This is a genomic window from Cognatundibacterium crateris (assembly GCF_010078235.1).
In the GTDB taxonomy this organism is placed as follows: Bacteria; Pseudomonadota; Gammaproteobacteria; order Burkholderiales; family Burkholderiaceae_D; genus Undibacterium; species Undibacterium crateris.
Window position 1 is genome coordinate 115,344 of the sequence record NZ_JAABOS010000009.1, and the last position, 57,671, is coordinate 173,014.

General features: G+C 52.4%; 48 protein-coding genes (1 of these 48 only partly in view). 24 read left to right on the forward strand and 24 right to left on the reverse strand.

All coding sequences use genetic code 11. The annotated features are described in order from the left end of the window. Positions 1–201 precede the first annotated feature (201 nt). Positions 202–3,360 carry an Ig-like domain-containing protein gene (locus tag EYB48_RS16015; RefSeq protein WP_162021381.1) on the forward strand — a complete coding sequence of 1,053 codons (3,159 nt, stop codon included), beginning with the start codon at positions 202–204 and terminating at the stop codon, positions 3,358–3,360. 251 nt (positions 3,361–3,611) lie between these two features. Continuing rightward, positions 3,612–6,530: an HD domain-containing phosphohydrolase gene (locus EYB48_RS16020; protein WP_162021382.1), complete on the forward strand. Its 2,919-nt coding sequence runs from the start codon at positions 3,612–3,614 to the stop codon at positions 6,528–6,530. Here EYB48_RS16020 and EYB48_RS16025 read toward each other — a convergent pair. Next, positions 6,521–7,447 carry a LysR family transcriptional regulator gene (locus EYB48_RS16025; RefSeq protein ID WP_162021383.1) on the reverse strand — a complete coding sequence of 309 codons (927 nt, stop codon included), beginning with the start codon at positions 7,445–7,447 and terminating at the stop codon, positions 6,521–6,523. The two genes, EYB48_RS16020 and EYB48_RS16025, sit on opposite strands and share 10 nt — an antisense overlap. Before the next feature lie 118 nt (positions 7,448–7,565). Here EYB48_RS16025 and EYB48_RS16030 point away from each other — a divergent pair, with 118 nt between their 5' ends. The 3 genes from EYB48_RS16030 to EYB48_RS16040 all read left to right on the forward strand — a co-directional run bounded on the left by EYB48_RS16030 (position 7,566) and on the right by EYB48_RS16040 (position 9,875). Continuing rightward, positions 7,566–8,570 carry a sodium-dependent bicarbonate transport family permease gene (locus tag EYB48_RS16030; RefSeq protein WP_162021384.1) on the forward strand — a complete coding sequence of 335 codons (1,005 nt, stop codon included), beginning with the start codon at positions 7,566–7,568 and terminating at the stop codon, positions 8,568–8,570. Between the two features lie 184 nt (positions 8,571–8,754). Next, positions 8,755–9,552, forward strand: coding sequence for a YdcF family protein (locus EYB48_RS16035; RefSeq protein WP_235935199.1), 798 nt, complete (start codon positions 8,755–8,757; stop codon positions 9,550–9,552). An 11-nt stretch (positions 9,553–9,563) separates the two neighbouring features. Then, positions 9,564–9,875 (forward strand): hypothetical protein, encoded by a 312-nt coding sequence (locus EYB48_RS16040; RefSeq protein ID WP_162021385.1) that lies wholly within the window; start codon positions 9,564–9,566, stop codon positions 9,873–9,875. A gap of 59 nt (positions 9,876–9,934) precedes the next feature. Here EYB48_RS16040 and EYB48_RS16045 read toward each other — a convergent pair whose 3' ends face one another. Continuing rightward, positions 9,935–10,210 carry a hypothetical protein gene (locus EYB48_RS16045; protein ID WP_162021386.1) on the reverse strand — a complete coding sequence of 92 codons (276 nt, stop codon included), beginning with the start codon at positions 10,208–10,210 and terminating at the stop codon, positions 9,935–9,937. 125 nt (positions 10,211–10,335) lie between these two features. Here EYB48_RS16045 and EYB48_RS16050 point away from each other — a divergent pair, with 125 nt between their 5' ends. Continuing rightward, entirely contained in the window at positions 10,336–11,256 is a 921-nt protein-coding gene (locus EYB48_RS16050) for a LysR family transcriptional regulator (RefSeq protein ID WP_162021387.1), read from the forward strand. Positions 11,257–11,309: 53 nt separating this feature from the next. Here the strand turns inward: EYB48_RS16050 and EYB48_RS16055 are convergent, their stop codons facing one another. Both EYB48_RS16055 and EYB48_RS16060 read right to left on the reverse strand, forming a co-directional pair. Next, positions 11,310–12,722, reverse strand: a complete 1,413-nt coding sequence (locus tag EYB48_RS16055) for an aspartate kinase (protein WP_162021388.1) — start codon at positions 12,720–12,722, stop codon at positions 11,310–11,312. A gap of 165 nt (positions 12,723–12,887) precedes the next feature. After that, positions 12,888–14,861, reverse strand: coding sequence for a peptidase U32 family protein (locus tag EYB48_RS16060; RefSeq protein WP_162021389.1), 1,974 nt, complete (start codon positions 14,859–14,861; stop codon positions 12,888–12,890). A 225-nt stretch (positions 14,862–15,086) separates the two neighbouring features. On the opposite strand from EYB48_RS16060, the gene dacB reads away from it, so the two are divergent. From dacB to EYB48_RS16080, 4 genes are all read left to right on the forward strand, one after another. Next, positions 15,087–16,535 carry a D-alanyl-D-alanine carboxypeptidase/D-alanyl-D-alanine endopeptidase gene (gene dacB / locus EYB48_RS16065; protein WP_162021390.1) on the forward strand — a complete coding sequence of 483 codons (1,449 nt, stop codon included), beginning with the start codon at positions 15,087–15,089 and terminating at the stop codon, positions 16,533–16,535. Positions 16,536–16,800: 265 nt separating this feature from the next. After that, on the forward strand, positions 16,801–17,187 hold the full coding sequence (locus tag EYB48_RS16070; protein ID WP_162021391.1) for a hypothetical protein: 387 nt from the start codon (positions 16,801–16,803) through the stop codon (positions 17,185–17,187). A gap of 1 nt (position 17,188) precedes the next feature. Beyond that, positions 17,189–17,380, forward strand: a complete 192-nt coding sequence (locus EYB48_RS16075) for a helix-turn-helix transcriptional regulator (protein WP_162021392.1) — start codon at positions 17,189–17,191, stop codon at positions 17,378–17,380. A gap of 58 nt (positions 17,381–17,438) precedes the next feature. Beyond that, positions 17,439–18,416 carry an alpha/beta fold hydrolase gene (locus tag EYB48_RS16080; protein WP_162021393.1) on the forward strand — a complete coding sequence of 326 codons (978 nt, stop codon included), beginning with the start codon at positions 17,439–17,441 and terminating at the stop codon, positions 18,414–18,416. Positions 18,417–18,469: 53 nt separating this feature from the next. Here EYB48_RS16080 and EYB48_RS16085 read toward each other — a convergent pair whose 3' ends face one another. From EYB48_RS16085 to EYB48_RS16110, 6 genes are all read right to left on the reverse strand, one after another. Further along, on the reverse strand, positions 18,470–19,642 hold the full coding sequence (locus EYB48_RS16085) for an acetyltransferase domain-containing protein (protein WP_235935201.1): 1,173 nt from the start codon (positions 19,640–19,642) through the stop codon (positions 18,470–18,472). Positions 19,643–19,665: 23 nt separating this feature from the next. Next, a complete protein-coding gene (locus tag EYB48_RS16090; protein ID WP_162021394.1) occupies positions 19,666–21,804 on the reverse strand; it encodes a TonB-dependent siderophore receptor in 2,139 nt (712 codons plus the stop codon). Positions 21,805–22,230: 426 nt separating this feature from the next. Beyond that, positions 22,231–23,139, reverse strand: coding sequence for an AraC family transcriptional regulator (locus EYB48_RS16095; protein WP_202927810.1), 909 nt, complete (start codon positions 23,137–23,139; stop codon positions 22,231–22,233). Positions 23,140–23,179: 40 nt separating this feature from the next. Further along, the gene (locus tag EYB48_RS16100) at positions 23,180–23,668 is read right to left on the reverse strand and encodes a GNAT family N-acetyltransferase (RefSeq protein ID WP_235935221.1); all 489 of its coding nucleotides are present in this window, start codon (positions 23,666–23,668) and stop codon (positions 23,180–23,182) included. 135 nt (positions 23,669–23,803) lie between these two features. Then, positions 23,804–24,622 carry a sugar phosphate isomerase/epimerase family protein gene (locus EYB48_RS16105; protein ID WP_162021396.1) on the reverse strand — a complete coding sequence of 273 codons (819 nt, stop codon included), beginning with the start codon at positions 24,620–24,622 and terminating at the stop codon, positions 23,804–23,806. Between the two features lie 39 nt (positions 24,623–24,661). Further along, complete coding sequence (locus tag EYB48_RS16110; RefSeq protein WP_162021397.1) at positions 24,662–25,501, reverse strand: phytanoyl-CoA dioxygenase family protein; 840 nt, start codon at positions 25,499–25,501, stop codon at positions 24,662–24,664. Between the two features lie 178 nt (positions 25,502–25,679). Between EYB48_RS16110 and EYB48_RS16115 the strand changes: the two genes are divergently transcribed. Then, a complete protein-coding gene (locus EYB48_RS16115) occupies positions 25,680–26,615 on the forward strand; it encodes a LysR family transcriptional regulator (protein ID WP_235935203.1) in 936 nt (311 codons plus the stop codon). Between the two features lie 226 nt (positions 26,616–26,841). Further along, a complete protein-coding gene (locus EYB48_RS16120; protein WP_162021398.1) occupies positions 26,842–27,240 on the forward strand; it encodes a hypothetical protein in 399 nt (132 codons plus the stop codon). 159 nt (positions 27,241–27,399) lie between these two features. Here the strand turns inward: EYB48_RS16120 and EYB48_RS16125 are convergent, their stop codons facing one another. Continuing rightward, entirely contained in the window at positions 27,400–27,936 is a 537-nt protein-coding gene (locus EYB48_RS16125; RefSeq protein ID WP_162021399.1) for a porin family protein, read from the reverse strand. Positions 27,937–28,271: 335 nt separating this feature from the next. On the opposite strand from EYB48_RS16125, the gene EYB48_RS16130 reads away from it, so the two are divergent. Both EYB48_RS16130 and EYB48_RS16135 read left to right on the forward strand, forming a co-directional pair. After that, positions 28,272–29,816, forward strand: coding sequence for a glycoside hydrolase family 10-like protein (locus tag EYB48_RS16130; protein WP_162021400.1), 1,545 nt, complete (start codon positions 28,272–28,274; stop codon positions 29,814–29,816). A 406-nt stretch (positions 29,817–30,222) separates the two neighbouring features. After that, a complete protein-coding gene (locus tag EYB48_RS16135; RefSeq protein WP_162021401.1) occupies positions 30,223–33,078 on the forward strand; it encodes a TonB-dependent receptor domain-containing protein in 2,856 nt (951 codons plus the stop codon). A gap of 96 nt (positions 33,079–33,174) precedes the next feature. Here the strand turns inward: EYB48_RS16135 and EYB48_RS16140 are convergent, their stop codons facing one another. From EYB48_RS16140 to EYB48_RS16160, 5 genes are all read right to left on the reverse strand, one after another. Then, positions 33,175–34,086, reverse strand: a complete 912-nt coding sequence (locus tag EYB48_RS16140) for a GGDEF domain-containing protein (RefSeq protein WP_162021402.1) — start codon at positions 34,084–34,086, stop codon at positions 33,175–33,177. 185 nt (positions 34,087–34,271) lie between these two features. After that, positions 34,272–34,871: a M15 family metallopeptidase gene (locus EYB48_RS16145; protein ID WP_162021403.1), complete on the reverse strand. Its 600-nt coding sequence runs from the start codon at positions 34,869–34,871 to the stop codon at positions 34,272–34,274. Positions 34,872–34,960: 89 nt separating this feature from the next. Continuing rightward, the gene (locus EYB48_RS16150) at positions 34,961–36,793 is read right to left on the reverse strand and encodes an ABC transporter substrate-binding protein (protein WP_202927811.1); all 1,833 of its coding nucleotides are present in this window, start codon (positions 36,791–36,793) and stop codon (positions 34,961–34,963) included. Then, positions 36,793–37,776: a M14 family metallopeptidase gene (locus tag EYB48_RS16155; protein WP_162021404.1), complete on the reverse strand. Its 984-nt coding sequence runs from the start codon at positions 37,774–37,776 to the stop codon at positions 36,793–36,795. Before EYB48_RS16155 ends, EYB48_RS16150 begins: the two co-directional genes overlap by 1 nt. A gap of 16 nt (positions 37,777–37,792) precedes the next feature. Further along, positions 37,793–39,130: an MFS transporter gene (locus EYB48_RS16160; protein WP_235935205.1), complete on the reverse strand. Its 1,338-nt coding sequence runs from the start codon at positions 39,128–39,130 to the stop codon at positions 37,793–37,795. 382 nt (positions 39,131–39,512) lie between these two features. Between EYB48_RS16160 and EYB48_RS16165 the strand changes: the two genes are divergently transcribed. The 3 genes from EYB48_RS16165 (at position 39,513) to EYB48_RS16175 (ending at position 41,767) form a co-directional block, all read left to right on the forward strand. Beyond that, on the forward strand, positions 39,513–40,481 hold the full coding sequence (locus tag EYB48_RS16165) for an N-acetylglucosamine kinase (protein WP_162021405.1): 969 nt from the start codon (positions 39,513–39,515) through the stop codon (positions 40,479–40,481). A 56-nt stretch (positions 40,482–40,537) separates the two neighbouring features. Continuing rightward, complete coding sequence (locus tag EYB48_RS16170; protein ID WP_235935207.1) at positions 40,538–41,272, forward strand: N-acetylmuramoyl-L-alanine amidase; 735 nt, start codon at positions 40,538–40,540, stop codon at positions 41,270–41,272. Positions 41,273–41,569: 297 nt separating this feature from the next. Further along, positions 41,570–41,767, forward strand: a complete 198-nt coding sequence (locus EYB48_RS16175; RefSeq protein WP_162021407.1) for a hypothetical protein — start codon at positions 41,570–41,572, stop codon at positions 41,765–41,767. Between the two features lie 93 nt (positions 41,768–41,860). Here EYB48_RS16175 and EYB48_RS16180 read toward each other — a convergent pair whose 3' ends face one another. The 5 genes from EYB48_RS16180 to EYB48_RS16200 form a co-directional block, all read right to left on the reverse strand. Further along, positions 41,861–42,649, reverse strand: coding sequence for a substrate-binding periplasmic protein (locus tag EYB48_RS16180; protein WP_162021408.1), 789 nt, complete (start codon positions 42,647–42,649; stop codon positions 41,861–41,863). A gap of 331 nt (positions 42,650–42,980) precedes the next feature. Next, positions 42,981–43,343 carry a hypothetical protein gene (locus EYB48_RS16185; RefSeq protein WP_162021409.1) on the reverse strand — a complete coding sequence of 121 codons (363 nt, stop codon included), beginning with the start codon at positions 43,341–43,343 and terminating at the stop codon, positions 42,981–42,983. A gap of 181 nt (positions 43,344–43,524) precedes the next feature. Next, positions 43,525–43,908, reverse strand: coding sequence for a roadblock/LC7 domain-containing protein (locus tag EYB48_RS16190; protein WP_162021410.1), 384 nt, complete (start codon positions 43,906–43,908; stop codon positions 43,525–43,527). Beyond that, positions 43,898–44,446: a GTP-binding protein gene (locus EYB48_RS16195; RefSeq protein ID WP_162021411.1), complete on the reverse strand. Its 549-nt coding sequence runs from the start codon at positions 44,444–44,446 to the stop codon at positions 43,898–43,900. Before EYB48_RS16195 ends, EYB48_RS16190 begins: the two co-directional genes overlap by 11 nt. Positions 44,447–44,457: 11 nt before the next feature. Next, complete coding sequence (locus EYB48_RS16200; RefSeq protein WP_162021412.1) at positions 44,458–45,114, reverse strand: hypothetical protein; 657 nt, start codon at positions 45,112–45,114, stop codon at positions 44,458–44,460. 964 nt (positions 45,115–46,078) lie between these two features. On the opposite strand from EYB48_RS16200, the gene EYB48_RS16205 reads away from it, so the two are divergent. The 4 genes from EYB48_RS16205 (at position 46,079) to EYB48_RS16220 (ending at position 50,839) form a co-directional block, all read left to right on the forward strand. Further along, positions 46,079–47,386 carry an HlyD family secretion protein gene (locus EYB48_RS16205; protein WP_162021413.1) on the forward strand — a complete coding sequence of 436 codons (1,308 nt, stop codon included), beginning with the start codon at positions 46,079–46,081 and terminating at the stop codon, positions 47,384–47,386. Positions 47,387–47,595: 209 nt separating this feature from the next. Next, entirely contained in the window at positions 47,596–47,940 is a 345-nt protein-coding gene (locus tag EYB48_RS16210; protein ID WP_162021414.1) for a hypothetical protein, read from the forward strand. A gap of 86 nt (positions 47,941–48,026) precedes the next feature. Continuing rightward, positions 48,027–48,536, forward strand: a complete 510-nt coding sequence (locus EYB48_RS16215; protein ID WP_235935208.1) for a hypothetical protein — start codon at positions 48,027–48,029, stop codon at positions 48,534–48,536. A gap of 176 nt (positions 48,537–48,712) precedes the next feature. Next, positions 48,713–50,839, forward strand: a complete 2,127-nt coding sequence (locus tag EYB48_RS16220) for a peptidase domain-containing ABC transporter (protein ID WP_162021416.1) — start codon at positions 48,713–48,715, stop codon at positions 50,837–50,839. 72 nt (positions 50,840–50,911) lie between these two features. Here the strand turns inward: EYB48_RS16220 and EYB48_RS16225 are convergent, their stop codons facing one another. The 3 genes from EYB48_RS16225 to EYB48_RS16235 form a co-directional block, all read right to left on the reverse strand. Next, positions 50,912–51,775: an HDOD domain-containing protein gene (locus EYB48_RS16225; RefSeq protein ID WP_162021417.1), complete on the reverse strand. Its 864-nt coding sequence runs from the start codon at positions 51,773–51,775 to the stop codon at positions 50,912–50,914. A 291-nt stretch (positions 51,776–52,066) separates the two neighbouring features. Then, positions 52,067–52,537: a CreA family protein gene (locus EYB48_RS16230; RefSeq protein ID WP_162021418.1), complete on the reverse strand. Its 471-nt coding sequence runs from the start codon at positions 52,535–52,537 to the stop codon at positions 52,067–52,069. Positions 52,538–52,653: 116 nt separating this feature from the next. Then, a complete protein-coding gene (locus EYB48_RS16235; protein WP_408058336.1) occupies positions 52,654–54,117 on the reverse strand; it encodes an APC family permease in 1,464 nt (487 codons plus the stop codon). A gap of 490 nt (positions 54,118–54,607) precedes the next feature. Between EYB48_RS16235 and EYB48_RS16240 the strand changes: the two genes are divergently transcribed. The 3 genes from EYB48_RS16240 to EYB48_RS16250 form a co-directional block, all read left to right on the forward strand. Next, on the forward strand, positions 54,608–54,979 hold the full coding sequence (locus EYB48_RS16240) for a DUF2946 family protein (RefSeq protein WP_162021419.1): 372 nt from the start codon (positions 54,608–54,610) through the stop codon (positions 54,977–54,979). 150 nt (positions 54,980–55,129) lie between these two features. Continuing rightward, on the forward strand, positions 55,130–57,442 hold the full coding sequence (locus EYB48_RS16245; RefSeq protein WP_162021420.1) for a TonB-dependent receptor: 2,313 nt from the start codon (positions 55,130–55,132) through the stop codon (positions 57,440–57,442). A gap of 167 nt (positions 57,443–57,609) precedes the next feature. Further along, on the forward strand, positions 57,610–57,671 hold the beginning of the coding sequence (locus EYB48_RS16250) for a TonB-dependent receptor (protein WP_162021421.1). Its footprint extends 2,257 nt past the window's final position; 62 of the gene's 2,319 nt are visible here — the first part of the coding sequence; its start codon is at positions 57,610–57,612; its stop codon lies beyond the right edge, outside the window.

The window sequence follows — 57,671 nt, forward strand, 5'->3', positions numbered from 1 at the left end:
CCCCGTTTTCCTGCCCCAAAGTGCAATAGGCGAAATTAGTTTCCTTTTGTAATCTTCATTGCTGCTTGGAACTTCCTGCGGCAGGATGTGCGCATCAGTGCTGTATGCATCGATTTACCCTCCTTTTTTTCAGAAACAGAGTTTCTGTTTTTGCTATGTTTGTCAGGTCAAGCTACCTGATTTCGTCTTCCTCAGAGGTCTATGATGAAAGCAACTTTACAACTTTTGACCGCGACTTGTGTCGCTGTCACTCTGACCGCTTGCGGTGGCGGCGGTGGTGGTTCTGGTTCAGAAACGCCCGCCAGCAGCGGCGCGACCGCTCAGGCACCGGCTACCGTCAGCGGCGCGGCGGTGCAAGCGAGCTCCGATACCACGCTGACGCTGAACTGGCAGGCCGTCGCTGGCGCCAGCTACTATGAGGTATGGCGCAATAACACCAATCCGCAAGACCCGGCGGCATTCCAGTTAGTATCACGTCCGAATGGTAATACCTATCAGGATTCCAATCTGGTACCGGGCACCGACTATGCATATCGTCTGCATGCCTGCGCCAGCACTGGCTGTTCTAAACCTTCTGAAGTAGCAGGTAAGACCAAGACTAAAGTGGTGACTGTTGCAACACCGGCGGTCCCACGTGCAACAAAAATTGAAACCACCCAGGTCAGCCTGGAATGGACAGCGGCCGACGGCGCGTCCAGCTACAAACTGGAAAGAAATGGTCAGCTGATCGCAAATGGCGCTGATATCAGGCAAGTCACTTATCTGGATAGCGGTCTGACTGCGGCAACCAAATATAGTTATCGTCTGCAGGCTTGTAATGGCAGCACTTGCTCCGACTGGAGCACTGCGCTCAGCGTGCAAACACTGGCCGATGTAGTCACACCACCTAAGCCACCCGTCTCACCACCAGCAGTACCGGCAGCACCTAAAGTGGCGGTCACCAATAGCAGCAGCCTGACGGTATCCTGGACTGCGATCAGCGGCGCGAACCGTTATGTACTCAAACGCAATGGCGTACAAGTTGGCGGCGATGCTCTGAGCGCACTCAGTTTTGCTGATGCGGGCTTAGAACCGGGTACGGCTTACAGCTATCAGTTGCAAGCCTGTGCCGATAGTCTGTGTTCGGATAACAGCCCGGCAACTACTGCCAGCACCCGTGCACGTTACAAAATCACCCTGACTACCAGTGGCTTTGATAACAGCACCGGCAGCTATCAGAGCATGATAGTAGATGGCCATGACGATAACGGATGGGTGCGCGGTTGGGAATCGGTTACCGGCAATGGCAGCAAAACCAGTTACCTTCCTGTCCTCAACGGTGAAAAATATGGTGCTACGATTTCTGGACAGCCGGCCACCGGCCAAAGCTGCAGCGCCAGCCCGGCTGGCCGCACAGCAATTGCAAACAGCGATGTGACGATCAGCATCAATTGTTTGACACCGGCAGTCTTGACCTTTGCTGAGGCCAGCAAATCCGTGGTCAGCGGCGTGGCGGGAACAGCGATACAGGCGGCAACTGCAAAAACCCTGAGTGGCGCAACGCTGAACACCTTTGCCATCCGTTACAGCAGCAGCAATCCCGCTGTAGCTACGGTCGATGCAGTAAATGGCAATATCAGCGCCCTGAACACAGGAACAACCACCATCACCGCCAGCTTACCGGCTGATTTGTACACAGCCACCAACGTCAGCTATACCCTGACAGTGACACCTGTGGTGGCCAAAACCAGGCTCGCCAGCATGGAGCTGGCACAGGTGCTGGCACAACGTCCGGGCAGCAAATACCAGACTCTGATACCGAATCGTGACTTGCTGGTACGTGCCTATCTGTATGCACGCAGTGCGGATGCGGTCACACCGGCCACTACCGTAAAAATCGGTGGAGAGCAATTCGCGATGACTTGCCCGGCGAAATTGCCAGCAGACGATAGCAGCAATGCGATTTCCTACACGCTGACTCAGCATTGCTACACCACGGTCCCGGGCCGCCTGATCAAATCCGGTGCCGCTATGGATATCGTGACCAGTGACGGTCAGTCACTGTCTGCCAATCTGGTGGTCAATGATGCCAACACGATCCGTATCACCATGGTGCCCTTGATCATCAATGGACAAACTGCGCAAATCCCAACCGCAGAAGTGTTGACTTCCGTCGTCAAACGCCTGATGCCGTTCGCGAACGTGGTCGTCACGGTTCATGCGCCATGGGCACCATCAGGCACCTTTGATGACAGCCTCAGCGGCAAAGATCAGATGGGCCAGGTCCTGGGTCTGGTAGAAAACCTGCGCGTCAGTGAGAAAAGCAATGATCATTACTACGGCATGGTACCGTGGGTGAAATGGAGTGGCACAACGGGTATCGGCTATGTACCTGGACTAGCAGCGATAGGACGCGATTTGCGTAGCAGTGCGGATGCAACCGATGAAACCATGATGCATGAAGTTGGGCATAACCTGAGCTTGTCACATGCGCCTTGTGGCGGTCCGGGCAATCCAGATCCCTACTTTTCGACCAATCCTTTGCCTTGGCCTAACTCGGACAAAGCGCAACTGAGCGAAGTTCCGATCTACAACCAGGGTAGCGGTTTGCTGTTGTCTCCCGGTGTACTCGGCTCGCGCTCACCTGATCTGATGAGTTATTGCGGCGGTAAACTCTGGTTCTCTGAATACAGCTTCAATAAAATGTCCGGTCATATCCGTGGCAAAGCCAACTATAAAGCTGTGGCAGCGAATCAGGTCGCAGCGAATCAGGTTGCGGGCAACCCGGCTGCGGTGCAAAACATGATGATGATTTCAGGTGATCTGAGCGGCGGGAAATTTAATCTTTCGCCAGTGCAGTTCCTCGGCAGCGGCTATACCGCGAATGCAGAAGAAGGCGATTATCAGTTGAAGATTGTCAGCAATGATGGCAAAACTACGCTGCACCGCTTCACTCCGCTACAGCTGGATCATGCTGGCAGTATGCATGTATCCGTCGTACTGCCAGCGATTGCAGGTATCGTCAGTATCGATGTGCTGAAACAAGGTCAACTGATGCCAAAAGCAGGCATGCTCAACGCAGCCGCTGCAACACCTAAAGCTGCAACCGCATTGAAACTTTCAGCGGATACAGCAGCAGTTACAGCGCAGGCTTTGACGACAGATCTGACAGCAAGCAGCCTGCGGGTACGCTGGAATCATCTGCAGCAACCATGGTTAAGCGTGATTCATATCGCCGCCAATGGTAAGCGCACAGCACTGACGCTGTCAGCGACCGGCGGTGATCAGCGTCTGTCGCTGCAACAGCTGCCTGCAGGCGGTAGCTTGCAGATCAGTCTCAGTGATGGACTCAATAGCAGTGTCAGCACACTAAAACGCTGACACGCAGAAATGTAGAAATGCAAAAATACAGAATCATCGTTACCGTATTTAAAGCATTCAGTTAAAATTATTACCAACGATTAAGGCCGGGAATGCACTCCCGGCCTTTTTTTTGTGACTGGCACGCAACATTTGCTTGCCAAGCGATTAGCAATTCAAGTTTTTCAGGCAGCACTATTATCAGACTGCAACTATGTAATGCAGCATCGCCCTCTATACTGAGGAACCAATATCGGTCAGAGGAGAACATCGTGCCAACATCCCGCAAGCTCCCATTCCAGATTTATCTTTCCTACACCTTTATTGGATTACTTTTTTGCTTCTCTGCCGTTTTCGGTACGATATATTTTCAACGCCTGGAGCAAGTCATCTTGCTGCAGGCGCGTGCCAATTATGAATTGATCGGTCAATTCGCTGCAGTGAAACTTGAGTCCGTTTATAACGAGACGATGGAGCAGACTGAATTGCTGGCGCAAGCCATGCCAGTCGCAGGCAAAACCCTGGACGAGCGGCTACAGAATCTGCCCTTCATGATCAAAGCCCTGGAGAACACCAAAGACTCCAGTTCCATCCAGATCGGTTTTGGCAACGGCGAATTTTTCCGCTTACAGAAAATCCAGTCAGATCAGGAACGTCAGAGCTTCAAGGTTCCGGACGCCGCAGTTTGGCTGGTACAAAACACGACAGAGCAAGATGGCGTACGGCCTATGCAAGTGCTGAGTTTCAATCCTCAGCTACAAAGACTGAGCCGTCACTTTATTCGAGCCAATGATTACGATCCACGGCAACGCCCCTGGTATCAGCAGGCACAACATCAACGCGAACATGCGGTGGTCACCGATCCCTATTACTTTCACTTTGACCAAAGTATAGGAATCACCTACTCACAAAAAATACGCAATTCCGACGCGGTGGTAGCGATCGCAATCAAGCTCACCAGCATCCTCGCTATTCTGGAACAACAACAAGTGACCCCATCCAGCCGCCTGGCGCTGATTGATCAGAAGAATCAGGTTTTGGCGATGAAAGTCGGTCACCGTGCCAGCTTTATTCCCGACATTATTTCAGCGCCGGACAACACCGAACGCTTACCCAGACTGGAAGATCAGAATACTCCGGTACTGCACGCGCTACTGGCCTTACCTGAACAGGAAAAAGGACACAGCCAACTCATACATGCACTCGACGAGAACTGGTCGGGTTTTCGACGGCAGATCAGCATCCCCGGTGGAACACCGCTGACGCTGATGATAGCAAGTCCGCATAGCGAACTGCTGGCACAGGTATTGGAACTAAAAAAACACAGTCTGTTTATTTTCTTGATCTGCCTGCTCGTGGCGATTGCAGCCACACTTTTCCTGTCACGCCGAGTCTCGCAGCCACTGCAAAAACTGGCCTACGAAGCAGACCGGATTGCGCGTTTCGATTTTGAGGCGCCGCCAAAAGTCGAGTCCCACATCAAGGAAATTGCAGAACTGTCTCATGCTATGGCGGGCATGCGGGCCACCATCAACTCTTTCCTGTCGATTGCAGGCAATCTGAGTTCAGAAAGTCACTTCGACAGCTTGCTGGCGCGCGTACTGACTGAGTTATCTTCGGTCTGTCGTGCCGATGCCGGCATCCTGTATCTGTTTGACAGCGAACAAAAATCATTTCATGCCACGCTGCGCTACCTGCATCAAGCCATAGAACCCTGCCTCGAACAAATCATCGCGACAAGCGACAAGCATTTGCTATCGACTTCCTGTGATCCCAGCAGCAGTATTACCATGCTCAGCAGAGAGGCTTTGCAGCACACTTTTCCAGCCATCTATACCGAGGATCTGGCGACACGTGAGCAGTTTTATTTACTAACCATTCCCTTGCTTGATAAAAGCAGACAACTGGTCGGTGCCATCGTGTTATTAATGGAGGGTGAGCACATAGATAGTGGTCGTCAGGCAATGGCGGTGGCGATCTCGGGGGCGGCGGCAATTGCCATCGAAAACCAACGTCTGGTACTTGAACAGAAAAATTTACTGGAGGCGTTTATTCAATTGCTGGCCATGGCCATCGATGCTAAAAGTCCTTATACCGGCGGTCATTGCCAGCGCGTCCCCGATTTGACCAAAAACCTGGCGAAAGCAGCATGTGATGAACAGGAAGGCAGCTTCGCCAATTTCAAGATGAGTGAGGCTGAGTGGGAGGAGTTGCATATCGCCGCCTGGTTGCATGATTGCGGCAAAGTCACCACACCGGAATATGTATTCGATAAAGCGACAAAGCTGGAAACCCTGTATGACCGCATACACGAAATCCGTATGCGTTTTGAGGTCTTGAAACGGGATGCAGAGATCGACTACTGGCAACAACTGCATGCGGGTGGCGACGCAACGCAACTGGCGACGCAGCGCGATCAGTTACTGGCTACGCTGGATGAGGAATTTCAGCTGATCGCTGATTGCAATCTGGGTGGTGAATTTCTATCAGCCGAAAAAATCGCCCGTATCCGCGAGATCGGAAAGCGGCGCTGGACACGCAGCTTATCCGATCGTATCGGCATTTCTCACAACGAACTGCAGCGCAAGCTGACAACACCTGAACCCAAGCTGCCAGTACAGGAATATCTGCTCGATGATAAACCCGAGCATCTGATTGCACGTGAGGCTCAGGACAGGATAGCGCCAGGCAATCCACACCACTTCAAAGTCGATGTACCGGAATATCTGTACAACCGCGGAGAGCTGTATAACCTGAGTGTGGCCCGTGGCACTTTATCGGCAGAAGAGCGCTATAAAATCAATGAGCACATGATACAAACTATCCGTATGCTGGAACAGTTACCACTGCCAAGACATTTGCGTCAGGTACCGCATATCGCGGGCTCACATCACGAGAAACTGAACGGTACCGGCTATCCGCGCCGCCTTAGTGCAGAAGAAATGGGCGTTAAAGAAAGGATTATGGCGATCGCTGATGTGTTCGAAGCCTTAACCGCTTCTGACCGCCCCTATAAAACCGGAAAAACCTTGTCGGAGTCCCTGAACATCATGCGCTTTATGGTGAAAGATCTGCACTTAGATGGCGATCTGTTTGCTCTATTCCTGCGTTCCGGCGTGTATCTGGATTACGCCAGACGCTATCTGAAACCGGAACAGATAGATACGATACAGATCGCGGATTATCTGTGAACGGGAGCAGGCGGAACAACAGCACCTTCAGCCCGCGCACTGGCCTGCAGATAGCTCAGAAATTTCTGTGCCACCGGCGTCAGACGTTTTCCTTTGGGATAAACAATGTACCAGTTGGAGTGGATAGGAAAACCGGCCACAGGCAATTCCAGTAAGGACTCGTCCACCAGATGCTCGCCCAGCGCATGTTGCGATAACACTGCAATACCCATCTCAGCTGCCACCGCCTGTTTGATCGCCTCATTACTACCCAGCTCCAGCCGGACTCTGGCTTGAAAGCCTTGTTCAGCGAAATAGCGGTCACAGGCCAGCCGCGTGCCTGAGCCTTTTTCACGCAGAATAAAACGCTCATCGGCTAAGTCGCTGAGCTTCAGGCGTTTTCTGCCAGCCAGCGGATGGCTGACTGCGGCAATCACACGCAGCGGATTTGGCAAAAAAATCTCCTGCTCAATATCCAAATCCTTAGGTGGTATAGACATGATGGTCAGATCATCGCGGTTATCCCGCAAACGCTGTAGCACGCCATCGCGGTTCTGCACTTCAAGCGCGATATCTATCTCAGGGAATTCGCGGCAAAACGCACCCAGCATGCGTGGCACGAAGTATTTGGCGGTGCTCACTACCGCCAGCCGCAAACGCCCCTGAGTCAAGCCTTGCATGGCAGCGATTTTCTGACCAAACACTGACCATTCCTCAGTCATGGCGCGCGCTGCGATGGCAAGTTCTTCTCCTGCAGCAGTGATATACAGTTGTTTGCCTATCACTTCATACAGCGGCAAGCCCACCGCATCCTGCAAATCACGCATCTGCATAGAAATGGTGGGCTGAGTCACATGCATGCTGTGCGCCACTGCGGTCAGACTGCGTAATTCCACCAGCGCCAGAAACAGCTTCAATTGCCGGAAAGTGACATTCATAGATTTTTCCCGATGATAAACACGATAAAAATTGATTTTACCTTATACATGATCTTCCCTATCATGCGCCTCAATTCCATTCTGTAGCGGCGCAGAAAAGCAATGCGCCCTCCCCATCATGAACAGCTTACTAGATCCTGCCATCCTGTTTTTTGTGTTTGGCATTTTTGCCGGACTGATACGCTCTAACCTGGAGATACCAGCCCAGATTGCGCGTTTTTTATCGCTGTACCTGTTGATGGCACTCGGCCTCAAAGGTGGCTTCGCGCTCGCCCATTCCGGCATGAACTGGGACATCGCACGCAGTCTTGGGCTTGCTGTCGCCCTGGCGCTGATCGTCCCCACACTCAGCTATCTGGTGCTGCGTAAGCTGGTGTCTGGCTTTGATGCGGCGGCGCTGGCGGCCACCTATGGCTCAGTCAGCGCGGTCACTTTTATCACCGCTACCCAATATCTGGAAAAACACGAACTCAGCTATGGCGGTCATATGTCAGCAGCCATGGCGCTGATGGAATCACCTGCCATCGTATTCGCCGTCTTACTTGCCAACACCTTGCGTCAGGCCGCGCCCGCTTCCAATGAGAGCGTGCAAGCCGGGGCAGTGCCAGCAAAAACTGCGCCTTCCGGCATAGGCAAAATCGTGCATGAATCACTGACCGATGGCGCACAGTTGCTATTGATCGGCGCCATGCTGGTCGGCATCCTGAGTGGAGACACGGGCAAAGCCGCGATGCAGCCCTTTTCCGGCGATCTGTTCAAAGGCATGCTGGCGTTTTTCCTGCTCGACATGGGGCTGAAAACCGCGCGTAGTCTGCCTGAGCTGCGAGACAAGTCACCTTTGTTGCTGGCCTGGGCCGTGCTGGCACCGGTCTGCCACGCAGCGCTGGCGCTGGGTCTGGCCTGGCTGTTACAGATTCCTGCCGGGGATGGCGGACTGCTCATGGTGCTGGCCGCCAGTGCCTCGTATATCGCTGTGCCTGCAGTATTGCGCTATGCCGTGCCTGAGGCTTCGCCCTCACTGTATTTCAGCCTGTCTTTAGGACTGACCTTCCCGATCAATATCCTGTTTGGTATTCCGTTTTATCTGCAGACCGCACAAAGCGTGCTGGGTGGCGCACACTGAGCCGTCTGGCACTAGAAAATAAGCCTGGTCATGACACTAAAATGAGGTATAGGAGTCAATCCGAAAGCAAGTTAAAATGCCCGCGCTTGTTCAATATTGACAAGAGTCCGGTGCAACAATACACCGGCTCACGCTGGCAGCGCTCAGCACTGCGCGGGCGGCACCTGAATCTGGAGAAGATCGTTTGACTCGTTTTAGTTTGACTCGCTTTATTCCGCGCCTGCTGATCGTACTCGGTGCACTGCTGATCATCGATGCCATCTATGTCATGTGGCGTGGTGTTTTTCATTTCGGCTCTTTTTTTCCGCTATTTGTAGGATTGGTGCTGGTTCTGGCCGGTAGCTACTGGCAGCGCTTGCACAACTGGTTTTCTGCCCCGACATGGCGGCGCTGGTTGTGGCGTCTGGGCTGGGGGGCAGCTTGGGCATGGGTGGGCAGTGTTGCGGTGTTTTTCTGGCATATCCAGCATGGTTATCAAACCGACCTGAACAGTGCCGGAAAGCCGGTTGATACCATACTGATACTGGGTTCAGGAACGCTACATTGTCAGGCTTCGCCAACCCTGGCTGCGCGGCTGGATGCGGGCATCGTACAGGCGCAACGGCTGCCGCAGGCGATGATCATGGTGAGTGGCGGTAAGGACTGGCGGCGTGACTGTACTGAGGGGCAGATCATGGGCGACTATCTGCGTGCGCACGGGATACCGGCTGCGCGCATCTGGCAAGAGGAGCTTAGTACCAGCACCTATGAAAATTTTAAATTCAGCCGCGCTTTGCTGCAGCAATATGGTGTCGGACCAGAACAGGGTTTGCTGATTGTGACCAGCGATTTCCATAGTCTGCGCTCGGCCAGGATTGCGCAGCGCGCCGGCTTTAGTCATACTGCCAGCGCTTCAGCCGAAACGCCCCTGTATCTGCGTTATAACGCCTGGTTACGCGAATATTTCTCTTTTATCAGCGGTTATCTGCTGGATGAATATTAATAATGAATAACATGAACTCAAACAAACTGGATCTGACTACGGTACAGACTAAATTCAAAGTCATGGCGCTTGCCACTTTATTTTGCTTCAGCGCCCTGGGTTGCGTCGACCTGGTGCAAGCGATCAATACCGCCTCGGTCGCACATGGCATGGTCGGCATTGCTTTCATCGCCTTTTCGCTATGTTCCTGCCGCCGCGTGTTATATGCCGGCACACCACAGAAAACTGCGCCAGCCAGTAAGCAATGGGGCACCTTGTATTACGGTTCCTGCATTATCCTGATTGCTGGCGTTGCTTTAAAACGCGGCTGGATACAATTCTGAACCACAACGCTGTTGACACCAGGCGCTGACTTGTAGCGCAGACGCTTCAGCGCCGCGCGTCAGGCTGAGCGGCGCTGAACCTCGCTCTGCTGTTCATTAGTAAGCGGTGGCAGGCTAATTGCAGCACTGCTCACTGAGCGCAAACACACGGCCTCTTCTGGCGATTCCTGTTGCAGGATGCCTGGAATCTCACTGCGCCCTATGCCCAGATCCAGCAAATCCCTGTCTTCCATACCACGTAAATCCAGCGCATCCCGGCCACGTGCAATGCGCTGCTGATGCAGCCAGGCTCTGCAGAATTTAAGCAGCGCAACAATCCCGTTTTGATTTGCCATTTCACACCTCCTGAAGAATTGACTGCTATCTTGCGACCTCAGCTTAAATCAGGGAAGTGACAAATTCTGATCGATATAATCAGAAAAGCTGATAAGCTGTTTTACTTACCTAAACAGGAGGCAGCATGCGTGAACTGAGTCTGGATCAGTTGAAAACCCTGATCGCGATCGTCGACTTGGGTACCTTCTCGGCTGCAGCGCAGGCGCTGCATTTATCGCAACCGACCATCAGCCTGCATATCGCCGAACTGGAACAGCGTTTCGATACGCCCTTATTGGTACGGGGTGGGCGGCGTGTGACACCGACTGCGGCTGGCCTCACACTGGCTGAGCATGGCAGAAAATTATTGCGCGACGCCGACGAAGCAATTGCCGCTGTAGGGCGACAGGTGGCAGGTGTCGAAGGACGCGTAAGACTGGGCGCCTCCAGCGGTATTCTGGTGTATCAACTGCCGCAAGTGATGGAAACCCTGGGCCGCCAGTTTCCGGATATCGATGTAAACGTCAGCATCACCGGTTCTGCCGAGACGCTGCAAGGACTGGAACAAGGAACGCTGGATATAGGCATCGTCGCCATGCCACAAAACCCGCCCAAAGAAATCACTATCCGCCACTGGCGTACCGACCCGATGATGGCGTTTTTGCCAGCCGCCTGGCAAGCACCAAAAATCATTACTCCCGACTGGCTGGCGGATAAGCCGCTGATTTTCAATGAACCCAGTACCCACATGTACCGGCTGACCATGGAATGGTTTGCTGCAGCGGGCTATGCGCCGCGTGCCAAGATAGAACTGAATTACACCGAAGCCATGAAGAGTCTGGTCGCGGCTTCTTATGGTGCAGCTATTCTGCCACTGGATACGCCTGACCCGACGCGGCTGCAACCCTTGCTACAGCTGCGTCCGCTACGTCCTGCCTTGCCGCGCCATATCGGTATCGCGCACCGGCCGCTGGCGACGCTGGACGGTGCAAGCCGGAATTTTTTAGCGATACTGGAACAATTCCGGCAAAACCCGGGTAGCAAAAAGACGTTTCGCACAAAATAAAAAGGGCTGCAATTCGTCTGCAGCCCTTGCCATTCGCGATTTGATCTACGTTCTTATTTGCCGAAAAATTCCTCATGCACCAGACGCAGCGCGAGCTTGCGGTCTTCCTGCTGCACCAGCATATAGGCCGCCACCTCGCTCGCTCCGGCGGCTGCCAGACGCACCCTGACGCCACCGGCCAGCGCTGCCGATAAAGCACGGCTGGCAATTGCACTGCCGACATCGGACGCATCCAGCACGCCATCGCCAACCACCGCAACAATGGCAACCGCATCATCACGGCTGACATTCACCACACCCGCCAGATGATGTTCCGACAAAGCCGCATACGCCGCATACGCCGCATCCAGATGATCGCGTGCCAGCAAAATATTAATCGCCGTCTGCGCCGTCAACACGCTCTTGATATTGATGCCGTGCTGGTCCAGGGTATTGGTCACCTGTGCCAGGATACCGGCTTTGAAACCGACGCCGGGACCATGTAACTTGAGGATGGCGACATCGTCGGTCGAGCTCACGCTTTTCACCACATCGCGCGTCACATGGCGTTGCGCATCGATGATGGTGTAAGGCTGCAAGCCACGTTCAGGCTGGGTGATATTCAGGATGCGGATAGGAATATCGCGGTCAAACAAAGGCTCAACTGTGCGTGGATGCAGGATTTTTGCGCCGAAATACGACAATTCCGCCGCTTCCAGATAATTCAGTTGCGAGATAGACCGTGGCGCACTGACCGCGCCCGGATCAGCACTCAGGAAGCCATCCACATCCTTCCATACATCCAGCGATTCCGCCGAGATACAAGCCGCAATCGAAGCCGCTGAATAATCGGAACCGCCACGCCCGAACAGCGTGGTTTTTCCCTGAGCATCGACGCCATAAAATCCCGGTACCACAAACACCACATCATCTGCCAGCGCAGCAGAAACGGATGCGGTGCTGGCCGCGAAATCACAGGCCGAGTTACCGAATACGCCATCGGTAATCAGACCGATATCTTCAGGTAAGGCTTCACGCGCAGCGATGCCGCGACTCAGCAAGACTTCAGTCAACAACAGACTGGACAGGCGCTCGCCATAACTTAAAATCGCATCATTCACAAAGGTCGGCACATCACCTATGCAATGTATGCCGGTCAGATAGCGGTCCAGCTGATCCAGCCGCGCACCGAGTGCCTGTTCGGTGCGCGCTCTGTGCTCAGGATCACTGATATTCGCTTCCAGTATCTGTTTTTTCAGCTGACGCAGAGTTTGCGTGTAGTTCTGACTTTCGGCCAGTGCGGCCTTGGTGCCAGCACCTTCTCTGGCGGCCTGTACGCAGGCGATGAGCGCATTGGTGATCCCATAAAACGCAGATACCACCAGCACCAGCGGGCGCTGATAGGCCTGTACCACATTCACGACACGGTCGATATCCTGCGGCTGACGCAGGTTAGAACCACCAAATTTGACGACGATTTTTTTCATGCAGAATTCCAGAGCAAAGAGAACAGGCAAATTGTAAAGTCAGTCCGCTAGGTTACCGCCGCCAGCCATGCCGGTCAAATCCTGTCGTAAAAAAATGGCTCAGGCGGAGTCAGTCCGTCTGAGCCATTCAGGCTGGAATCGGCGATCTCAGCGATCTCAGCGATATCAATGATTCGCTGGTCTGGTCTTGTGAAATACCAGCGGGCTGTAAGCGACAGACGATGGCGGAGGCGCTTGCAGAATATGCGGTTTCATCGCGCCGATGATATGCATTTCACAGGGCTTGCAGTCAAACTTCAGGGTGTATTTTTCTTCACCAGTTACCAATGTCATGGGTTCGGCCTTAACCTGCCCCTGCACACCTTTCACGCCCTTAGCCTGTTTCGGACAGAGGTTGAATGAAAAACGCAGACAATGCTTGGTAATCATCAGTGAGACTTCACCCGCTTCTTCATGCGCCTCATACGCAGCGGCGATCAGTTGCACACCATGCTTCTGATAAAAGGCACGTGCCTTGCTGTTATACACATTGGCCAGATAGCTGAGTGTGGTTTCAGGATATGGCACAGGCGGTTCCTGCGCAGGAGTGCGCTGCGGACGCTGCCAGGCTGCACTGCGCGCCGCTTCATGGGCCGCCACAGCATCACGGCGCAAGGCATTGATGACGGAAGACGGGACGAACCAGGGCTGACGCAGACGCAGTTCCACGCTGGCGGCTTCAAACATGGTGTTACCCAGCTTGGCCAGACTGTCACGCAAGCCGGACTCTGCTTTATCAGCCTGCTGCGCCGGCTCCAGCGTACAAGCCAGCTGTACCGCAGAATGCACACCATCTTCATCGGTCATGGCCAGTTGCAAACCTTGCTCATGGTCAGACAAGGTCAGCCAGACTGGCACCCGGCGCTCGGCTGATTTTTTGGTCAGCGCCTGTTCCCAGCGGTGATCGCGGTTACGGTTAATCAGCAAGCCCACTTTCAAGCCAGCCAGCTCACTGATTTTTTCATTCGGGAATACGCGCCAGATTTCGCCATTTTCATTGCTGCCCTGACGTTCAACAGTATTCGCCTGTATGCCCATCACTTCGCGCTTGAGCATGTAATTCAGGCCGTCGCCATTGGCCATGGCTTCATTGGTTTCCAATTCAAACCAGGTGCTGCCTATGCGCGTGACGTAACCCAGATGCAGGCCCACATATTTGGGCGAGTCGAAGGCACCGATGTTGTCCAGCCTGCCGTTCGCAAAATAATCGGTATGACCGCGATGGAAGTTTTTATCCACGTCCGGTGTGAAAGCAATCTGACTGCGGCCACTGGAGGCACGGCTGAATTCCGGCCTGCGTTCCAGAATTTCATCCAGCAGCAGGCGGTAATGGGCGGTGATATTTTTGACATAGCCCATGTCTTTATAACGGCCCTCAATCTTGAGCGACTGCACACCGGCATCAATCAGGGCTTCCAGATTACGGCTCTGATCATTGTCCTTCATCGACAGCAAATGCTTTTCGTAAGCGACTACCCTGCCCTCACCATCAGTCAGGGTGTAAGGCAGACGGCAGGCTTGCGAACAGTCACCGCGATTGGCGCTGCGCCCGTTATCGGCATGCGAGATATAGCACTGCCCGGAAAACGCGACGCATAAAGCACCATGCACAAAATATTCAAGTGGGGTCGCCACTTCAGCCTTGATCGCGCGGATCTGCTCTATCGTGAGTTCACGCGCCAGCACCAGTTGAGAAAAACCGGAAGCGCCGAGGAAGCGCGCCTTATCCACCGTGCGGATATCGCACTGGGTACTCGCGTGTAACTGCATGGGCGGAAGATCCAGCTCCATGATGCCCATGTCCTGGATAATCAGCGCATCAACGCCCGCATCGTAGAGCTGATGGATCTGACGGCGCGCCGGTTCCAGCTCGGACTCATGCAAAATGGTGTTCATGGTGACGAAGATGCGCGCATGATAGCGATGCGCAAAGCGCACCAGCTCGGCGATCTCGCTGACCTCGTTGCTGGCGTTATGGCGCGCACCAAACGAGGGGCCGCCGATGTACACCGCATCCGCACCATGCAGGATGGCTTCTTTGCCTATCTCTATATTTTTGGCGGGGGCTAGCAGTTCTAGCTGATGAGCAAGCAGGGTCATGATCAAACCAGTGACGGGGAAAAGGGCGAAATTATAACGAAATCAAAGGCTTATGTCCTGTTATGTCCCGATTAGCAGGCTTTATGAGCAAAAAACCATGTTCTTTTCCGTAGCGGCGACACCCGCTACCGCAGCCCCGGGCAATTGACCAGATGCAGTCAGCGTGGTCTGATGTGCGTATCGGCCTTCAATACCAGACCTTACACAGTTTTCCTGAAACAAGCTATGTTAAAAAAACACCCGCTGTTATACCGCTTAGTCCTGCTACCCTGCGTGCTGCTACTGCCCGTATCTGTCGCTTTGGCCCAGAATGCACTACCTGCCAAAGTCAGCGAATTACTGCAGCAAAATGAAATACCTTCGTCTGCCTTGAGTCTGACCGTGATTGCGGCAGACAGCACGACACCACTGCTGCAACAACAGGCAGAACAGCCAGTCAATCCGGCCTCCACCATGAAACTGCTCACCACCCTGAGCGCGTTGGAAGAACTGGGTCCGCAATTCCGCTGGAAAACCCGCTTCATGAGCGAGGCCACGACCACCCGCGAAGTCCTGAAAGGGAATCTGTACCTGAAAGGCGGTGGCGATCCCAATCTGACCTGGGATAAGTTTGCGCTCATGCTGCGTACTCTGCGCCAGCAAGGCATACGCAAGATCCAGGGTGATCTGGTGCTGGACCGCAGTTACTTTAATCCGGTAAGAATCGATCTGGATGCAGCGCCATTTGATGAACATCCCGATGCGTATTACAACGTGATCCCGGATGCGCTGCTGATACACAGTAATCTGAGCTCTGTGCAAATTACGTCAGACAGCAAAAAAATTCAGGCCAGCCTGCTGACACCGCTGGATAAAGTCAGCATAGAGACACATCTGCATTTCAACCAAAAAAGCTGTGCTGACTGGGAAAAAGAATGGCAGCCGCCACAAGTAACAACACAGCCGCGCGATGTGCTGGAGTTGCGCCTGAGTGGAGGCTTTCCCAAAAACTGCCAGATCACGAACCATCTGAATCTGCTGGATCGCAATCAATACATCGCACGCCTGTTCCGCCAGCTATGGCAGGAAATGGGCGGCAGCTGGCAAGGTCAGGTCGTCGATGGCACGACACCAGACTCAGCGAAACTGCTGGTCGAGCGGCAATCCGACACGCTGGCAGAGACAGTGCGGGTGGTGAATAAATTTTCCGACAATATGATGGCACGCAGTCTGCTGCTCACATTAGGTGCGGAACAAGCAGCAGCGGGCAGCAGTCTCGACAAAGGCAGGCAAAGAATACGCGACTGGCTGCACAAAAAGAAGATCGCCGACAATGCGCTGGTGATAGAAAACGGCTCTGGTTTGTCGCGCAGCGAGCGCCTCAGCAGCCAGCTGCTGGCGCAGGTGCTGCAGAGCGGCTGGCGCAGTAGCTGGAATGCCGAATACCAAAGCAGCCTGCCCATCGTGGCGCTGGATGGCACTATGCGCCGCCGCCTGAAAGGCAGCGCCGCTGATTCACGTGCACGTATCAAAACCGGTACCCTGAAGGACAGCGTGGCCGTTGCTGGTTATGTACGCGATACACTGGACCAGACCTGGATAGTGGTTGCCATCGTCAATCATGATGCGGCCTCCAGAGCCAAACCCGCGCTCGATGCGCTAATTGACTGGGTCGCTGCCGGGCGGCCGCAATAAAGGTAACAACCACACTCAGGAATTTTTTGTAAAGCGTGCTTGACATCGTTTAATTTAAGCCTACAATGTCAAACATGCTTTACATCATTAGTGCATTACAGGCTTAGCGTTTCAAGGATCAGCAGCGTTTTCAGCTGCTTCTTTTTTCACTGATGATGTCAAGTACGCTTTACAACAATTCAGCATGCGTCTGTGTGGCACATGCTTTTTTTAAATCCTGCGATGTCAATGAAACTTGACATCAGCCAGCAGCAAGGAGAATGCCATGCGTGAAAAAGAAATGAAGTCTCTGTATTTCCGTGAAATGTTTGCCGCCATCGGCGTGTATCTGCTGGTCCTTTTCAGCGTAACGGCCTGGATCAAAGACATGCCGGACAGCGTAATGAAGACGGCCCTGGCGTTGAGTCCGGCGTTGCCGGTGGTGCTGATGTTCTGGGCCATCCTGCGTCATGTGGCGAGAATGGATGCGTATCTGCGTGGCTGGCTGATGGAAAACATCGCAATAGCAGGCGGCATCACCGCCATGTTCAGCGTGACCTATGGCTTTCTGGAAGGCGTAGGCTATCCACGCATCAGCATGTGGGTCGTCTGGAGCATCTTCATGGGTGGCACAGGCATCGTGACTTGTGTCCGTAAGTGGATGGAGAAATAAGATGCGCAATATCGTCAAAGAACTGCGCAGCGCGCGCGAATGGAGCCAGGCCACATTGGCCGATCAGCTCGAAGTATCGCGGCAAACCATCAATGCGATAGAAACCGGGCGCTACGATCCCAGCCTGCCGCTGGCGTTCAGCATCGCTCAGCTATTCGGCAAGCCGATAGAACAGATTTTTTTTATGGACTAAGTTTGTATTACAGCGTCTGACACATACAGAAACCGTAGCGCTCACAAAGGAGAATTCCATGTCATCTGCATTCACTCTACTCACCCACATCAGGCACCTCACAAGTATCGCTGCTTTGAGTTGCACGCTGATGCTCAGTTACTTCAACGATGCCCTGGCCGCAGACAACAACACTGAAAAAACTGCTGTCGCTGCAGTCAGCAAAACGGTTGTCAGCAGCTATCAGACTGGCAGCCTGTATGTGGATCAAATTGGTACACAAGGTGTCCCCATCATCCTGATTCCAGGCTTATCCAGCGGTGCTTATGTATGGGATGATCTGGTGCAGCGTCTGCAAAAAAACCATGTTCTGTATGTGCTGACGCTGGCCGGGTTTGATGGCAAGCCTGCGATGGATGGGCCAAAATTGTCACGCGCACGTGACTCTTTGCTGCAATTAATTACTGAGAAAAAAATTGATCGCCCGGTGCTGATCGGTCACAGCCTGGGTTCGGCACTGGCCATCTGGTTTGCGGAATCGCATTCTGACAAAATCCGTGGCGTATTTGGGATTGATGGCCTCCCCGTCATGCCGCGCTCAGAAAATTTGACTGCAGAGCAAAGACAGGAATTCGCCTCACGCATACAACAACAGTATGCGCAGCAAACACCGGAACAGTATGCAGCCGGACAGCTGCAATACATGCGCAATATGGCCATGACCGGCAATCAGTTCACTGCCGATTTTACACAACGCAGCGCACGCAGTGATATCGCAGCAACCGCCGCCTATATGAGTGAACTGTTCGCCACCGATATGCGTCCGGATCTGCCAAAAATCAGTGTACCTGTCACCATCATCTCGCCTTACTATGCACCGGATTTTGCGGCCCTGAACATGACAGAGGCAGCTAAGACCGACTACATACGCTCTTTAATGCCGGGACTGAAAACCCTGAAACTGGTTTCCATTCCCGACTCGCGTCACTTTGTGATGCAAGATCAGCCCGAAGTGCTGGCGAACGAGATCAAGCTTTTCTTAACGACGCTGCGCTGATTTCTCAAGCTCACCGACGAGTACAGCCAGTTGTAAGCACACAGCAACTGGCTTCACAGATACTTCACCCAAGCACGATGCGACTGCCGTTTAAAGCGTAAAAAGTACAGACATGGGATATACAAGACAGGAATCAGACATACCGTAATCAGCCACAGCTGCCCGACACTGTCGACCCCAAAGCGGGCACCGTGGTTCGCCCCCCAGCACAACAAGGCCAGCTTCTGCAGGATCAGTAACAGATACAAATGCAGTAAGTAGTAAAACATGGGAACACCGCCAAATACAGCCAGCCCGCTTAAGCGTTGCTGATAGCGTTCGAGCACAGGTAATAACAGACAGGCGACACCCAAGGTCAACAAGACAAAATTCAGCGAGGGCGGATATTTAGTCAAATTAAAAAACGCCATCAGTGCGTGCCAAGCCGGCACGTCTGCCTGACGTGGCCAGACATCGCCATATCCGCTCCAGCTGCGTAGCAGCACAAAACTCAGCACAGCTGCAAAGCCAGCCAGTCGCAGCAGACGGGCGCGCTTCGCGGCGGATACTGCAGGCGCAAACCAGGGGCCACACAAATAGCCGAGCAAAATGACGCCTATCCACGGTAACAGCGGGTAGCTGACGCGGATATGCATGCCCGCCACATCAGGCAGATAGCCACGTTGCAGCAATACCGTCCACACATACTGCCATTCGCTCCCGCTCAGCCTGATCAGGTGAGAAAGCCAATGTTGTCCTGCAATCGACAATACGGCGATCAAAGCCAGAACCATCAGTGGCAGCCGATACAAGACGCCAAGCAGTATCATGCAAAGACCGATTACCCAAATCACCTGCAAGTACCATGTCGCAGGCGGAAACTGTCCGCTCCAGGCAAAGCTGACCAGGCTCAGTTCCAGCACCAGCAGGAATGCGCCGCGCCGGAATAAAAACGTCCGCAAGGCATACGGATCCTGGTTTTTTTGCTGGTACAGCCAGGCCGACAGACCGGTCAGAAAAATAAAGACAGGCGCGCAGAAATGTGCAGCGAAGCGTGACCAGAACAAGGCGCTGCCAGTCTGTTCCAGCTGCATGGGATCGCTCACTTGCTGGTGCAGGAAAAAAGTTTCTCTTACGTGGTCAAGTAGCATCAGTAGCATGACCAGACCACGCAGAATATCGATAGACATCAGGCGGCTGGCGGAACCGTGCTGGTCTGCCTGACGTGGCTGAATCATAGTAGTCATCAATAACGCTCTCTGTTTCCGGCTCAGAACCGGTGACGCAAATAGGCGCTGATCTGGCGCGGATTGCCAGGCGTCACCCAGAGCTGGCTGTAGGAACTGGTGTAGTAGCTGCGGTCAGTCAGGTTATCAATCTGCAGGCTGAGCTGGGTACGCTGATCCAGATCCACCGTGGACATCAGCTTGAGGCTGGTGTAAGCCGGTAAGCTAAAGTCACTGCTGACCGCGACATCACCGGCGCGCGCGCCTACATATTGTGCACCTGCGCCGACAGAAAAACGGTAGCCTGCCCAGTTCCAGCCCTGCTTCAAAAACAGCGAGGCGCTGTGTTTCGCTACATTCGGCAAGCGGCTTCCGGTCTGTATCAGCTTATCACCACGGGTCACCCTGGCATCTGTATACGCATAGGCAAACGAAAGCTGTAAGCGTTCTGCGATTTCACCCGACACATCCAGCTCCAGCCCACGGCTGCCCACCTCGCCGGCAGCGACTGAAAAGTCGGTATTGAGCGGATTGGTGGTCAGTACATTGGATTTATGGATGTCATACAGCGCCAGTGTAGCCTGTACTTTTTTGTTGTGGCTTTCAGCTTTCAAACCGAGTTCATGCGATGTGCTGCGTTCAGCAGGAAATGCGAGGTTATCGATACTCACACCGCTGTTAGGCCGAAAGCCGCGTGCACTGTTGATGTACAGCGCCAGCTCAGGCATCAGCTGATACAGCATGCCTACGCGTGGGCTAGTGGCTGACAAGGATTGTTGATTCAGTGCTGCATTGCGCACATTCATCACGCGCTGATCATACTGATCCAGACGCACACCGGCCAGCAATTTCCATTGCGGCGTAAAACTGATCTGATCCTGCAGATACAGTGCTTGCGCCTGTTGCTGCTCCTGCGTATTGATAGACAGGGCAAGCGCATCAGCCTGGGCACCATATACCGGCTGCACGATATTGATCAGGTAAGGATTACTGGCTGAAGGATTACGGCGCAGTTGAATACGGCTATCATCGAAGCGATACATGTCCAGTCCGAATAACAGCTGATGCTGCAATGAACCGGTAAACACTTGTCCCAGCAATTCAATCCGGCCGGAACGATCTGTCGCAGAAAAATCGCGGTAACGACGCTGGCGACGCAGGCTTTGTCCATCTGCCAGCAAATTATTTGCTTCGCTGGAGTAGCCGTTCAGACTGCTGTCACGATAGGATAGCCCGCCCTGCAAGGACCACTGTTCATTCAGTCTGTGATGGACGAACAACTGGTGTCCGTTTGAGCGCACCCGCATGTCACCATCGGCTGGCTCACCCAAAAAGCGCTGGGGTGAGACCAGTCCCAAACGTCCCTGAACTGCGAGGACACCGCGATCAAACGGTGTTCTTTGCTCATTCGCTTCCATTTCATAGGATATGCTGGTCTGCTCACCCGGAGTCCACAAGAACGAAGGCGAGATCAGTTGGCGCTCTGCATGCATGAAATCGCGCGCGCTACCTGTATGTTCACGTACTGCGTTCAGGCGATATGCCAGCTGGGCACTTAGTGGCCCACTCAGATCCGTTGCCACGCGCCAGCCTTCATGACTCATCACACCCAGCTCTATGCTTTGCAAAGGCTGAAATAAGGGCTTCTTAGTCATGATATTCACACTGCCGCCCGGTTCGCCGCGTCCATACAAGGCAGATGCTGGTCCTTTCAGAATTTCTACCGTCTGCGTATTCGCCACATCCCGCACACCGCTATAGCCACGGCTGGCGTTAAAGCCATTGACCATATAATCGGAACCAAAATTGGGATCACCGGTAAATCCGCGCACGGCATAGCTATCCCACAAGCCACCCAGATTGCTCTGGCGGGCAAAACCGCTGCTTAAATCCAGCGCCCCCTGCAATTGCGTCACACCCGCATCTTGCATTAACTGGCGTGGTAAAACTCTGACACTCTGGGGCAGATCAGCGATGTCAGCATCTGTCTTGGTAGCGCCGGTAGCGGACAGGCTACGATAGCCGTCTTTTCTACCCTGTATCTGCACAGCTTGCGTCCCTGCATCTGCGGAGGCCGCCTCAACAGCATACGCAGCAGTATTCCAAACCAGTAAAGGAGGCGCAGCCAAAATCAACCAGCGCCGGGAAGCAAATCCAAACAATCGATGCGATGAATATGTCATGAAATTCCTGATAAAAAACGGGCGAGCATATCCATACACCGTCCAATGCTGCAGACTGGAATGAAGGGCATCATCTTCGCGGCCTAGCCCAGGCCAGCTAAGCGCTGCTGCAACACTTACAATGCACGCGACAGTCCTGCCGTTTCCAGATAATGGAAAAGCTCAAAAAAAAATGCAACAAAGTTGCATTTAAAAGGGAGAAAAAAGACAGGAACTCTTCGATTTACAACCAAGGAATACCTGCCATCACCTGCAACAGTGTTGCAAGTGATGGCATCATAAATCAAGCTGCATGAATTTGCAACGTTGTTGCATTAATTGTCGATTTATTTGCGCTTAGCAAGCCACACTGGCCTCGGCCTCAAAGCTGAAAGTTCAACGCACGATGGTCAAAGTTGTCAGCGTGCGAAGCACTACAGGTCAGATTTACTTCAGCGGCAGAAAAATATCCAATTCTGCCTGCTGCTCAGACACATCGGGGTAAAAACGTAGCCGTTGAAGAAAAACCGGGAAGTCGCGCAACTCCTCGCCGCTGGCGGGGAGCCAGGTATCAAACAGATAGCCTATGCTGTGTTCCAGCTGACTGTCCGGCCCGGTATGACGCAGCACGGCGCAGCGCCCGGCTGGAATGGTTTTCGCGATGATGCCAGCTGCCGCATACGATTCCGGCTGATCGACTGCGACACCAACATCCAGCCGGAACTCGGCTGCTGGCACATGATCCGGGTGCCCATACAAAATATTGAAGGTGCGGTAGCGGCTTGGTGGCAGTTTTTCCTGACGACGCCAGGCGATAAATTTCTGTAAGCTGTCACCGATCAGCGCAGGATCACCACGGTGTTCCATACAGGCCAGCGCAGTCGCTGGGAAGTCGATAATACGTACATCTTGATGCGCAAAAGTCATAGCAACACTCCGGTTAGCGGGAATCAAAGAACAAGCCTGATGCCAGGTCGGCCAGTCGGGTGCGGCGCGAAACGCGGTGGGCGATTGCCCGCTCATTTGTCTGAATGCTCTGGAAAAAGCAGCGAGTGATTCAAAACCATGATCGAGCGCGATGCGGGTGACTGACAAGGAAGTGCGGAATGCGAGTTGAGAGCCGGCCCGGCGCAAACGCGACTGCAGCACATACTGATGCAAACTGAGTCCGAATGCGCTGGCGAACTGACGGTGAAAATGAAAACGCGACATCGCTGCCAGTGCACTGAGACTGTCCAGCGACAAATCTCCATCCGGACAGGCATCAATATAGGCGGCGATTTTTTCAAAACGCTGCCAATAATGCGCCCTTCTGGCTTGCTCTGTATGAGGGTTACTCTCAGTATTCATCTGCATTCCTGTTTCCTCCTGACAGACTGCAGCTTAAGCCTTGTGCTCATACCGGGTTTGATGAATCTTGCTGAATTGCGCCAACCGGCACCTCAGGTATACCAGGTACATCAGGCGCCGCCAGCTTCAGCAAATAGTAATCGCCATGCTCAGATGCCGCACGCTGCACCACTGTCCAGCCCATGCGCAGATAAAAGGCATATGCGGCGTGATTATTGACGACGCATTTCAAATGCCAGGGACAGGCTAAGTGCGCATGCAAAGCGTGCAGCAGACTGCGGCCGACACCACGTCCTTGCGCATGCTGCGCGACATACAAATGGTGGATAAAAGCATGCTCAGGCTGATACGAAAGAAAACCAGCCGGGACACCGGGTTCCAGTTCCGAGATCAGTATGCGCTCTCCGACAGAGACAGCAGCAAAATCATCTGCTTGCCTTGCAGCGCTGGGTAACCAGTCTGCATCGCGCAGTGCCTGACTGAACAGAGTTTGTATGGCTGGGAGATCTGCAGTGATGGCGATTCGGATTTGCATCAAGTTGAGCTCAGCGTGGATGAAGTGAGCCCATTATAAGACCTAAAAAAGCGCGCTGGGCTGAAACACAGACAACGCGCCATTCGTCTGTATTCAGCCTCAGGCGCTTGCCTGCTTGCCCGCTACTGCCTGATTTTAGTCCTGATAACGAGTACGCAATAGCTGCATCATCGCCACATTCAACTCCCAGGCATCGCTGACCACCTGATTGGTGTAAGGCAGGGTTTGTGTGTAGGGAGTCGGCCCAAACTCGGGTGTGATCGTCAGATAAGGCTCGCCACGTGCCTGGCGCTGCAGCAAGATCTGATCCCACCACCCTAAATGCTGTTCCAGCGCGGCGGCATGTTCCGGTGCACGGAAGTCATTCACTTGCGGGCCCTGCTGATGACCTACCCGCGCGTGGATATGGCGTACCTGAGGAAAAACCTGCGCCAGCATGTCAGCCTGATCTTCCAGCAGCGATTCGCAGGCGACACACCAATGCGATAAATCTGCATTGAGTTGCAGTTGTGGACGCTGCTGCAGATAAGGCATGAGTAACATCGGATGACCGCTGAAGCGGCTGCGATGAATTTCATGCACGATGGGCACGCCGGTTTCCTGACTGATGCTGTCGGCCAGATCCAGCAATTCACTGTTTTGCGCAAAGCTGTAAAAATCCTTGCCAGTATGGGTATTGACCAGCACGGGATTGGCCGCGCACGCGTTTTGCAGCAATTCGCGCAAGGCCTGTTTATGTGCATTGAAGTCACTGTGAAACACGGTCTCCCACTGCTGGGCGATCAGTAATAAGCCCGCATCTTCTATGGCCCGGGTCCAGGCTTCACGCTCTTTCTGCTCCAGCGGCAGCGACATTTCTATGCCATCAAAACCGGCTGCCTTCACGCTGGCGATCCAGCTGTCGCGCGCGATATGCGCATTGCCCCAGTGCGGGGCAAAAATTTGTAATTTCATGCTTACTTTCGCTTGTAAGTTCACGCGCCTGATAGGGTTTTACACAAATCCGCGTACCGGAAAATCAGGACCGCGTTGTATCCAGTTACCCGCAGAATACTGCGTCTTCCCATCCGTCACATGCAGGGTATAAGCGTGACGCGATACCGGCGAACGGTTAGGTGCGCTGTAATGCGGCAGCAAGCCGTGGAAGCACACCAGACTGCCGGCCTTCACTTCCAGCGGTACTGCAGTGCTGTCGTCCGGCCATGGCAGGTCGGATAATTTTTCTACCCTGACCTGATCCCCTTCCCGTACGAAGCGTTCGCGCATAGGGCTGCGATGACCGCCCGGCTCAGCCCACAGGCAGCCATTCTCCAGTGTTGCGTCTTCTAATGCAAACCAGAAGGTGGTGACGCTGACCGGATCAGTGTCGAAGTAAGTCGCATCCTGATGCCAGCGCACTTCACCACCGATGCCAGGCTGCTTGAAAATATACATGGATTGCCAGATTTGCGGCTGTTGCAAACCCAGTTGTTGCGCCACTGTCGCCAGCGCCTGACCGCGTGAGAATGCACTGAATACCGGGTCCAGATCATGCATCGCATGGCCTATTTTATTGATAGACAAGGCCTTGGCCTGACGCAACTGACCTTCGCTGTCAAACGCTTCTTCTTCAAAAAAGCAGCTGATGTTATTCGCGGAATTCAGAAAATAATGATCGATTTTCCTTTCCTGTTCCTTGGTAGTGAAAATCGAGACCGATTCAGCCGGATCAAACGCATCGACGATGGCGCCGGCGCGCTCACGCAGCGCGGCGATTTCAGTTGCGGTTTTAAAATCGGGTACGACCACATAACCATCCTGATGGAATTGGGCGATTTGCTCTGCATTTAACATAGTCACTCCTGAAAAATTAAGCTAGATAGCGCTGCGACCGTGTCTGGCGCAAGGTGTTGATGTAGCACAAGTGTAGTCAACTCTGAACCTTTGCCACAATACAGACAATCATTGACACATTGTCGCAAATTTATTGACAATGCTTGCACGGACCACCGCCTGTCGTTTAGGAGCATGCATGGATCAATTAAGAGCAATGGAAATTTTTGTCGAAGTAGCGCGTCTGCGCAGCTTCAGCGCGGCAGGACGTCAGCTAGGCTTAAGCCGTGCGCTGGTCAGCAAACATATCCAGCAACTGGAACAAAATCTGGGGGCCAGGTTATTGCACCGTTCTACGCGTGAGGTCAGCCTGACCGATAGCGGCCAGGCGTTTCTGGCTCCTTGCAGCGCCAGCGTTGAGCATGCGCGACAGGCGCGCGCCGCCATTGGCAATGACAGTAACATCCTGCAAGGCAGTCTGCGCATACAGGCGCCTAGCAGTTTTGGGACAGAATGGCTGGCCGATGCGCTGGCGCGCTTCGCCTTGCAGCATCCACAATTACAACCGAGTCTGCATCTGGATGATCAGTTGCTCGACCCGGTGCGCTATGGTTTTGACCTGAGCATACGGGTCGGCGGTATTCCGGACAGCCATGGTTTGCATATGCGGTCGATTGCACCTTGCCGTGGCGTTCTGTGCGCCAGCCCGGCTTATCTGGAACAACATGGCAGTCCACAACATCCGGCCGAGCTGAGCGCACACCGCTGCCTGCATTTTCAGCATCTGACCCAGGGTGTGCAATGGGAATTTCAACGCGGCGAAGAAAGGCTCAGTGTAGAAATCCAGCCCGCTTTCAGTTCCAATAATGGCAAGGTGTTGCACCAGGCTGCGCTACTCGGGGTGGGCATCGCCTATAACACCAGCTTTCTGGCCTGGCGTGATCTGTGTGAAGGACGGCTGCTGCCAGTGTTGGCCGACTGGCAGTTGCCGCTCAATCATTTCACCGCCTTGTATCCGGCCACCCGCTACGTCTCACCCAAAGTGCGCGCACTGATCGATTACCTGCTGGCGCAATATCAGCCGGAACCCGCATGGGATAAAGCTTTACGCGAAGCTGGCCTGTCAGCGCAGTGAGCAATGTGCGATTCAGGCAGATAATTAACGTGTTGCTAATTTACAATAATGAGAGCTGAAGTCATAACGCCGTGCTGTTTTCCCTTTCTATTTCCATGAAGAAAGATGACAATCAAGCACCTTCTGCTGTTAGCCATACAGGCAGGTTTGATGTAGTCAGGTAAAGTGAGTTAGCCCGTCTGAGGACTAGCTCAAGTCAGCGCGTAGCCAGAATCGGGAGTAGGGGATGAAACTAATACAGGACGCGATGCAGGAGTGGATGCATACGTTGTATGACGCTATCAGGGACAAATATTTCCTGACCTGGTTCATCCCCATGCTGAGCATTTCTGCACTGATCGTTGCTATCCTGTTCGATCTGATGGGTTATGACCACACCTTCAAATTAGCCCATCTGTACACCCAGAACTGCCGTCGCCTGAACGATAAAGAAGCGCTGACCATGTTACTGACAGCCTTCGTCACCGGCGTGAGCTGCATACTGCTGTTCGGCGAACTGATCATCTTCGCTGAGGGCCGCAAACGTGGCTTGACCACCAATTACGTCAGCTTCATCACAACCAGTTGCGTAGCACTAAGCTCACTGGGGCTGATTTTCATTTTTTCACGCGAATTTTGTCATTGATCTCAGCTTTGGTGACTAGGGCCTGTTAACCTTTAAATTGCGAGATGCGTAATTTAAAGGTTAACAGGCCCTAATCTACGTGGCAAAAAAAAGGCATAGCCCTGATTGCGCTATGCCTTAGTCTGCTACAAAAAGCGCAGCACAGAGCTGCGCGTTTGATCAGAATGTGTATTGCACACCAACGGACAGATTCCGTTGAGTTTCCTGCCAACCGTTCTGGGTCAGCTTGTATTGCACTTTACGGGTTTCCCATTCAGCGCGCAAAGCAACTTGCTTGGTCAGACTATAAGTCGCACCGAGACCATAAACAGCTTCAGTCGCTTTGTCACCGATGATGCCATCGGTCTTCGTACGGGAGAAGCCACCTTTAATGAAAACGCCAACACCGTTTGTCACTTCTGCGCGTGCGATTGCAGCCAGGTCTATCGCTGTACCTTTGGCAGTCACAATACCTGCACTGACTTTACCCAGATCTGCGTAAGATGCTTCCAGACCGAAGTTCTCATTGAAATTGTAACCAGCCAACAGCTTGGCCATGTTCGCTTCACCTTTGCAACCCTGGCTGGCAGAGCAATCGGTGGTGTTAACGACGGAACGACCCACTGTACCGCCTACATAAGCTTGTGCAAATGCACCAGCACTGAACAACATACCCGTTGCCGCAACTGCTGCAGCAACCATTTGACGCTTCAACATTTCTATTCTCCAAATTGATCAACTGCCATCCTGACCTTCAGCACCCAAATCCTCAAATTTGAGCACGACTGACAACATGGGGCGCGAATGATAGCAAAAATTCCAATACATCGCCCAAGAGTTTTGCGCTGGCATGCCTATTGAAAGTCGCAAGCGTGCTGATTAAGGGGAAAAGAAACACTGGCAGGCATGCGGTGAATGCAGTAGCATCTGTGCTCTTTTTGCATCCCCTGTCTGTGCCCATGTTTTTGTTTAACGGCTACTCTGATTTATCTGTCAACCATCACCAAGCCAAGCCCAGAGGGCTGCTTTGTGGACTGCTGCGCGCCGCCTTAATGACCGCCTTACTGGCCGCCTGTGCGGGGCCGAAACCCGGCAGCATCGCGCCCGCGTCCGGCACAGCGAAGTTACCTGTCATCGTGAATGCTCCACCGGCACAACACCCGCTGAGTAAAGATATTCCGGCGACGCCACGCGAATTCCGTGCGGTCTGGGTCTCGACCGTCGCCAATATAGACTGGCCAAGCCGGCGCGAACTCAGCAGCGATAAACAAAAAGCAGAAGCCATCGCTATCCTGGATCAGGCAGTACAAATGCGGCTGAATGCGATCGTGCTGCAGGTGCGTCCATCGGCTGATGCGATTTATCCGTCGGCGCTGGAACCCTGGTCAGAATTTCTCACGGGTGAGCAAGGGCGCCCTCCGCAACCGTATTACGATCCGCTGCAATTCTGGATAGAGCAGGCGCATGAACGTGGTCTGGAATTGCATGCCTGGTTCAATCCCTATCGTGCCCGAACCACGCAGGCAAAAGCCGGGCAGGCACGCAGCCATGTCAGCAAAACCATGCCTGCCGTCGTCAGACAATATGGTGATATGAGCTGGATGGACCCGGGTGAGCCGCAGGCGATGCAGCACACCTTGAATGTGATTAACGATGTGGTGCGCCGTTACGATGTCGATGGCATCCATATCGACGATTATTTTTATCCATATCCGATCAAGAACAGTGCCGGAACTGAAGTGGATTTTCCGGATGAACCGGCCTGGAACCGCTATCTGCAATCGGGCGGCAACCTGAATCGGGCTGACTGGCGGCGCGACAACGTGAACCGCCTGGTGGCCGCCATTCATCAGCAAGTGCATCAGGAAAAAACCTGGGTCAAATTCGGCATCAGCCCGTTCGGGATAGGCCGCCCGGACCGGCTGCCACCGGGCATTACCGGTTTCAGTCAGTATGACAAGCTGTATGCCGATGTAGAACTGTGGCTGGCGCGTGGCTGGCTCGATTATCTGGCGCCGCAATTGTACTGGCCGATACAGCAGGCACCGCAAGCCTTCAAGGTCTTGCATGATTACTGGAACACACAGAATCTGCAGCAACGTCATATCTGGCCCGGCCTGTTCACCAGTAAAATCGACCATACAGAGAAATCCTGGCAAGCCGATGAAATCCTGAATCAGGTCGATGCGCTGCGTGAAAAAAACGGCAGCGGCCATATCCATTTCAGCATGGTCAGCCTGAGTCAGAACCGTAAAGAAATACGCAAACGTCTGGCGCAGGAAAAATATACATCGGTCGCCTTAGTACCGGCTACGCCCTGGCTGGAAAATACCAATATCGCGCCGCCGCAGCTGCAATGGAATGAAGAGCAAAAACTGTTACGGGTACAACTGGCAGATCCGGAAAACACGCGCTGGCTGGCGATCTGGAAGCAGACTGAGCAGCAATGGCAATTCAGCGTACAGCCCGCCAGCAAGCTCACGATAGACGTGCGTAAAGATGCACCGCAAGCCGCAATAAAACAAGTGGTGGTAATGGCCGTCAGCCGTTCAGGACAGGAAAGCCTGCCAGCAAAATTCAGTCTCTCTGCGCCTTAACCAGCACGGGTAGTGCAGGCAGCGCAGACAATATAAACAACAGTCTCAAGGTCCAGAGCCGCTGATGCAGATCAGCGGCTCTGTTTTTTTTGTCACGACCAACGGTAACTGTGTAAAAATAGTCAAGCTGGCAAATTGAGCAAGAAACGCGAACCCCGGGCAGCCCACTACTCAGTAGCTGCCTGCAGTTTGCTACAGCAATCTGCCCGCACGCGTAGCAGCACATCTGAAAAAACACCCTGCACACCTGCTCAGCCGCTGACGTTTAAGCGCTGCCTGCTTCAGCAACATTTTCATTTGTCAGCACCGGTCCGCCTCGCCTGCAGCGACTGCGCGTGACATCTGCGCTGGCCTTTGCTGGCCTATGCGTACCGACCTGGATAAAAAACCGAGTTAGGAGAAATTCGTGAAGTTAACAAGACTGGCACACTGCCTCGCCACAGCTGGCATGATCACTGGCTCGATCACGGGCTTTGTGCTGCCCGCCCAGGCGCAGCAGCAAACAAAAGAAGTGATGCAAAAAGTTGAGATTACCGGCAGCAGCATCAAACGCACCTCAGCAGAAGGCGCTTTGCCACTGGAAATTATCACCCGCAAACAATTGGAAGCCGCCGGTATCGTGACCGCCGAACAATTGATCGCCACGCTGAATGTGAATGGCAATGGCTCTGATAATCTGGCCAGCAATGCCGATGTGACTACCGGTGCGCAACGCGGCAATAACGGCGCCAGCTCCGCCAATCTGCGCGGTCAGGGTGCTGACAGCACGCTGGTATTGTTGAATGGCCGCCGCATCGCCACCCATGGCATGAAGGGTGCCGCAGTCGATCTGAATTCCATACCGATGGCCGCAGTCGAGCGCGTGGAAATCCTCAAGGATGGCGCATCGGCGATTTATGGCACGGATGCGATTGGTGGCGTGATTAACTTCATCCTGCGCAAAAATTTTCAAGGCATACAGGCCCAGACTTTCGCTGACCTGACGCAAAGCCCGGGCGGCGATATTAACCGGGTCTCCTTACTCGCAGGCTTCGGTGATCTGGACAGCGACAATTACAATGTATTGCTGACCGCCAGCCACAGCGAAAATCAGGCACTGCGCGGCGATCAGCGCGATTTTGTGAATACCTTCCAGCCTGGTCGCGGCTTATCGGTGGACACACGTGGCACGCCATTTGCGACCGTGTTCGCGACTTCGCTGGGTAATACCATACTGAGCAATAAGAGTAATACTGGACCGCTGTGGCCGGGCAGCAATCAGAGTGCGAATGCCATCAATATCCTGAATTTGCCAGGTGCGGCTGGTTGCAACAGCGTAGATGGTATGTCTGCCTATGACTACCGCTTATGGGATCAGGCTGCTTCGCGCTATGCCTGCGCCTGGGACACAGGACGGGCTGCGGTCTTGCAGCAATCAGTCAAAAACAATAATTTTGTATCGCGTGCGACGCTGAATATCGGTGGCGGACATCAGGTATTTGCTGAGTTGCTGGGTTCGCGCGTTGAAGTCGCCAAGAGTTTTTCATCGAATCAGATTTCACCCGGCAGCAGTTTTCCAGCCAGTTCGTTTTACCCAAAAACCGGTGCCGCTTACGATATGGTATTCAATGCCATCGCGGCGCAGATCCCATCTATCCGCAGTAATTACGGACTGCCTATCGCATATCGCTGGCGCTGTATGGAATGCGGCAACCGCGAAATCAACACCAGCACGGATGCGGCACGTCTGCAGCTAGGCGCCGATGGTCAGATCGGACAATGGGATTACCGGGTCGGTCTGTCGCGCGCCTACAGCGAGTCACAGTCCACACTGGGCAATGGCTATAACTACACCAACGCGCTTGCCAGTGCACTCGGCAGCGGCCTCATCAATCCCTTCCTGCTACCAGGACAAAAGCAAAGCCAGGCCGCATTGGATCTGATCAACAGCACGTCCGCCAAAGGCGTGGTGCTATATGGCGGTAAGACCACGCTGACGCAAGCCGATGCGGCAGTCTCCGGTGCGCTTTGGAAGCTGCCCGCAGGTCCGCTGATGGCGGCTTTTGGCACGGATCTGCGGCGTGAACAGTATTCATTCAATGGCGATGCGCGCGCTGCCAACACGCGTCCGGCTATTCTGAATGCCCCTTTCGATGATACCAATGCCCTGCCCACTGTCAGCCGCGATATCCGCGCCCTGTATGCAGAATTTCTGATTCCTGTGTTCAAATCGCTGGAACTGACCGTCGCCGGACGGCAGGATCACTACAGTGGCTTTGGCAATACTTTTAATCCTAAACTGGCCTTACGCTATACACCGGTCGAACAGGTCTTGTTACGTGCTTCATATAACAGCGGTTTCCGTGCGCCCTCGTTTAACCAGTTATTCAATGGCGTGACCGAGTCGCCTTACTCCGGCAAAGATCTGGTCGATCCCGCTACCTGCGCGGGTTTGAAAGCGGACAGTAACAAACCTGGCTGTGCGGTGATCACGCCGAATATACTGAGCGGCGGCAAAGCCAGTCTGGGGCCGGAAACCGCTAAGCAAGCCAGTCTGGGCGTAGTCTGGGCACCGCTATCGCAATTCAGCATGAATCTGGATCTGTGGGAAATTCGCAAAGAAAACAGCATCATGGCAGTCGATCTGAACACCTTGCTGCAAAACTACAGTCTGTTCAAAGCCCAGTTTATCCGAGATGCAGGCGGCAATATTGTGCAGATCGACCAGCGCTGGGTGCATGCCGGTGCCAGTCTGACCCGCGGTATCGAAGCCGGTGCCAGCGCGAATGGCAAACTATGGAATGGCAAATGGACTGCCGGAATCGATGGTAGCTACCTGCTGGAGAAAAAATCCCGCCCGAATAACAATGCGCCTTATGGCAGCAGCGAGGTTGGACGCTATACCTATACCGGCGATCTGGGTTTGCGCTGGAAACACAGTGCTTACTTCAGCTATAGCGAGGGGAACTGGAGCAGCACCCTGACCCAGATTTTCCGCTCAGGCTATAAGGATCAGGTCTTACCCGGCGTTGCCAATGGCCTCATCACACCGGCGAATTACAACCCGGATGTGAAGAGTTATTCCATCTTCAATCTGAACCTGACGTATAGCGGATTTAAAAATCTGAGCCTGACTGCTGGCATTAAAAACCTCTTCAATACTGATCCCCCGTTTGCGATCAATTACGACAGCAATTCGGGCGCTGGCAGCTCATGGGAGCCCAGGGTGGCTGATCCGCGTGGCCGTTCAGTGACGATGATGGCGACCTATACCTTCAAATAAGTACAGCCACAGCTGCACCCACAGCTGCACACACAAGCAAAGAGCCGCTGACTTGAGCGGCTCTTTTGCTAAAGACAAGCATACGCTAATGTATGCTCAATCCAGCCAGACCAGGCGATTACGGCCATTTTCCTTGGCCTGATACAAGGCCTGATCAGCCCGGTCTATCACTTGCTCCAGCGTCTCACCGGCTCTGAGCTGCACCAAGCCGGCTGAGGTGGTATAGCGAAAATCCGGCATATCGGGCAGCGCCATATCATGCCGCACATCTTCCAGCAGTCGCTCCACCACCTGCACCGCCTGTGCTGTCTTCAGTTGCGGCAGGCAGAGTATGAATTCCTCCCCGCCCAGTCTGCCGCAACCATCGTCACGCCGGGTACAGGCCTGCAGCCGTCTGGCGAAACTGATCAGCACCAGGTCACCCGCGGCATGACCAAAGCTGTCATTCACGTTTTTAAAAAAATCCAGATCGAACAAGGCAACGTGCAGCGTCAGATTTTTTTGATATTTATCCTGGATCGCCTGCTGTATGATTTGCGAAATATGACGCCGGTTACTGATGCTGGTCAGCATATCGGTATGGGCTGCACGTAAGGCCTGATCCCTGGCCTGACGCAATTCGCGCCCATCCTGACGCAAATGCGTAATATCGCTGGCGATGCACATCATCCAGCCATTTTCCTGCACGGTTTCCGTCATCCAGATCCAGCGCCCATCCGTCAGGTCAGATTCAAAAGCGCGGAAGGGTAATTTGCCACGACGCGAGTAAGCAGCCGAAATCCACTGTTCAATATTATCGGTTTTGATCGCAACACCGCGCCGTATAGCATAGTTTTCAAACACCATCGCTGACCAGCTCATACTGCCATCGGTACGGACATCAAAAGCCGTCTGAAAAGACGGATTGGCATAACGCAGAATATCGTGCTGATCAAACATGGCAATCAGCAGCTCACTCTGGTGAGCAAGCTTGGGTAAAACCAGATTTAATTCTTGATGAATTTGCATGCTTATCGTCGACTTTCCGGCCTTGATGCAGCGTCTGGAGGGTACAGCTATTTATTGCATCAAAGCATATCTGCAGCAATATTTCAATCCAGAACTTACCTAAACAGTGCGCCTGTTGCTTAAGGGTGCGCAGAGCATCCCTCAGCACGCTACAAACACCTTACAACAAAAATCAATAAGCAGCCTCAATCAATCCGCAAGTAATGCTGTCGCACTTCAGCAAGCTGCCCCAGATTGAAATGCCACCACTCGCTGTGTATGCCATGAAAACCCGCATGGAACATGGCAGCACGCAGCATGTCCCGATGAGCGACGTGAACCTCACTGAGTTCGCCACGCGCACGTAAGTCAGCTTCCAAAGCCGGATGGGATCTTTCTGAAAATTCATCGAAACCACTGCCCATGTCCAGCTCACGGCCTTGCGGATCACACACCGTCACATCCACCGCCATACCGAAAGAATGGATAGAGCCACGCGCCGGATCAGCCACATACATTTGCAAAGGCGAGCCAGCCAGATGCTGCCACAGCATTTCCTGCACCCGATGCGGGCGCAAGGCATCCAGCACCAGCAAGTGATAACCCGCATGATGCTGATCCAGGAAGGCCGCCGCGCGCTCCAGCGCATCGGCCGCCTCACGGTGCAGCCAGGCACAATCGAGCTCGCCATACAGATCGCGGCCGACAAAATTATCCGGCCCGACATAGCGTAAGTCGACACGTATTGCGGGTATGGTATCAAGCCGCCGGAAATCAGGATGGCCGGCCAGCAGTTCACAACGCATCGTTGAATTCTCCTGAATTAGTCAAAAAAAAAACCCAGTGTCCTTGCTCAGCACAGTCGAGGCAGAGCAATGCAGTCAGCACCTGGTTTTTACTTCATATTCTGCTTTGCATCCGGCGCGATATCGAGGTAGCGCCAGTTCGTAAAATCCACAGGATGGCGCTGGAAGTTCATGAGCCAGGGCTGCTGCACATCGGCCGATAAAGGATGGGTACGTAAGATCCAGGGATTGTAGGCATGAATGTACAAAGACATTTGCCGATACAGGGCACGCCGTTCAGGACCATCAGCCATGCGACGGCTTTGCTCAAACAAGCGGTTATATTCCGGCAGATTAAAGCGCGCATAATTCGCGCGTCCGGTATTGGGTCCATACAGCAGCTGGAAAAAATTTTCTCCATCCGGGAAATCAGCGACCCAGTTTGCTTCCGTCATCTGCACTTTACCCAGCCGGGCAGCACGTAATATCTCAGAATGCTTATCCGATTTAAAGCTGATGCGTATGCCCAGCATCTCCATATTTTTGCGCCAGACTTCATCGCGCAGACGACCTGTGGTGCTGGCCTGGGTATGCATGGTCAGCTCCAGCGGCTGTCCATCGGGCAGACGGCGGTATTGGTCAGGCCCGCGCTGATAGCCAAATTTATCCAGCAGTGCATTGGCGAGTACAGGATTAAACTGGACCGGACTGCGAAACTCGGGATCATAGCCGATCACGTTTGGTGCCAGCGGCGACTGCGCCGCCTGCGCCAGGCCTTTCTCCATCATCGCGATATCCTGCTGATGGTTGTAACTCAGCGCAATCGCGCGCCGCAGCGCGATCTTGTCCGGCGTATAGCCACCCAGCACCGGGTCTTCCATATTCATCCAGACGTAATAAGTCTGTAGGGGTGAAAACAAACGCAGCTGTATGCCCTGCTTGCTGAGTTCAGGTTTGAGCTGCCCATCCCGCAGTACCATTTCTGACAGCGGTGCTGGCACCTGTTCCAGACTATCAAATTCACGATTCAAAAAGCCCAGCACCCTGGCCTGCTGTTCTTCCACTACTGAGATACGGATGCGCTGAACCAGTGGTAAGCGTTTACCGCGCAGGCTTTCTGCAATGCGCTTGGAATACGCATCCTGAATCGCTTCGCCATCAAACAACGGGCGGCGATAATCGGGATTAGCGATCAGATTGAGTTGAAAGCTGCGCTTCCACTCACCGAGCCGGAACGGACCGGTACCGACCGGATGATTACCAGCCTGATTGCCGTAAAACTCCATCACTTCCCGCGCAACGGCACCAGTTGCCGGTGTCGCTAATATAAACAGAAAATTCGGGTCTGCCGCCTGTAAGCGTAAGCGCAAAGTGTAGCGATCAAGCACCTGTATGCCGGCAATCAAAGGCACTTTGCCGCTGTTCACCGTCTTTGCATAGGCGTCGCCACGCAGCGCCTCGTCCCCCTGCAGCTTGCCTTCGAACATGAATAGCCAAGGTGATTTCAGCGCAGGATCATACATGCGCTGTATCGCAAAGGCATAGTCAGCCGCCTGCAGCTCGCGCCGTTTGCCACCGAAGGCCGCGTCCTCGCTAAAGAAAATCCCGGCTTGCAAACGCAGGGTATAGGTTTTGCCATCCGCGCTGACCTCGGGCATGGCACGCAAGGTGTTAGGCTTGAGTTTGAGCGGTCGCGCCAGATAATCGTAGCGCAGCATGGGCTCAAACAGATTTTCATTGATCGATAAAGTGGTGATGTCCGACGCCAGCGCAGGATCAAAACTGCTCTCCGGTGTGGTCACCAGCACATTGAGGGTTTTTAGCACCTTGGCAGTATTGGCAGTATTGGCCGCATTCGCTGCATAGGCCATGCTGGAGGTGCCAGGCAGGCTGATACCCAGAGTCGCGATCAAGGTCAGTGCATGTAATAAACGACGCCGCATCAGACCACTCCCGCCAGACGATCACTGTAACGCGTGATGTAAAACCATTCCTCGCCCGCCCCGGCTGCGGCATCTGGAAAAATAATCCTTCCATCCATGCTGGCGCGGACTGCGGTTCCATTGGCACGCGTACCGATTAAGTCGCCGGTACTGACGGTATCAAAGCTATACCAGTCACGACAAAAAACATCGTCCTGATGCTGTTTGTCGATCACATCATAAATTCTCAGCGTTTCAATCTGCGTCTGTGGATCAGGCGGGCTACCTGCTATCAGTCCCAGATGCCGCAGCGTGTTGTCAATCGCACGCCAGGCGACATCGGCTGCCTGTGGGTCCTCATGCTGACCACATTCCAGCGTAACAGCATAGCCGCCGACTGAGCGCATATATTCGGTAGTGCCAACCCCAAAACGGGTATCGGCATTGGCGCGGGTTTTCGCATCGGCATCCGGTGCTAATGCCTGCTGACGTCTGGCTACGCCGTGTGCATAAGTGCTCAGCCAGCCATCCACCATGCGCTGCACACCCAGTCTGGCCGCCATGGCCAGCTCGGCTTCGGCATGACGAAAAGGTTCGATTTCACCCTGATTGTTTTCCGGTCCCACCAGTACAAAGGGCTCGCCCGCACCACGGAAGGAATGTAAATCCAGCAGCACCTCATGCGCAGCCAGTAAAGGACACAGCCAGTTCGCAACATGGTCTTCAAATTCCTGCACATCAGCGGTCGGGATCAGACGCCGGTTCAGATTGCGTTCGCCCTGGCGCTCACCCTTGGCATAGGCCAGCGGATTACAAACCGGCACCAAGGTGAGCTGGCCGCTGATCAGCTGCAGCGCACCGCTTTGTAATTGCTCCAGCAAACGGCGTATTGCCAGCGTGCCGCAGATTTCATTGCCATGCACCGCACCGGTAATGATCAGCTTAGGCCCCGGTAGCGGAGAACGAAACGTGTGGCTGACAAACTGTAAGTTTTGCAGTTGCATATCTATCCCATCTCAGTCAGGCCGGAAGTTTTTTCTTGCGGCCGAAATCCGGTTCTACCCGTATCAGTGCAGCGACCACAAAGGTCGGTAAAGCCGCAATACAAATCCAGACAAAAAAGTGCGCATAGCCCAGCATTGCCTGCAGACTCCCGCTGAACATCCCCGGCAACATCATCGACAAGGCCATGAAACCGGTACAGATCGCATAATGTGCGGTCTTGTGCTCGCCATCAGCGACCATAATCATGTACAGCACATAGGCACTGAAACCAAAACCATAGCCGAATTGTTCTGCCGCCACCGCTGTACCTATCAGCCAAATAGAAGACGGCTGCACAAAGGCCAGATACACATACACCAGATGGGGCACATTAATCGCCAGCGCCATCGGCCACAAACAGTTTTTCAAACCAAAGCGTGCAATCGCGGCACCACCCAGCAAGCCGCCCAGCGTCAGGCTGGCCATGCCTATGGTGCCGTAGACGATGCCGACTTCCTGATTGCTCAAGCCCAGTCCGCCTTTTTCCAGCGCATCGAGCAAAAACAAAGGTGCGATCTTGACCAGTTGCGCCTCGCCAAAGCGATACAGCAACAGGAAAGCGATGGTGACCAGCACACGCTTCTTTTTGAGGAAGGCCGCAAACACCTGAAAAAAGCTGCTGACGACCTGACTTGTATCACCTTGCACCTTGTCGCTGGCCGGGGTGGGCAAGGCAAAGCGGTGATAAAACGAGAGCGCGATAAACATCGCCGCCAATACCCCGAATACCACCATCCAGGCCAGTTGCGTGCTGCCGCTGAAGTCCTTCACGCTGCCCGCCAAATAGACCAGCGCGCCCTGTCCTGTCAGCATGGACAAACGATAGAACATGCTGCGCACACCGACAAAGGCTGCTTGCTGATGCTGCTCCAGCGCCAGCATATAAAAGCCATCGGTACCGATATCATGTGTCGCCGACGCAAACGCAACCAGCCAGAATGCCAGCAGGCTGGCCTGAAAAAAACCATCCAGTGGTATGGTCAGCGCCACCAGCCCGAACAAAGCGCCCAGCACCAGTTCCAGTGTGACTATCCAGTAGCGCTTAGTCTTGAACATATCCACAAACGGCGACCACAGTGGCTTGATCACAAAGGGCAGATATAACCAACTGGTATACAGTGCGATATCGGTATTGGAGATACCCATATTTTTGTACATAATCACCGACAAAGTCATGACGATGACATAAGGTATGCCCTGACTGAAGTACAATGAGGGGATCCAGCGCCACACCGATGGCTGCTCGCCGGTGGTGTTACTGGTCGCAGTTAGCCTGGTATCAGGCGGATTTTCTGGGTGCATGCGGTAAGACATCTCCATTGCTTGATTTATTTAAAAACTCTTATACCAAATGCTAATTAAAATGCAACACTGAAAATTCATAGAACTTATGCAAAATTGTCCCAACAAGGCATGGCGACGCAGGCAGTACGCAGTGTACGACAAGGAGCCATAACGCAGCTGGGGCGGTTTTGCGAAAGTTCTGTTTCATTTGGTCCAGAATGCAATACAGGGAAGCAGTCGCTGCAAATTCAAACATCAGCTACCGGCCCTGTGTGTAAGCGACTATGATAAACGATGATTCCTTTATCACCAGTTCAATTCACACCACTTCAAATTATCCGAAACCTAAATCCTTATCCATGCCTCTTAAAGTGCCAGCTACAATGTCAGTTACCGTACCATTCACTCATCCATGAAATCAGAACACGTAAGGCCTGTGATTACCGAATCGACTAGCCCGGCAACCTATGTACCTGTGCAATTGGGGCTGGGTATCGATACGGGTGGAACGCAAACGCGCTGGGCACTCGCGACCGCCAGACAGGAAATTATCGCCAGCGGTACCGCCGAAGGACTGAGTGCGCTGCAAATGAATTCACGGGATGGCAAAGCCGCATTTCAGCAAATTTTTGGCGGCCTGTCGGCCACCGCACGCATCCATGGTGAATTAAGAACTGTGAAAGCAGGTATCACTGGCTTTGGTGGTGACGCCAATGTGCTGCTGATGATGCTGGCAAAAATCTTCGAACTGCCGGAACAGCACATCTCAGTCGGCAATGATATAGAAATCGCTTACCTCGATATTTTTTCACCCGGCAGTGGTTACCTGATCTATGCAGGAACAGGCTCGATTGCGGCCTACATCGACCCGGATGGCAAATTACACCGGGCCGGTGGCCGCGGTTATCTACTCGATGATGGCGGCAGCGGCTTCTGGATCGCACGTGAAGCATTGCGCCATGTCTGGCGCATAGAAGATGAGCAGCCAGGCTATTGGAGACAGTCACCGCTGGCACGCAATCTGTTTCATATGATAGGTGCACACGACTGGAACAGTTCCAAGGAATTCGTCTATCATCGCAGTCGCGGCGATATCGGCAAACTGGCCTTAGCGGTTGCCGCTGCCGCTCAGCAGGATCAGGTCGCAGCAGATATATTGTGGCGCGCCGGTCAGGAGCTGGCCAGACTGGGCATGTCCATGTGCACCAGATATGGCAATAAGCCGGTAGTACTCAGTGGCCGCGTGCAGGAACTGCACCCTATGATAATTGAATCGTTGCGCAAACATTTGCCGGCAGAAGTCAGTCTGCGTCAAAGCACTTGTCAGGCGCATTTTTCAGCTGCCCGGCTGGCGGCTAAACAACTACACACTTTACTATGAAAAGAATTTCACTTGCCGCGCTCGCACTTGCAGTGTTAAGCGCATGTACCACCCCCATGCCCAGACAAGATATAGAGCGCAGTATCTCTGCTGTGAGCCAGGAGCCACGGGTACAATTTCTGATCCTGCATTACACCGCGATTGATGAACCGACCTCGCTACGCGTGCTGAGCCAGCAAGGGGTCAGCGCCCACTATCTGGTTGGTGACCGCAGCCCGGTCAAAGTCTGGCAATTAGTGGATGAAAGCCGCATGGCCTATCACGCGGGCCTGAGTGACTGGAAAGGTAACAGCCGCCTCAATCCCAGCTCTATCGGCATAGAGATCGTCAACTTCGGCTATAAAGACACGCCCGAAGGACGGGTCTATTATCCCTTCCCGCAAGAGCAGATAGACCGCGTGATTGCGCTGTCCAAAGACATCGTGCAGCGTTACCAGATCCGGCCAGAATATGTACTCGGCCATTCAGATATCGCTCCACAACGTAAGTCCGATCCGGGCCCGCTGTTCCCTTGGAAGCAATTTGCCGATGCCGGCCTGATCCCCTGGCCTGACGCCAACGAAGTCACGCGCCTGAGTGAGCAGTATCAGGCGCAAATGCCTGAGGTTAAATGGTTTCAGCAAAAACTCGCCAAAATCGGCTATGCCATCCCTCAGCATGGCAATCTGGACGAAGCAACCAGGAATGTACTGATCGCCTTTCAGTCCAAATACCGCCCCGGTAAATTCGATGGCTATCCGGATGCAGAAACTGCAGCCATCATCGATGCCCTGCTGCTCAAGCTCAAGTAAGACCTGTCCGCTCACCAGCCTGCGCACGGCTGGTGACGCCATCTGACCGTACTCCACACCTCGTCTTATCCGCCTGCTTATCACAGGATTTTGCCGTCTGTTCCGCACAAACGGCAGTTAGTCGCACCAGCCTTTCATGCCAGTCAGTTGCTGCTACAGTGACCGTACCAGCCACACACTTTGAAAGGAAATATCATGCAACTCACAGACAAAATGGATAGCCTGTTATTGGCCAGCATTGCAGTGATCGCTGTGCTGAATTTTGTACAGCAATTGTTAGCCTGACCGGAGCGGCTCATGTTGGGATTTCTGATCTGGCTCACCCTGTTCGTGATCTGCTGGCCACTGGCACTGCTCGCCCTGCTGTTGTATCCGGTGTGCTGGCTCATCACACTACCATTCCGCATACTCGGGATTGCGGTTGATGGAGTGTTTGAATTACTGCGCGCTATCGTCATGCTGCCAGCACGCGTCCTGGGCGGCGGCAGGCGCTAGGACCATGTGCAATGCGAATATCAGAAAGCGAGAGACTGTGTAAATTCAGCGCTTCCGAACGGCATCAGAGCGGCCTCAGTTTATTGGTTCGGCTTATAAGCCACTGACAAAGCGGGCATTCACAATTACCTCATTCAGTCTTTGAAGTAATTGCTGATGAACTGCTTTTTTGACAGCTATGTGTATGCTGCTTGTCGCAACGGGCTTTTCTAACACGCAAAAAACGGGTTCTTTCTTGTTTTCACGTTTGGGGGCATAACGCTGATTTAAGTCACGGGCCAGCACTTCCCGACTGACGGCTGTTCTCTTATAAAAAACCAAGGCGTCCATGCGCCCTTTTTCAAGTTTAACGAAACGCGCTTCAGTCGCATCTGTGTCATCTTCAATTCTGAAGGACTTATTTGCTTCCGCATCGAAAGCCTCTCCGACACTCGTCCCTCGCACTACGCCTATCGTCTTATTTTTAAGGTCTGTCAAAGTTTTAAATGAAAACTGACTGTCGCATCGGGTCACTAACCAGGCATGATCTTCAAAAAGCGGCTCCGAAAAATCTAACACTTGCAGACGCTCTTTAGTTTTACTGACACCAAATAAGAAACCATCGCCGGCGATTGCCTTGCTCAATGCACGCTTCCAAGGTAAGCGCTCTATCTTAAACCTGAGCTCAAGTCTATCTTCTAAGAATTGTATGAGTAATGCATGTTCCGCCGGAACAGGCTCAATAGACAGATTATTGTTGACGTCCGTGCTAAGGAATAGCTTTGCTATTGGATATTGAAGCATCGAATTCTGATTTAACGAAGGTGCTACTTGCGCTAAAGTTTGGCTAAACCCAACAGCGACAACAATGGCACAAATTTTGTAAGCGACATTGAAATTCATTGCAATTGATGATTAGTAAAAGAACGATGACCAGATATGTTTATCACCCAAAAACACGCTCGATTTAAGCGATTGGAATACATGAACTATTTTGAAGAAAAATGTTCAAATTCCAATCGAAATTCAAGAAACATGCACGCTGAAGTTCACTCTTATTTAAAATTTTTTACCGGCCAAATTCATAAAGAGCACTGAATTTACTCAGTGTCTTTAGGAAGGAAAAATGCATACTGGCTATAAGAAAAACCTTTAAAACTGTCTTTGTGCAGAGATACATAAGCATGTATCTCTGCATATCGTTGAACGCGATTTTTAACAGTCAGCGATTCATTTACACAGACAAGGCAGCTTCAACATCAGCTATCTTTCTGCGCGCGAGAGCAAGATTGGATTTCTGTTTATCCAGTACCACATAGAGAAACAAACCTTCGTGTTTAACCAACGGGCGAATGATGTGATAATGCTTTCCTAAGGTGATCAACATATCTTCGATCACATCATTCAAACCCAATGCGCGCATGGTTTTGAGTTTTGCTCTTACGACTTCTGTATTTCCCGCAGCTGCGATTTCGAGGTCAACGCCAGATCCTGCCTGCCCCAGCATCATGCCGCTCGTTGAATCGACCAGAGCCGAACACATAGCGCCGTCTAAGCTACTCACGATTTCTTCCACGGATTGAGAGATACTTGCCATTTCAAACTCCTATTGGTTGGCGCCACAAATAAAAGCAAATGGCATGGCGTCAAAATTACCATTTGCAAAAAAATACTACGCAAAACATCAAACATTCAATTTCAGCGATTACAGACACTAAGTTATTGCCTCAAAAATTTTCAAGCCAAGGCGGTCATGTCAGCTTGATTCAGAAAATTTCCTAAGCGATCTGCAACATCCGCGCTGCCTGTTTAGCAAAGAAAAGTATCTGGCCTACCACCGCATCACTCCCCGCAATAACACTGAGAATGAAGGTATCTGCTCCCCTCTGCACCTGCAAAATAACGAGCATTCCTGACTCCGATTCGATAATCATATTTTTACAATCACCTAAACCATTCTCTTCGCCTGCCAATGCCCCCAACGCGGAAAGAGAACTCGCCATCGCAGACATACGTGTAATTTGCGTCGCGTCCTCTACTCTCGCTGCCACTTCGAAACCGTCGCCGGTAGAAATCACAACCGCCTTAACACTGCGTACTTCCGCCAGTACTAAATCGATTGCAGCCTGTGCGTCGCTTAGTAGACTTTCTTTATTCTGCATACGAAGAAACCTCCTGATTTACTTCTAACTGAAGCATCAACAATTCCAATAATTCAACCACCTGCAAGGTATCCCGAATATCTGCTGCGATGACCGGGCAAACGACTCCACACGACTCCAGATGTTCAATAAAACAATCGATACCAGGTTCTGGATGCGTCTCTGTCCGCGTAATGGCGACCACACAGGCAGTCTCTTTGATCAAGCGTTCAAAGCCCTTTACGTACATCGTTAAGTCAGCCAGAGGATCGGCCGAACTGTTATCGATCAGGATGATTAAACCCAAGGCGCCGCGCGCGAGAATCTCCCACATAAAGTCAAAACGAACTTGCCCCGGTGTCCCGTAAAGCCTGAGCTTATCGCCGTTATCCAAGGTCAACTCGCCATAATCCAAGCCTACTGTCGTCGTACTTTTATTCACAGTAGCGTCAGTATTTCTGACTTCAGTCGTTAAAGTCCTTATTTCACTGACTCTGCTGATCGCCGTTGTCTTTCCTGCGCCTGTCGTGCCGCTAAATAATATTTTGTGCTCTGTCATTCCCCTTCACCTCACTTTGCAAATCGGGATAGATTGCTGCGTATCAAAGAAATCAAACCGGACCGTGAAATTCCCTTATCTTGCTCAATGCGCTTACTTTGTGGATCAGGGGACTTTTCATCTTCAGCAGCCACCTCTTCTAACAAATCATTGCTCAACAATTCCTCAACAAATAATCTGCATTTTTCCAATGCTAATCCTGTGTGCGTCTGTAGCTTGCTCACCGACAGAACACGTTTGGTCAACAGCGTAGCGAAGCGAATACGGTCAGATGTATTGAGCAAGCCAGCCGGCGGCCAACGCTTTAAGCGATAGGATTGTTCCGGGTTAATGGCTGATGTTTTTTGTTGGTCTTGCCTGAGATTGATTAAATTTCCTATCCGATTAAGTGCAGCTTCAATTTCTGCAGAATTTAAAGGTAAGCGTAAAAACTTTTCACCGGTTTCAGTGGCAGAAAAACAGAGCTCGTGAACGAATTCACCCTGGATTTCCTCTGATGGAATTTGAGCGTATGGGCTGCCATAAATAATCAATTGTGCATCGCTGTCCTGATACTGCCACTTATGTTCAAGTCTGAAATCCAGGACACGGACATAGGAAGCAAACAGTGCAGCATCACGCGGATTGACGCCGATCAATCGAAAATTAAACACCTTTTTGACAGACATTACGGCTCCAATTTTTGACGTGCAATTCATCTACATTTATTGGTTTTGAACTCATGATTTATCACCAATACCCGTATTTTTCCGATAAAAAAATAGCGCTAACGCTCTAAGAAAACACTCGCTTTAGTCAACTTAAAATCCAAAAATTTCGCCTTTTTAGAAACTACCCGACGAACCATTATCAAGGAAACATTGTTTCCAATTAATTAAAAATAAAACGGTTTTTCTTCATTAAGAAAACCAAAATAACTTGCCTTGAATCAATAATATAAAAGCGTGATTGAGTTAGATATTGCCCTTTAGTGCAAAACAGAAACGAATCATCGCGAATTTGTTAAACAATGAAAAAACATATTTTCCTATCATGCAAAATCAATTTTCTTCGATATCACTGCGAGCTCGTCAAGCTTTGTCAAAACACAAAATAGCGAAGTCACAGCAGCAAATTTGCTGACTATCTGAAAGTCAAAAAAGGAAATAGAGAGAATTGAACAGGAACAGGCGACACAACGAAGAGGCTGCGATGTAATTCAGCGATCATTACAGTTTTACAGGCTACATCGCATGTTCAAAAGTACGCCGCGACTGGAGTTTGATTTCCTGCGCTGATGGCGACACTGCGTAAAATGGGCTAAGCGCCAGGCTTTGCGCGCGCCACACAGCAATTGCATTCTGCATCGGCGATGAATCACGAATGGCTATGCATTCAGGGGAAACGAGCGGTAGCTCTATCCCAAGTGAGATTTTTATAATGACTGGAAATGTTAGTGCCAAATTACATTTAGATTCATCGTATCTCCATGACCGAATTATAAAAAATATTTCTGTTCAAAAAAAATTGATAAAAATTAATTCAATGTCATTTCAAAACAACAAATTAAATAAATTTAAAAAACTTAGTTTCCATATAAATTTTGACATGATAAATTAAAAACACTGAGTCAAATTGATAAGGTGAATAGCGATGTCGCAGTCCGTTACCCCCAGCAGTCCCCTGTTCCGCCATGAAGTCACTGCCGCACAAAGTCAGCAATGGATGGGGGCGATTCGGCTGGCACAACCTGTGTCTTCCTGGCTGATCGCCCTGGTCGCAGCTTGCCTCAGCATCGCTTTAATCGCCTACATCACCCTTGGCAGTATCACTAAAAAAGCCCGCGTCACGGGTCTGACTTTGCCCGTCTCTGGCAGCCTCAGTGTGATCGCGCCTGGCACTGGCGTCTTGCGGCAATTACTGGTCAAGGAAGGACAGCTGGTACAAGCCGGACAAGCCCTGTTTGAACTCAATACCGAACGCATGGGCGATCAGGGTGAAATCACTGCCTTAATCGCACAGCAGTTAGCGGCGCGCCAGCATAGTCTGGAAACCGAACAAAGACAGCGCAGTAGCCAGACCCGTGACAAAAAATCCGCATTGCAATCCCGCCTCAGCAATCTGCAGACAGAACAACAGCAATTGAATCAGGAAATCACACTGGCACAGCGCCGCCAGCAACTGGCGCAAGAAAGTCTGCGTAAATTTGAACAATTAGAAAAAAGCGGCTACGTCTCCACCGCCCAGACACAGCAAAAGCAGGAAGAATTACTCGACCTGTCGAGTCGCTTATCCACGCTGCAGCGCAATCAGCTCCAGCTCGCCGCCAATCAACTCGCCTTACGCGCTGAGCTCACCGACCTCGATAACCAGCTCGCCAATGACCAGGCCCAGCTGCAGCGCAGTCTGGCCAGCTTAAAACAAGAGAGCGCAGAAAACAGCAATCGTAAATCCACCCTGATCACCGCCCCGCAGGACGGCATCGTCAGTGTGCTCGGCTATGCTGCCGGACAAACCGTCACCGCCGGTCAAAATGTGCTGACCCTGTTACCGAAGCAAAGCGAACTCGAAGTCCAGCTCTACGCCCCCAGCCGCACCGCTGGTTTTGTGCGTGCCGGGCAAACCGTACTGATCCGCTACCAGGCCTTTCCTTACCAAAAATTCGGCTTACAACAAGGCACGGTCACCGACGTCAGCAGCACCCCAATCGCACCGAATGAATTACCCGCCCACCTCGCCAGCACCATACTCAGCAACGCCCAACAAAGCCTGCAAGGCTTTAACAGCAATGAAGCCCTGTACCGCATCAAAGTCAGACTCGCGCAACAGAACATAGAAGCCTATGGCCAAAGCCAGCCACTCAAACCCGGCATGACACTGGAAGCGGACATCTTGCAAGACAGCCGGAAAATCTGGGAATGGGTATTAGAGCCAGTGCTGGCGGTGACGAAACGCAGTTGAGGTGGTGTGAAGGCTGCAAGACGAAAAGCAGGATAGTGCAGGAAAGAACAGGCAGCGTAAAGAATTCGATCACCGGACAGAACGGCTAAGGCCACTCTGTCCGGGTCGAAAAAACCGTTCAAGGTGTCAGATACCGGGAACGGAGGCAGCAAAGCTAACCCGTATAGGATGGGTTAGTTCAACTTAACCATGTATAGGATTAACACAAAATGCGTTTAATTACAAATGATGAGTTAGAAGCGGTTTCAGGTGGTTTGATGTCTGTTAAAAGTCGTGGTGGCTTTAAAGGAACAAAGCCGTCAAAACCAGCGGGATCAAAGGAGCAGAGTCTTGGCTCAAAAGTAGTAGATGAATCTATATCAGAAGTCGTAAAAAAAGGCGTAGGTGACGCATATGACAAGGCGAAGGAGGCAGTGGATAGCGCCTATGAAAAGATCAAAGGATGGATGAGTTCTGATGATCCTACTGAAACCTTTGGCAATGATACCTATGCTGATATGGGATATGACGCATATGACTATGATGCTTTTTATGATCGAACAGAGATGGCATAAATGATTTAATTCACTGGCTGATTCTTTATATCAGCCAGTGAATTTGTTAGTGCATTGATTTTGAGGTCAGACATTTTATGAAACTTATGTTTGCTAATTTTTCCGATTGGCTTTTATCAGAAAAAAATGGGAGTTGGTGGCAGTACGCCCTGTTGCGTTCGACGATAGGTTTTTTACTGACAATTTGTGTGGCTTTTTTAATTGAGTTGTATGTTGAGGGGTTAGATTGCTTAGATAACATAGAATTTCTTACAATTAATTTTGATGAATTAATTAAAAATATGGAAAAAATAATTGTTATTGATGTACTTTTTATTCCCGCATATGAAACGCTTATTTTTATTGGTATCTGCCGGGTATTAAATTTTTTCATACAGGAAAAAGTGTTTACCTGTCTTGCTGCAGGATTAGTTGCAGGGTTGATTCATTTTTACGTTAAAGATTACTACGCTATGGTGACTTGCATTAGTTTTACGATTAGCGCTGGTGCATATTTTGTATGGCAGAAAAGAAAACAAGCATACTTAGTTTGTTTCACCATGCATGCGTTACATAATTTATTTGCTCTTTCGCTGGATGAATTTGTATTTATTTAAGCCTGAATTGTAATAAATTTCCTCAAGAAATTTACGTTTGAAGTTTGGGCAAATTTTCCACCGATCCAATGGTCATTACTGGCAAAATTTTTTAATATTTTGTATATGTGCAATGGCGCGACACTCAAATCAAAGCCACTGCAGCTATAAATAGAATAACTAGGTAATCCAATTTAATGAAACCCCTCCTCCAAACCGAATCCAGCGAATGCGGCCTAGCCTGTCTCGCCATGATCGCCTCGCACTACGGCTATCACACTGATCTGCCGGAGTTGCGGCGTAAGTTTGCGATCAGTCTGAAAGGTGCGACGCTCGCGCAGTTAATGCGGCATGCGTCGGCTTTGCATTTGTCGACCCGGCCTTTGCGCTTGGAACTGGATGAGTTATCTGAGTTGCAGTTGCCCTGCATTTTGCATTGGAATCTGAATCACTTCGTCGTCTTAAAAAAGGTGACTAAAAACTGGCAGGGTAAAGTCAGCCTGACGCTACTGGATCCGGCGGTCGGTGAGCGCCGCGTCTCGCTGGAAGAGGCCTCGGCGCATTTTACCGGCGTCGCTTTGGAGTTATTACCCAGCGCGGCCTTTGTCGCCAAAGATGAGCGCAAGCGCATTGCGATCCGTGACTTAACCGGACACATTCTGGGGCTGCGTCCTGCGATTGCCAAGGTAATGTTGCTTGCGCTGGCACTAGAGATTTTTGCGATTTGCTCGCCCTTGTTTAATCAGTTTGTGATCGATGAAGTGATCGTGAGCGGGGACAAGGAATTACTCACGGTGCTGGTGTTTGGTTTTGCCTTGCTGATGGTCACGCAGACCGCGATTAGCCTGGCGCGCAGCTGGTTTCTGATGCGCTGGAGTATGGACATCAGCTTTCAATGGAGTGCGCGCGTGTTTGCGCATCTGACCCATTTACCGGTTTCTTTTTTTGAAAAGCGCCATCTGGGCGATGTGGTGTCGCGCTTTGGCAGCATAGGTGCAATCCAGAGCACGCTGACCAGCCTGTTTGTAGAAAGCGCGCTCGATGGGCTGATGGCCTTGCTCGCGCTGGGCATGATGCTGGTCTACAGCCTCAAACTGTCGGCCCTGGTGTTGGTGACGGTCTTAATTTATGCGTTGTTACGCTGGGCTTTTTACCAGCCTTTCCGAGAAGCCTCGCAAGAACGTCTGATCCTGTCATCCAAAGAGAACAGCCACTTCCTGGAAACCCTGCGTGCGGTGACGCCTTTAAAATTATTTGGCCGTGAAGAAGAACGCCGTGCACGCTGGCTGAATCTCAAAATGGATGTACAGAACCGCGACATCAAGACCCAGAAAATGTCTATTCTGTTCAAGGTCGCCAACACCACGCTGTTCGGTATGCAGGGGCTGGCCTTGTTTTACATCGGTGCCGGACAAGTCATGCAGAATGCGCTCACGGTCGGTATGCTGATGGCTTTTTCCAGTTATGCCGGGACCTTCTCAGGCCGCTTCTTCAGCCTGATCGATTTGTTTGTGAACCTCAAAATGCTGAGCCTGCATAGCGAACGGCTGGCCGATATCGTGCTGGAAGAAGCCGAAACCGATCAGGCCTTAGAAACCGATCTGTCCCGTATCCAGCCCGCCATCACGCTCAACAACATCAAATTCCGTTATGCCGATGGCGAACCCTGGGTACTCAATGGCATCCACCTCAGCATCCCGGCTGGACAAAGTATCGCCTTAGTCGGCCCCAGTGGCTGCGGCAAAACCACGCTGTGCAAAATCATCCTGGGCCTGTTAAAACCAACCGAAGGTGAAATTCTGATCGATGGCATCCCGGTCAGACAACTGGGCCTGAAAGCCTACCGCCAGCTGGTCGGCACCGTGATGCAGGATGATGTCTTGCTGGCGGGCTCCATCATGGACAACATCAGCTTCTTTGATGCCCACACCGACCGTGACCGGGTTGAACGCTGCGCGCGTCAGGCTGCGATTCATGAAGACATCAGCGCCATGCCCATGGGCTACCAAACCCTGGTCGGCGACATGGGCAGCAGCCTGTCCGGCGGCCAGAAACAACGCGTGTTACTGGCACGCGCCTTATACAAACAACCGAAAATTCTGGCCCTGGACGAAGCCACCAGCCACCTCGATGTCGAGAATGAACACAAAGTCAACCAGGCACTGGCCAGCCTCAACTTAACCCGCATCATGGTCGCGCACCGACCCGAAACCATCAACGCCGCCCAACGCGTAGTGGCCTTGCGTGAGGGGCAGGTGGTGGAAGTCAGGGGTTGTGTGGAAGTCGCAGCAGATGCTGAGGCTGAGGTGGTGCGGGTGGCTTGAACGCACCACCCGCTGTCTGAGCCGGGTGGAGTTGATAGGCTGAATCCAGATCTGGCTCAGACCAAACGGAACTCAATGCACGTGATTGAAAATCTCGTGTAATTCTTCGAAATGGTCTTCCAGTTCGTCATGCGACAAACCGAGGAATTCGCAGGCCAGGCGGCCGCCCTTGTCCCATTCGGCCAGGTTTTCACGGCCATGGTATTTGTGGATACTGAATTCTGCGACCAGGCATAAGGCGATCAGGCTGCGCACGCTGTCGTCGGTGGCGGCATCGGTCAGTGCCTGATAATCATGGTGCAGCAGGATCGCTGACGATACCTGCTCAGGCAAACCCCAGGTTCTGGCCATCAGTGCACCGATAGAGGTGTGGCTGGTACTGTGCTTTTCCTGCTCAACTTCGGTGAACTTCACATCGGCCGCTTCATTCGCGATGTCCAGTGTGTTCTGATAGTCAGGAAAACGTTCCAGCAGCAGCGGAATACCGATGTCGCAAAATAAACCAAAGGTATGCGCCAGATCGGGCTGGCTGACCCGCATACGGCTGGCCAGATGCGCCATTGCCTGTGCGCGTTTGGATGAAAAATCCCAGAACTTGGTGAGATTCACATTCTCTACCTGTACGCTTTGTCGCGCGATGATCCCGGTCATCAACAAACCACACTGACGCAAACCGAGTAACTGTACCGCATGCTCGACCGAGGTCGCCTTCAGGCGCAGGCCAAAAAAAGAAGAATTGGTCAGTTTCAGCAGTGAAGCTGACAAGGCCACATCATTCGCGATAGTCGCCGCTAAGCGGCGCGTGCTGGGCTCAGTATTGGCTAATTCATGCTGAACATCTGCCAGCATACTGGGCCGGGGCGGTATCCGTATGGTTTTGACCAGCGCGTCTACCGACTGCTCGTTCGCTACGGATAATTGTGTTGTTGAAGTCATGGTCGGGCGAGATGGGATCAAACCGGGCGTCGCTGTCCCGTCTTTGGGCGGTCAGGCGCAAGCTAAAACGCATTCTAAACCAAACATTACTATCGGGAAATGGAAATAACAGAAAAACCCTGCTGGCAGCCAGACTTAAGCAGAAACAGGCAGCAAGTGCCAGTTTGCCCGCTGTCTGCCTGCTTTCCGCGCATTCTGTGCACTATCCGTGAGCGACCGGCAGCAGGAAGATAAGACAAAGGGACACCACCCAAAGCGGGCGGTGCAGGTACTGACAAATTTATTTAAGATTTATTTAAGCGGAATCACGATATTGCGCTCAACCGGCACCGCCGTCACACTGTTTTTGGGTGAACCGTCGATCAGTTTGTCGGAATAAGTCAGGTAGACCAGCGCATTACGCTTTTGGTCGACCATACGCACGATTCTTAACTTTTTAAACAGAATAGACAGGCTTTGATTGAAGACTTCGTCCTGTTGCTTGAGCGGACCGGGGAAGCTGATAGGACCAACCTGACGGCAGGCAATCGAGGCTTCAGCCTTATCTTCCGCGAATCCCAGGCCACCTGAAATGCCACCGGTCTTGGCACGCGACACATAGCAAGTCACGCCATTCACCTTAGGATCATCATAGGCTTCTACCACCACCTTGTGATCAGGGCCGATCAGCTTAAAGGCAGTATCAACGCTACCCACGGTTTCTGCGTGTGCCAGCATGGTCTGACCAGCGAGTGCTGCCATGACTATCCATTGAGCTTTCATATTTATCGTCCTGATGAGATTAAGGCTGGGTAACAAGAAAAATTCGAATAAAAATTCGAAAAATTTAAAAAAAGGGAGGAAAGCCTGCTTTCCTCCCTCTCATATTGCGTAGTCGCTTATTTATTCAAGCGGGAATGCTGGCGACTGTATAAAAAATAAATACTCAGCGCAACCAGCATCCAGATAAAGAACACTTTAAAGGTGGCCGGTGACAAGTCCTTGAGAATGTACAGGCAGGCGAAAATACTCATACCCGGTATCAGATAAGGACCAAATGGCACGCGGAAACCGGCATTGTCCTGCCCTATCTTTTTGGCGCGTATCACAGGAATCGCGGCCGACACCACGATAAAGGCGACCAGGGTCCCCATACTCACCATATCCCACAGGAAGGTCGCATCGACTAAACCAGCCACGATACCGACCACCAGACAGACCAGCACCGTGTTGACGACCGGTGCACGGGTGACCGGATTCACCACCTGAAACGAGGCTGGAATCAGACCATCTTTAGAGATCGCAAACAAAATACGGCTTTGGCCATAGATAGTCACCAGCGTCACGCTGAACACAGAAATCACCGCACCGGCCGATAAAATCAAGGCAGGCCAGCTCTTGCCAGTCACATTTTGCAGGATCACAGCCAGACCCGCTTCCTGCCCTTCAAACATATGTGCAGGTTGCGCACCGACGGCAGCCACTGCCACCAGCATGTAAAACACGGTCACCACCAGCAGCGCCAGCATGATACCCAGCGGGACATTGCGCTTAGGATCTTTAACTTCTGCACCGGCGGTGGCCACGGTATCGAGACCAATAAACGAGAAAAACACGGTACCGGCCGCCGCAGTCACGCCAGCCATACCGGCCAGACCTTTGCTGTTATCGGTATTAAAAAACGGCGTGAAATGCTCAGCCTGAAAACCGGAAAATGCGATCACGGAAAAAAACACCAGGATCACCAGTTTAATCATGACCATCACTGCGTTGACAGTTGCAGACTCTTTGGCGCCACGCAATAACAGGAAACAGCATATCGCCACTAAAATCACAGGTGGCAGGTTGAACTGGCCCATGTGGATTTCTGCTCCCTGCGGACCAGCCACGATCATGGGCGAACGCAAGGCCGCCGGAATATGCCAGCCCATTGCATTTTCCAGGAAATTATTCAGATAAGCCGACCAGCCTATCGCGGTCGCGCTGGCCGCCAGACCGTATTCCAGCAACAAACAAGCCGCCACCACGAAGGCGGCAAATTCACCGACCGTGGCATAAGCAAACGAATACGAAGAACCGGAAGCCGGAATCCTGGCCGACAATTCGGAATAGCATAAAGCGGTCAGCCCTGCCGTCAGCGCCGCGATCAGGAAAGACAGGATCACCGACGGCCCGGCCTTAGGTACAGCTTCCACCATGGTGAAGAAAATCCCGGTACCGATGGTCGCACCCACGCCTATCATGGTGAGTGCAAACAAACCCAGCGAGCGATGTAAAGTATGTTGCGACTGGCCTTCCACAATAATTTCTGGCGCGTCCACCGGACGGGTGCGCATTAACTGCTGAAAAAAGTTTCTCAAAATAATTCCTTGTGCAGAAAGCCTAACGAGTGCAGCCAGCCTGCGTTCAAGGACGGGATGGCGCACCGGAATATGTCATGCGTATGACGGTAAAAGCGCAATCATAGCCGCAAATCTCCCGGCGATGATGTGTCGGGTAGCCGATATCGCCATACAAAATGCGTTTTTTACGACAAAACCTGTCAGCCTGTCTGACGACGTGCTGCGGCAGAGCAAAGTTTTGTATCAATAGGACTTACGCAAAATTGCCCCGGCAAGGCTAAAAAACTCTTTGGTGCTTTGGGAAACATCGCTGGTAAGCGATGTCCGTTTCGCCAGCAGGCAACATGTTGCCTGAAACCCTGGCTACACCTTGGCGACGCAGGCAGTACGGATAGTACAAGGTGTGCAAGCTGGAACCATAACGCCGCTGGGGCGGTTTTGCGTAAATCCGAATCAATTCTCAATGCGGCTGCAGCCAGCACCTGCGCATCAGTGTTAGAATCCGCACTCTATGAGCCGCCTGTCCATGTCACCCCGCCTGTTTCACCGTCTGGTGCGTGCAGTACTGATGTTTTATGTACTGACGCTGGGTGTCGCCATGGCTGCGACTTTAGCCAAAACCGAGACCGGTTCCCTGATCTGTACCAGCACAGGCTACAAAATGATCAGTGTGAAAGGCGAACCGGATAGTGGGCGTAGTAATTCCCATATTCTTGATTGTCCCTTATGCGTCGCCAGCGGCTTACCGCCGACGGTGCTCGATACCTCAGACTGGCAGGCACCGCATGCCTTGTCGTATGCCACACAGTCCATCCCAGCCGCCAGACTGGCAGCTATCGTTTCTGCCCCGCTGCCCGCGCGTGGGCCACCCTCTGACCTCTGAACATAAGTGTTAATCCGGTATGCCTGGCTGCGCTGTGACTATGTGCGCGCCAGTCTGGCTGATTGATTTGCTCAGCGCTCATTGCTGAGCGACAGCCGCAAGCATACCGTCCAAGTACCTTGGTACTGCTTTTGTTTACTTGTCTGAATCATGCAAAATTCTTTTTTCCGTGTGCGCCTGAACGCACGCCGCGCGACCCTGGTCGCTGCCATCGCTGCCGCCTTTCCGGCCTTGCCAACTTATGCGCTGACTTTATCCGCTGAAGCGGATGCCCAGCCCTCTCAGGTCGTGGTGCAAGGTGACAAACCCTCGTCCTTGCCGACCGAAATTCCGACCACCATCGAAGGCATACAAGCCAAAGACATAGAGCGCAATATCAATGCCATTGATGCTGAGGATGCGCTGAAATATCTGCCTAGCCTGTTAGTACGCAAACGCTATGTCGGTGACTATAACCATGCGGTATTGGCGACCCGTGCCTCCGGCACCGGTAACAGTGCGCGCTCTATGGTGTATGCCGATGGCATCCTGCTGTCCAATTTACTCGGCAACGGTGCGACCTTCACACCACGCTGGGGCCTGGTAACGCCGGAAGAAATCGAGCGGGTCGATGTGCTGTACGGCCCATTCTCTGCAGCGTATCCGGGTAATTCTGTGGGTGCCGTGGTGGATTACCGTACCCGTATGCCTAAGGCCTTCGAGGCGCATGCCAAAGTTTTGGGCTTCAGCGAAAATTTCCAATTGTATGGCACTGACAAGACCTATAGCGGCAAACAACTGAGCGCCAGTCTGGGCAACCGTCAGGGTGATTTTTCCTGGTGGCTGAATCTGAATCAGCTCGATAGCGATGGTCACCCAATTGCCTTCACCAATAAGCTGATGTCGGCTGGCGTCACCAGCTCTGCCGGTAAAGTGGTCACAGGCGCGGTCGCCGGTAAAAATCCACAAAATCAGGACTGGTGGATACTCGGCGCGACCGGGCAGTACCACACCATACAGGACCACGCCAAAGTGAAGCTGGCCTATGACTTCAGCCCGACTCTGCATGCAGCTTACACTTTTGGCTACTGGCGCAATAAGATGGACAGCGGCGTAGAAAGCTATTTGCGCGATGCCAGCGGCAATCCTGTGGTTAGCGGCGACGTGAATATCAACGGCAAAAAATACACGCTGAGTGCGACCGATATATCCAATAGCCAAAACCGGCTCGAACATCTGAGCCATGGTCTGAATCTGAAAAGCAGCAGCAAAGGCGTGTTTGACTGGGAAGTGGCGGCCAGCCTGTATGACTACAACAAAGATATCGCGCGCTCACCACTGGTCGCAATCCCGGTTGCCGACAGCGGCGGCGCGGGCCGCATCACGGATCAGTCCGGCACCGGCTGGAATACCCTGGCACTGAAAGGTATTTGGCGTCCGGATACCCGGCATACGGTGGAATTCGGCTATCAACGCGAAGCCTATCACCTGAAAACTCTGGTGTCGGATACCGGTAACTGGATCGCTGGCAACGCCGAAAAACAATTCTCAGCCTTCCGTGGCGACACCAGCCTGCAAAGCCTGTATGCGCAAGATGCCTGGCGCATCAGTCCGCACTGGAAAACCATACTCGGTGCACGCTTTGAACAATGGAAGGCAGATCATGGTGCGCTGGCCAATGCCAGCACCACGCTGAATTTTTCCTCCCGCTCGGAAAACTTTGTTTCTCCTAAAGCTGCTATCGCCTACGCCAGCGGTGGCGACTGGACCTATAAGGCATCGCTGGGCCGTGCAGTACGTATGCCTACCGTGTCTGAGCTATATCAGGGAACGATTTCGAATACCACCATCGTCAACAACGATCCGAACCTGAAACCGGAAAAATCCTGGACCACAGAATGGAGTGCAGAACGCAGCCTGCATGATGGCCGTGGCTTATTGCGCACTACCCTGTTCCACGAACGTACCAGCGATGCGCTGTATTCCCAGACCAATACCCTGGTCACGCCGAACGTCACCAACATCCAAAACGTGGACGACATCCGCACCACCGGACTGGAAATCGCGTTCGCTGACAATGATGTGCTGCTGCCAGGTCTGGATATCTCAGCCAGCCTGACCTATGCCGACTCTGTAATCGTACGCAATGACAAATTCCCAGCCAGTGTGAATAAGCGCCAGCCACGCATACCGGACTGGCGCGCCAATCTCTTGCTCAGTTATCGCGTCACAGACAAATTCAGCAGCTCACTTGGTATCCGCTACAGCGGCAAACAATACAGTGCTCTCGATAACAGCGATGTGAATGCGTTTACCTATTTCGGATTCTCCGACTTTCTGGTGGCCGACCTGCGCTTACGCTATCAGGTCGCACGCCAGTGGAGTGCAGCGATAGGGATAGACAATCTGAACAATAAAAAATACTGGGCCTTCCATCCCTACACGCAACGCAGCGTCGTTGCGGAGCTGAAGTTCGACTTCTGACGTGTAGCAACCTGACTACCGGGTGTCGTCAGGTTTTTGGAAACCCTAGGGCCTGTTAACAATTGAATTGCGAGATGCGTAATTTAAATCTTAACAGGCCTAGATATGCGGCTTTCCAGCCTGTTTACGGCTGGAAGGCGCATGTCTGTTCAGACTATAAAATCAACATGAAAAAAATTACTTTCAACAAACTCTCCATCATGTACGCACTCTGCGGAGTCAGCGGACT

Bases quoted from the DNA above. Each gene is read 5' to 3' on its own strand.
- EYB48_RS16060 (WP_162021389.1), bottom strand. From the start codon at position 14,861: ATGACCCTGCTTGCTCATCAGCTAGAACTGCTAGCCCCCGCCAAAAAT.
- EYB48_RS16245 (WP_162021420.1), top strand. From the start codon at position 55,130: ATGCAAAATTCTTTTTTCCGTGTGCGCCTGAACGCACGCCGCGCGACC.
- EYB48_RS16180 (WP_162021408.1), bottom strand. From the start codon at position 42,649: ATGAATTTCAATGTCGCTTACAAAATTTGTGCCATTGTTGTCGCTGTT.
- EYB48_RS16145 (WP_162021403.1), bottom strand. From the start codon at position 34,871: ATGCGTTGTGAACTGCTGGCCGGCCATCCTGATTTCCGGCGGCTTGAT.
- EYB48_RS16155 (WP_162021404.1), bottom strand. From the start codon at position 37,776: ATGCAACTGCAAAACTTACAGTTTGTCAGCCACACGTTTCGTTCTCCG.
- EYB48_RS16045 (WP_162021386.1), bottom strand. From the start codon at position 10,210: ATGGCAAATCAAAACGGGATTGTTGCGCTGCTTAAATTCTGCAGAGCC.
- EYB48_RS16210 (WP_162021414.1), top strand. From the start codon at position 47,596: ATGCGTTTAATTACAAATGATGAGTTAGAAGCGGTTTCAGGTGGTTTG.
- EYB48_RS16130 (WP_162021400.1), top strand. From the start codon at position 28,272: ATGACCGCCTTACTGGCCGCCTGTGCGGGGCCGAAACCCGGCAGCATC.
- EYB48_RS16200 (WP_162021412.1), bottom strand. From the start codon at position 45,114: ATGTCTGTCAAAAAGGTGTTTAATTTTCGATTGATCGGCGTCAATCCG.
- EYB48_RS16175 (WP_162021407.1), top strand. From the start codon at position 41,570: ATGTTGGGATTTCTGATCTGGCTCACCCTGTTCGTGATCTGCTGGCCA.
- EYB48_RS16075 (WP_162021392.1), top strand. From the start codon at position 17,189: ATGCGCAATATCGTCAAAGAACTGCGCAGCGCGCGCGAATGGAGCCAG.
- EYB48_RS16240 (WP_162021419.1), top strand. From the start codon at position 54,608: ATGAGCCGCCTGTCCATGTCACCCCGCCTGTTTCACCGTCTGGTGCGT.
- EYB48_RS16105 (WP_162021396.1), bottom strand. From the start codon at position 24,622: ATGAAATTACAAATTTTTGCCCCGCACTGGGGCAATGCGCATATCGCG.
- EYB48_RS16230 (WP_162021418.1), bottom strand. From the start codon at position 52,537: ATGAAAGCTCAATGGATAGTCATGGCAGCACTCGCTGGTCAGACCATG.
- EYB48_RS16040 (WP_162021385.1), top strand. From the start codon at position 9,564: ATGAACTCAAACAAACTGGATCTGACTACGGTACAGACTAAATTCAAA.
- EYB48_RS16025 (WP_162021383.1), bottom strand. From the start codon at position 7,447: ATGAATGTCACTTTCCGGCAATTGAAGCTGTTTCTGGCGCTGGTGGAA.
- EYB48_RS16115 (WP_235935203.1), top strand. From the start codon at position 25,680: ATGGATCAATTAAGAGCAATGGAAATTTTTGTCGAAGTAGCGCGTCTG.
- EYB48_RS16070 (WP_162021391.1), top strand. From the start codon at position 16,801: ATGCGTGAAAAAGAAATGAAGTCTCTGTATTTCCGTGAAATGTTTGCC.
- EYB48_RS16195 (WP_162021411.1), bottom strand. From the start codon at position 44,446: ATGACAGAGCACAAAATATTATTTAGCGGCACGACAGGCGCAGGAAAG.
- EYB48_RS16140 (WP_162021402.1), bottom strand. From the start codon at position 34,086: ATGCAAATTCATCAAGAATTAAATCTGGTTTTACCCAAGCTTGCTCAC.
- EYB48_RS16225 (WP_162021417.1), bottom strand. From the start codon at position 51,775: ATGACTTCAACAACACAATTATCCGTAGCGAACGAGCAGTCGGTAGAC.
- EYB48_RS16165 (WP_162021405.1), top strand. From the start codon at position 39,513: ATGAAATCAGAACACGTAAGGCCTGTGATTACCGAATCGACTAGCCCG.
- EYB48_RS16015 (WP_162021381.1), top strand. From the start codon at position 202: ATGATGAAAGCAACTTTACAACTTTTGACCGCGACTTGTGTCGCTGTC.
- EYB48_RS16170 (WP_235935207.1), top strand. From the start codon at position 40,538: ATGCCCAGACAAGATATAGAGCGCAGTATCTCTGCTGTGAGCCAGGAG.
- EYB48_RS16205 (WP_162021413.1), top strand. From the start codon at position 46,079: ATGTCGCAGTCCGTTACCCCCAGCAGTCCCCTGTTCCGCCATGAAGTC.
- EYB48_RS16090 (WP_162021394.1), bottom strand. From the start codon at position 21,804: ATGACATATTCATCGCATCGATTGTTTGGATTTGCTTCCCGGCGCTGG.
- EYB48_RS16190 (WP_162021410.1), bottom strand. From the start codon at position 43,908: ATGCAGAATAAAGAAAGTCTACTAAGCGACGCACAGGCTGCAATCGAT.
- EYB48_RS16220 (WP_162021416.1), top strand. From the start codon at position 48,713: ATGAAACCCCTCCTCCAAACCGAATCCAGCGAATGCGGCCTAGCCTGT.
- EYB48_RS16215 (WP_235935208.1), top strand. From the start codon at position 48,027: ATGTTTGCTAATTTTTCCGATTGGCTTTTATCAGAAAAAAATGGGAGT.
- EYB48_RS16160 (WP_235935205.1), bottom strand. From the start codon at position 39,130: ATGTCTTACCGCATGCACCCAGAAAATCCGCCTGATACCAGGCTAACT.
- EYB48_RS16110 (WP_162021397.1), bottom strand. From the start codon at position 25,501: ATGTTAAATGCAGAGCAAATCGCCCAATTCCATCAGGATGGTTATGTG.
- EYB48_RS16050 (WP_162021387.1), top strand. From the start codon at position 10,336: ATGCGTGAACTGAGTCTGGATCAGTTGAAAACCCTGATCGCGATCGTC.
- EYB48_RS16080 (WP_162021393.1), top strand. From the start codon at position 17,439: ATGTCATCTGCATTCACTCTACTCACCCACATCAGGCACCTCACAAGT.
- EYB48_RS16085 (WP_235935201.1), bottom strand. From the start codon at position 19,642: ATGACTACTATGATTCAGCCACGTCAGGCAGACCAGCACGGTTCCGCC.
- EYB48_RS16120 (WP_162021398.1), top strand. From the start codon at position 26,842: ATGAAACTAATACAGGACGCGATGCAGGAGTGGATGCATACGTTGTAT.
- EYB48_RS16185 (WP_162021409.1), bottom strand. From the start codon at position 43,343: ATGGCAAGTATCTCTCAATCCGTGGAAGAAATCGTGAGTAGCTTAGAC.
- EYB48_RS16095 (WP_202927810.1), bottom strand. From the start codon at position 23,139: ATGCAGATGAATACTGAGAGTAACCCTCATACAGAGCAAGCCAGAAGG.
- EYB48_RS16150 (WP_202927811.1), bottom strand. From the start codon at position 36,793: ATGCGGCGTCGTTTATTACATGCACTGACCTTGATCGCGACTCTGGGT.
- EYB48_RS16100 (WP_235935221.1), bottom strand. From the start codon at position 23,668: ATGCAAATCCGAATCGCCATCACTGCAGATCTCCCAGCCATACAAACT.
- EYB48_RS16030 (WP_162021384.1), top strand. From the start codon at position 7,566: ATGAACAGCTTACTAGATCCTGCCATCCTGTTTTTTGTGTTTGGCATT.
- EYB48_RS16055 (WP_162021388.1), bottom strand. From the start codon at position 12,722: ATGAAAAAAATCGTCGTCAAATTTGGTGGTTCTAACCTGCGTCAGCCG.
- EYB48_RS16125 (WP_162021399.1), bottom strand. From the start codon at position 27,936: ATGTTGAAGCGTCAAATGGTTGCTGCAGCAGTTGCGGCAACGGGTATG.
- dacB (WP_162021390.1), top strand. From the start codon at position 15,087: ATGTTAAAAAAACACCCGCTGTTATACCGCTTAGTCCTGCTACCCTGC.